The sequence below is a fragment of the Streptomyces sp. NPDC025793 genome (genome assembly GCF_055558375.1).
The window spans coordinates 169,641-215,352 of record NZ_JBVHMR010000007.1 but is presented as its reverse complement, the minus strand read 5'-3'; the positions used below and the strand labels follow the sequence as shown (position 1 = coordinate 215,352).

Here is a 45,712-nt window from a genome sequence, read left to right as displayed (position 1 = left end):
CCGGAGACGACCGACACCCCCGAGGCCGAGGCCAAGCCCCGCCGCACCCGCAAGACCGCCGCCACGGCCGAGGCCCCGGAGGCCGAGGCCAAGCCGCGCCGCACGCGGAAGACGGCAGTCGCCGCGCCGGACGCGACCGACGCCCCCGAGGCCGAGGCCAAGCCGCGCCGCACGCGGAAGACGGCAGTCGCCGCGCCGGACGCGACCGACGCCCCCGAGGCCGAGGCCAAGCCCCGCCGCACGCGGAAGACGGCCGCCACAACCGCTGTCGAAACCGCCGAGGCCACGGAGACCAAGCCGCGCCGCACCCGCAAGACGGCAGCCGCCGCCCCGGAGACGACCGACACCCCCGAGGCCGAGGCCAAGCCCCGCCGCACCCGCAAGACCGCCGCCACGGCCGAGGCCCCGGAGGCCGAGGCCAAGCCCCGCCGCACGCGGAAGACGGCAGCCGCCGCGCCGGACTCGACCGACGCCCCCGAGGCCGAGGCCAAGCCGCGCCGGACCCGCAAGACGGCGGCCGCCGCGCCCGAGGCCGCGGAAGCGGAGGCCAAGCCCCGCCGCACCCGCAAGGCCGCCGCCACGGTCGCCGACGCGGACGGTGCCGTCGAGGCAGCCGCTCCCAAGGCACGCCGGACCCGCAAGGCCGTCGCCGAGGTGGCCACCGCCGAGATCCCGGCGCAGGCCACCGAGGAGCCGGAGGCCAAGCCGCGGCGCCGGACCCGTAAGGCCACGGCGGTCGTCGAGGCAGCCGAAGGCTGATCCGGAACGCCCGTCACCGACGGCCCGGCCCACTCCCCGTGGGCCGGGCCGTCGCGTATCCGGCGTAGCCACTCCCGCTCCGTTCCGTGTGCCGCCCGACCGATAGCCTCTCCCCATGAGCAGGCCCGCCACCTTCGTCCCGCCCCCCGGTGCCCGTGCGTACGCGCTGCGTACCGCGCGTGGGGAGTTCGCCGTCGTCGACGCGCCCGTGGCCGACGGGGTGGAGCCCCGAGGGGTCGCGCTGTTGCTGCCGGGGTTCACCGGGAGCAAGGAGGACTTCAATCCGCTGCACGTGCCGCTCGCGCGGCGCGGGTACCGGACGGTGGCCGTCGACGGGCGCGGGCAGTTCGAGTCCGCCGGGCCCGAGACCGATGAACGCGTCTACGCCCAGGCCGAGTTGGCGCAGGACGTGCTCGCGCAGGCGGAGGCCGTCGGAGCCGGGAGCCCGGTGCATCTGCTGGGGCACTCGCTCGGCGGGCAGATCTCGCGCGCGGCCGTGCTGCTGGACCACGCGCCCTTCCGGTCGCTGACCCTGATGGCGTCGGGCCCGGCGCAGATCTCGCCGTCCCAGCAGCAGCGCGTGAAGCTGTTGCGGGACGCGCTCGCGGTGATGGACATGGCCGACGTCTGGGACACGATCCAGTCGATGGAGACGCCCGAGGAGACCGAGACGGCCGCGCTCGACGGCGGACTCGACGACCGGGACGATCTGCGGCGCCGCTGGCTGGGCACCAGGCCCGCCCAACTCCTCGCCACCGGACGCCAGTTGTGCACGGAGCCGGACCGGGTCGCCGAACTGGCCGCCCTACCGCTGCCGTTCCATGTGCTGTCGGGCGACAGGGACGACACCTGGCCGCTGCCGCTGCTCGACGCGATGGCGGTACGGCTGCGGGCCCGGCGCACAGTCGTCGCGGACGCGGAGCACTCGCCCAACACCGACCGGCCGCTCGCCACGGCCGAGGCCATCGCCGACTTCTGGGACGCGGCGGACGGGGCGGACGCGACGGGCGCGGCGGACGTGCCGCCCGTGGCCACCGTATGAGCCGCTGACGCAGGACGACTGCCCTGCCCCGACGGGGGATGCAGAGCAGGACAGCCGTCTTCAGTGTGCCACTTCTGACCGCCCTGTCCTAGTCGGTCCACGTGGCGTGCAGGGCGCAGACGCTGAAACCGGGGCCGTAGGCGACGATCAGGGCCTGCTCGCCGTCGGCCGGAGGGCGGCCGTGGGTGCGTTCGAGGACGCGGAGAACCGATACTCCTCCGAGGTTTCCCTCTTCCGAGAGGGTGTCGAGCGAGTGGCGGGCGTCGTCCTCGGTGAGGCCGAGGGCCGTGGCGGTGTCCATGATGATCGGCCGGGAGCCGGGATGGATGACCGGGACCGTTACCGGGCGGTCGCCCAGCCAGTCGACCAAGGCAGGGATGACGTGCCTGGCCCCGCCCAGCGCGGCCTTGGTGGAGTCGAAATGCAGGCCGCTGCCGTCGATACGACCCGCGTAGAAGTCGAGCGAACCCGGCAGGACGTACTCGAACAGTCCCTCCGGGCTGTCGAGGGTGAGGCCGGGGCCGAGGGGCTCGTCGCTGACGACGGTGGCGGCCGCGCTGTCACCGAACAGCGCCTTGTAGATCATGTGCTCGATCCTGGTGTCCGTGTGGTTGTAGGCCGCGGACAGCACCTCGGCGGCGACGACGAGGACGCGGGAGCCGGGGTGGAGCAGCGCCTGCTCCACCGCGCGGACGAGGGCGGTGGCGCCGCCCGCGCAGGCCCCGGTCGTCAGGGCGGTGCGACGGACGGTGGGGCGCAGGCCGAGCCGGTCGACGAGGTGGATGTCGAGGTTCGGTACGGCCCAGCTCGTGGCGTGGGTGGTGATCAGGCCGGTGATGTCGCCCGGTCCGAGGCCGTGGCTGCGCATGGCGGAACGGGCCGCGCGCTCCGCCATGTCGAGAGAGTCGGCGAAGGCCCGGGGCGCGCGCTCCCCTATGGAGGCGGTACCGCCGACGGTGGGCGAGTTCAGCGGTTGGGTGAAGTACCGGGTCTCGACACCGCAGTTGCCGAGGACGCGGAGGATCGCGCCGAGGCGCGGATGGTCGGGGTGGTGGGTGCGGATGTCGTCGGCTATCTCGCCCGTGGTGACCTTGTGCGCGGCGAGGGCCGTGCTCGGGCGGGCGATCTTGACGGGCATGGGTCCCCCCTAGGACGCGTAACCTGGTGGAGGTCAAAGTACGGCAAAGTTGGCTGGTTCGTTTCCCTGCCGTCCAGGTCATGCTCTCGCGCTACCCGTCAAACGCGGGCAAAGGAAGGGGATTTCAGCGCGCTCAGCGAGCTTGAAGCATCGGAGGACGCTGACTTGATCGCCGTGCACCTGGCCGAAAAATGAGAATCATGAACCTCGCCCCGGGGGCCGACATCGGCTGCGCCACGCACATCGTCACCCAGCCCGGACCGTCGGCCGCGTGACAGATCGGCCGTTCGTCGCCGTCGGGGTGGACCGAAGCGCCGCCCACTTCGTACAGCGGGCGGGCGAGGGGATCACCGAGGAGTTCCCGCTCGATCTCACGCAGCACCTTGTCGTCGGGGCGCTGCGCGAGCGCGGCCTGGAGCTGGGGCATGACGAGCGGCGCCCACGCGTTCGGCCAGTCGGTGAGCTGCTCGCGACCGTCGATCAGCATCCAGCGCATGGTGTTCTCGGGGGCCCGCCCGGACGCGAAGAGGCGGTGGAACTGCTCGTTGCAGGTGAGCAGGTTCCAGGAGGCGTCGGTGACGTAGGCCGGGTGCGTCACGGCGGCGACGGCATCCTCCCAGACGGAGGGGACGGCGTTGCCGCTGGTGTCGTAGAGCGGGCTGGGCGGGTCCTCGCCGCGCGCGTACCGGCACAGCGAGATCCACTCCTGCTCGTTGAGCGCGAACAGGCGGGCTATGTCGCGCAGCAGGTCGACCGGCGCGTGGGGATACGTGCCGGATTCCAGGCGGTGGTACGTGCCGAAGGCGCGGTTGACGAGCTGGTCGACCTGGTGCTGGGACAGGCCGGGGGCACGCCGGCCGGGTCCGGTGGGGCGCGTGAGGCCGTGGGCTTCGGGGGCGATGAGTGCGCGTCGGTCTTTGAGCAGGCGTTTCAGTGCTCGTTTGTTCACTGGTGCTGATCCCCCGGCGTTGTTGACAGTCAGTCAGTGTAATTAATGGTGTTGGCTTTACTCCGAAAGATCTCCCGTAGAAAGCGTGTAGGTGAGTCCTGCATGCTCGGTGGTGCGCGGCGCTGGCCTGCCAGTGTGCTCACCAGTGACCACGTGGATACACCCCCTCGCGGGCACTGGCTGGAAATATTCGAATTACCGGCCGGTTTTCGCGGATGGGCCACAGGAAGAAAGCCGGGTGAGCTACCGGTTCACGCCTCCGCTTCCCGCAAGGGAACCACAGGGCGGGCTCCGCATCACCGCCAGTGCACCACTGGCGCAGCCCCGGCGGCCAGACTGCGGCCGGTGCCCTCCCGCCCCACACCAGGGGACTCGGCACCGGCCGCCGACGTGCCACGACCCGCCGACGCGTCGCCGCCCGCCGACGCATCACCATCAGCCGACGCGTCCGCCCGCCGGCGCCGCATCAGTACTGCGCCTGCAGGTGCTCCCAGAATCCGTCGCGCAGGGCGCGGCGCAGATCGGCCTGGCCGCGCAGGGAGTACTGGAGCAGGCCCTCGGCCTCGACCAGCAGGTCCTGGTCGACGGAGCCGGGCAGGTAGGGGTGGCCGGGCAGCAGCTCGACCAGCGCGTCGCGGCCCCGGGAGGCCAGCCACTTCGCCGCGATCTGGGCGCCGACGAAGCGGACGTCCTCGCGGCTGGGCCGGGCCCCGGCGGAGGCGTCGTACGCGGCGGCGGTTCGGCGCGAGACGTACGGCTTGAAGAACTCCAGCTCGAAGGTGCGCTGGCTGTCGACCTCCCAGAGCAGGGGCTCGGCCTGGTTGCGGCCGTCGGGCGCCTCGATGCCCCACAGGTGGACCCGGGCGCCGTAGCCCTGGGCCGCCTCGACCGCCGAGACCAGGTCCTCGTCCCCGCCGAGGAGGGCGGCGTCGCTGATGGCGCGGTGGCGGGCCAGCGACTCCAGGTCCGAGCGGATCAGCGAGTCGACGCCCTTCTGCTGGTTGTTGGCGTTGAGGTTGCCGAGGCGGACCTTGACGTCGGGCAGTTCGGCGATGGTCTGCTGCTCGGCGGTGTGGATGCGGCGGCGGGCGCCGTCGTACCAGTAGACGCGCAGCAGCCGGCTGTCCGCGAAGATCGTGCGGGCCTTGTCGATCAGCGCGTCGATCAGCCCCTCGGCGTCGAGGTCGAAGGCCCGGCGGTCCTCGGTGCCGGCGACCAGCCGGCCCGCGGCCGCGTACAGATAGCCCGCGTCGACGAAGATCGCGTGTGTGGAGGGCGTCTTCGCCACTTCGGCGAGCATGCGCTCCAGCAGCTCGTTCGTGCGGTCGATGCGGGCGGCCAGGGCCGCCGGGTCGTCACTCATCGCCCCCATTGTCCCGGTGGTCACACTGCGAACACAACCGGTCCCGATCGGTTCCTTACCCGCTAGTAATTAGTCGTTCGAAAAATTTCTTTAGCGTAGGGAATGTTTGTAACATGAAGCGCGTTGACTAGGGCGTACGACAGCAACGTCACCAGTAGTTCTCCGCAGGAGGATGACCAGACGAAGGGAGAAGCCCGTGCGCTTCGAGATCAGGCGACTCGACGAGGTCGACGGCACCACCGTGGACTGCACCGTCGTGGACGCCGCCTCCGTCAACCGGATCGTTCAGCAGGCCGCCGCCATCGGACAGCGCCTGTGGATCCGCCCGGCCGAGACCCCGGCCTCGTAACGGGACGACCGCACTCACACTTTCCGGGGGAGCCGGGCCGAGGACGGCTCAGCTCCCCCGGATCACCTGAGTGATCCCGTTGATGATCTGCTGCACGGCGATCGCGGAGAGCATCATGCCCGCGAGTCGCGTCACGAGGACGACACCGCCGTCCTTGATGACCCGGATGATCAGCAGCGAGTAACGCATCACCAGCCACAGCACGACGTGGATCGCGAGGATCGCGGACCACACGGAGATCTGCGTGGCCACACTGCCGGCCTTCTGCACGGCCAGGATCACGGACACGATCGCCCCGGGCCCGGCGAGCAGCGGCATGCCGAGCGGCACGAGGGCGACGTTCACGTCCTTCGTCTGCTTCGGCTCGTCGGTCTTGCCGGTGAGCAGGTCCAGCGCGATCAGCAGGAGCAGCAGACCGCCCGCGATCATCAGCGCGGGCACGGACACGTGCAGGTAGTTCAGGATCTGGTGCCCGAGTACGCCGAAGACGGCGATGACTCCGAACGCCACGCAGACGGCCTGGAAGGCCATCCGCTTCTGCACCTTGCCCGGCCGTCCGGCGGTCAGAGCGAGGAAGATCGGGGTGATCCCCGGGGGATCCATGATGACAAAAAGGGTCAGGAACAGGGAGCCGAAGACGGCGATGTCGAACATGCGGAAGCAGGCCTTGCGGAAAGAAGTGATACGGGCGTGAGTCGGTGGGGCCGGTGCCGGTGCCGGCCTCAGGCTCCGCCGGTGCCCGGCACCGGGAACGCGCCGGTGGCGCGTCGCGTGATCTCCCCGTACACCTCGGGGTCGGTCGTGCAGGCGCCGAGGGCGACGGTCTTGCGGCTGCCGTGGTAGTCCGAGGAGCCCGTGACCAGCAGGTCCAGGTCCTTCGCGAGCCCACGCAGCCGGTCGCGCGCGTCGGCGTCGTGGTCCATGTGATCGACCTCGACGCCGTCCAGACCGGCCGCCGCCATCTCGGCGATGCGCGCCTCGGGAACGGTCCGGCCCCGCTTGGCGGCGGCCGGATGCGCGAAGACACAGACCCCGCCCGCGTTTTTGACCAGCCGGATCGCCTCGAAGGGGTCGGTCTCGTGCTTCTGGACGAAGGCCCGCCCGCCGTCGGCCAGCCACTCCTCGGTGAACGCGTCGCTCACGGTCGGGACGACGCCCAGCTCGACGAGCGCGGTGGCGACGTGCGGCCGCCCCACGGAACCGCCGGCGGCGATCCGCTCGACCTGCTCCCAGGTGACCGGCACCCCGAGGTCGTTGAGCCTCGCGACCATCCCCCGGGCGCGCGGCACCCGGTCGTCGCGCACCAGCTCCCGCTCGGCGAGGAGCGCGGGCTCCTCGGGGTCGAAGAGGTAGGCCAGCAGGTGCATGGACACGCCGTCGACACGGCAGGACAGCTCGGCCCCGGTGACCAGGGTCAGCCCCGCGGGCAGCGCGGCGATCGCCTCGCCGTACCCGCGCGTGGTGTCGTGATCGGTCAGCGCGACGACGTCCAGCCCGGCGGCGGCAGCGTTCCGCACCAGCTCGGCCGGGGTGTCCGTACCGTCGGAAGCCGTGGAGTGACAGTGCAGATCTATACGCACAAGGACTCCAGACACCGACGATTCAAAGGGGGGACAATCGATGGTACCGGTACTTCGAGCCCCCAAGAGGCCTACGGCCGAAGCAAGCGCGGCGACAACGCCCCACAGGGCACCAGATCCAGCTCCGCCCCCGCGTCCCGCAGATCCGTCAGCACCAGCTCGTCGTACATGAGCAGCCCGGACTGCTCGGGCCACATCACCGCCCACAGCCACATGCCGAGCGCCTCGCCCGCGAAGACCGCGCGGTCCTCGGGGGTGCGGAAGACGTGCCAGAGCGGGGTCGGGCGGCCGACGGCCAGCACCTTGGCGTCGGGTGGCTTCTCGATGTTCATGTACGGCCCCGGGTCCGGGCCGTCGATGCCCGCGTAGCGCGCGCCGAGGCCGACGCCGAGCTCCTCGGCGACCAGGACGAGTTCGGCCGGGCCGCCGAGCGGGCCGGGACCGGTGCAGGCCACGGCGCTGGCGCGGCCCCCGCTGCGGTCGTCGCCCGCGTAGGCCACCCCCGTGAAGAGCCAGCCGACCGGCAGCGGCCAGGGCATCCACACCGGGACGTGGGTGCGCGGCACAACGGCGGCGAGGGCTTCGACGCTGGGCGGGATCACGGGCTGCAGCGGATACACCGTGCCGTGCACGTCGCACTGCCACGAATCGGCGAAGAGACCGGGCGCCCTGACCCGGCCACCACACCTCGGGCAACTGGGTTCGCCCCTCATAGGGCCCCACGGTCCTACCCCTGCCCGCCCACGTCAAGGACGATCACCCGTCCGGACGGAACCCTTGACGCGAGCAACTGTATGCATATTACATTTATTAGGCGAACTAACTTAGTCGGAAGAGGCAAGGGGAGACACAGATGGACCTGTTGCGACAACCGAAGGCCGTATGGGCCACGGCCGGCGCCTCCGTCGTCGCCTTCATGGGCATCGGACTCGTCGACCCGATCCTGCCGTCCATCGCACGGGGCCTGCACGCCACGGCCGGCCAGGTGTCCCTGCTCTTCACCTCGTACTTCCTGATCACCGCGGTGGCGATGCTGCTGACCGGCTTCGCCTCCAGCCGGATCGGCGGCCGCAGGACCCTGCTGCTCGGCCTCGCCCTCGTCGTCGTCTTCGCGGGCCTGGCCGGCACGTCGGACACCGTCGGCCAGCTGGTCGGCTTCCGGGCGGGCTGGGGCCTCGGCAACGCCCTGTTCGTGTCGACCGCCCTCGCGGTCATCGTCGGCGCGGCGGCCGGCGGGAGCGCGGCGGCGATCCTGCTGTACGAGTCCGCGCTCGGCCTCGGCATGGCCTGCGGCCCGCTGCTCGGCGCGATCCTCGGCAACGTCAGCTGGCGCTACCCGTTCTTCGGGACGGCCACGCTGATGGCGATCGGCTTCCTGTGCATCACGATGTTCCTGAAGGAACAGCCGAAGCCGGCCCGGAGGACCTCGGTGCTCGACCCGATCAGGGCGCTCGGCCACGGCGGCCTCGCCTCGGCGGCGGTCTCCGCCTTCTTCTACAACTACACGTTCTTCACGGTGCTGGCCTTCACGCCGTTCGTGCTGAACATGACGCCGTACCGCTCGGGCGCGGTGTTCTTCGCCTGGGGCGTGCTGCTCGCCGTCTTCTCGGTGATCGTGGCCCCGCGCATGCAGGCCCGCCTCGGCTCGCTGAAGGTGCTCGGCGGCTCGCTGGTGCTGCTCGCCGCGGACGTCCTCGTCCTCGGCTACGGCGACCACACCACGGCCGTCGTCTGCACGGTCCTGTCCGGCGCCCTCATCGGCGTGAACAACACCGTGTACACCGAGCTGGCCCTCGGCGTCTCGGACGCTCCGCGCCCGGTGGCGAGCGCGGGCTACAACTTCGTCCGCTGGTTCGCGGCCGCAGCGGCCCCCTACTTCGCGCCGAAGATCGAGGAGTGGACGGACATCCACGTCCCGTTCGTGGTCGCGGGGACCACCGCGCTGCTGGGCGCGGCGGTGGTCGTCGTACGGCGCCGCGCCCTCACCCACGAGGTGGCGGAGCGGGACGTGGCGCACGCCACGGAGGACGGCGTCAGCGCGTTCGCCAACTGACCGGAATCAGCCTCGCGTTGGTGAGTTCGGTCACGCCGGGTTCAGTCCAGCGGGACGGACGTGCGGGCCGGGTCCCTCAGGTCCGTCCCCTGGGCGAGCCAGCGTTCCTGGAGGGCCTGGGCGCCGTGCACCCGCTTCCAGGCGGCCTCGTTCGGGGTCATCGGCAGCAGCGGCAGGAACCGTACGGGATCCATCGGGTCGTCCAGCTCCAGATCCTCGACCAGCCCGCCCGGCTCGCCCACCAGCACCGAGGTGAAGGGGGCGCCGGGCCACAGTGGCTCGCCGGTGTCCAGGGAGGCGCCGGGCGTCACGATCAGACCCTCCACCTGCGGGGACGCGGCCAGCACGGCGAGCGGGCGCAGCACCTTGTCGGTGTCCGCCCGGCCCGCGCGGACCGAGAGGACCAGCTCGGCGCGAGGCCCCTTGACCGGGTCCGCGACCGCCGCCGTCGGGTCGGTCATGGGGTGCCGGGACATGCCGAGGGTGGCGTACCGCAGGAGGTCCCCCTCCCGGAACCGGAGCACCTCGACGCGGTCCGTGCCGAGGAAGGTGACGGCGGCGCGCGCGTCCGGTTCGCCCAGCGCGGTGCTCAACCGTGCCTCGACCAGAGGAAGAACATCGACCATGCGGCGAGCATAGAACTCGTCAGTGACGGGCAAAGCGGCGCCTTGACAGTTCGGGCGGCTGCTAACCTGAGCCCACGAAGAGACTCCCTCACGAGGGACCGGCCGGAGGAGGTGGGGCTGTCATGGATCGAAGTCGACCTGGTAGTACCACTCGCTCTTCCGCCCGCTGATCTGGTCTCTGGCTGGCCGCTGCCGCCTTCCCGCGCGCGTTGCCCTTCGGAAGAGCACTTCGTTTCGCCTCGCCTGATCCGTCTGATCAACGTCAGTTCCGCATCAGCAGCGAAGTCGCCACCGCGACGGTGCGGTGCTCCCCGCTTTGTGGACGTGCCGAACATCCCGTAGCCAGGACCGTCCTCATTCCGGGTGGTTCCACCCGTCGTCACGCGCTCTCGCTGCCTGCCCGCGAAGGAGCCCGCCCATGTCGATGATCCGCGACCTGCGCGCCGTGGTCCGCTCGTCGTCCCGTTCCTCGCTGCGCGGGGACACCGCCCCGTACGACACCACCCGCGACCCCGGCACCTCCTCGGCCGTCGTGGACTGCGCCGTCTACCGCGACGGCCGCCGGGTCGAGAGCGGCAAGCCGCTGAGCCCGCACGAGGCGATGCGCCAGGTGCGCCGCGACGGCGGCTTCGTGTGGATCGGGCTGCACGAGCCGACCGAGGCCGAATTCGCCGGTATCGCGGGCGAGTTCGGGCTGCACCCGCTGGCCGTCGAGGACGCGGTGCAGGCCCATCAGCGCCCGAAGCTGGAGCGCTACGACGACTCGCTCTTCACCGTCTTCAAGACCATCCACTACGTCGAGCACGACCGGCTCACCGACAGCAGCGAGGTCGTGGAGACCGGTGAGGTGATGTGCTTCACCGGCCGGAGCTTCTTCATCACCGTCCGGCACGGCGGCAAGGGCTCGCTGCGGGCGCTGCGCCACCGCCTCCAGGACGACCCGGAGCTGCTGGCCAAGGGCCCCTCGGCGGTGCTGCACGCCATCGCCGACCACGTCGTCGACGGCTACATCGCGGTCGCCGACGCCGTGCAGGACGACATCGACGAGGTGGAGACCGAGGTCTTCTCGCCGGGCCCGGGCGGCAAGGTCTCGCGCGGTGTGGACTCGGCGCGGATCTACCAACTCAAGCGCGAGGTGCTGGAGTTCAAGCGGGCGGTCGCGCCGCTGCTGCGGCCCATGCAGCTGCTGAGCGAGCGGCCGATGCGGCTGGTCGACCCGGACATCCAGAAGTACTTCCGGGACGTCGCCGACCACCTCGCCCGGGTCCAGGAGCAGGTCATCGGCTTCGACGAGCTGCTCAACTCCATCCTCCAGGCCAACCTGGCGCAGGCCTCCGTCGCACAGAACGAGGACATGCGCAAGATCACCGCCTGGGCCGCGATCATCGCCGTACCGACGATGGTGACGGGCGTGTACGGCATGAACTTCGACAACATGCCGGAGCTGCACTGGAAGTACGGCTACCCGCTGGTCCTGAGCCTCACCATCGGCATGTGCGTGGGCATCCACCGGGTGCTGAAGCGCAACGGCTGGCTGTGAGCGCCGCTCGATAGGCTGGGCGCATGACGAGCGATCTGCCCGGCCCGGCCCCCCTCGACCAGGCCCTTCTCGACCAGGCCCTCATCGAGGAAGCCGCGAAGAAGTCCGGCCTGGTCTGGGTCAGGGGCACCGGCGCCCCGGCCGCGCGTGCGCTGTGGCACGTGTGGCACCAGGGCGCGGTGTACGTGGTCGGCGACGGGCCCGGGGAGCAGCCGCTGCCGGCGCTGGTCGACGGCGGCTTCGCCGAGGTGACCGTGCGGGGCAAGGACAAGGGCGGCCGGCTCGTCACGTGCCCGGTGACCGTGACCGAAGCGACGGCCGGCTCCGAGGAGTGGGAGGCTGCCGTCGCCGAGCTGAAGGGCAAGCGCCTGAACGCGCCGGACGGCGAGGCGATGCCGGGGCGCTGGGCCCGCGAGTGCCGGGTGCTGCGCCTGACTCCGGCCGGGTCCGTGGTGCCGTTGCCCGACGACAGCCTGGCGGAGCGTCCGGTGCCCACTCCGGCGACCACCAGGGAGCCGATTCCGGCAGGGCTGCCGAAGCTGCTCGGCAGGCGACGGCGGAAGTAGTGCCGGATCCGGCGCCGGGCAGCCGCTACGACGTCGGCAACTGCCTGCCGTAGTCCACCGTGTCCCCCTGGTCCGGTTCCGTGACCGTGAAGTCCTTGCCCCAGTCCGAGAAGCTGAGCGTGCCCGCACCGCCGGCGCGGACCAGGCGGAGAGGGTAGGGGGTGCCCTGGAGGGAGACGTCGAGGGTGCCGCCGGAGCCCTGGTCGGCGGTGATGCGGATGGTGGGGGTGCCCGACTGGTCGTGGTGGCCGTCGGTCGCCAGGCTGCCGTGCAGCGTCAGCAGCCCGTCGAGCAGGACGGACTTGTCCGTGAACCCGCTGAACTTCTTGTACGCGGGGTCCCCCTGCGGCACCTTCACGTACTTGCCGTTCAGCTTGCCGGCCGTGCCGTCACCGCCGCCGTCGCTGCCGCCGTTGCCGCTGCCGCCCGCGTGGCTCCAGAAGTCCGAGTCGGCCTTCAGATAGAGCTGCTGACCGACCCGCAGCAGCTGGAAGGTCGCCCCCTGCGCGGTCACCGACCCGGTGCCGCCGTCCTCTTTCAGGCGCATGTCCAGCTGGTACGTACGGCCGCTGGTGACCACCGTGCCGGCCAGCCGTACCGCAGCCGCCCCGTCCGCCGCCGCGCGGGTCCTCGTCTGGATCTGCTCGGCGGGCAGCTTGCCCACGCCGTTGGTGCCCGCGTCCGGATCGTCGCCGCCGCAGCCGCCCAGCACCGCCACCCCTGTCACCGCCAGTGCGCAGATCGCGGTCGCCCGCGCGGTCCGGCGGGTTCGGCCCTGGGGAATCGCAGTCACCGGTGGAGCTGCCTTTCTGTCGGGTCCTGAGCGGCGTACGGCAGCGTACCGGTGCCCCGGCCGCCCGGCGGAGTCAGTCCGTCCGGACCCCCCACCAGGGCGTGTCCGACCGCCACGGGCTAGCCTGAAGCGCACCCGAGCGGGCAAATACGAGCAATTCACCGACCACTTCGTAAAGAAAGCGGAACACCCTCTTAAGGGAGATTCCCAGGCCACGTCAGCAGAGGAAGCACAGCCATGGCAGCCGGCGCCCCCCGGATCTTCGTCTCGCACCTCGCCGGGGTCCCCGCCTTCGACCCCAACGGCGATGTCGTGGGCCGCGTCCGCGACCTCGTCGTCATGATGCGCGTCGGCAGACGGCCCCCGCGCGTGCTGGGGCTGGTGGTCGAGCTGTCCACCCGGCGCCGGATCTTCCTGCCCATGACCCGGGTGACCGGCATCGAGTCCGGCCAGGTCATCACCACCGGCGTGATGAACGTCCGGCGCTTCGAGCAGCGGCCCACCGAACGGCTGGTCTTCGGTGAGCTGCTGGACCGGCGCGTGACGCTCACCGAGACCGGCGAGGAGGCCACGGTCCTCGACGTGTCCGTGCAGCAGCTGCCCGCCCGCCGCGACTGGGAGATCGACCGGGTCTTCGTCCGCAAGGGCAGGAAGGGCGGCGCCTTCCGGCGGGCCAAGGGCGAGACGCTGACCGTCGAGTGGTCGGCCGTCACCGGCTTCTCGCTGGAGGAGCACGGGCAGGGCGCCGAGAGCCTGCTCGCCACCTTCGAGCAGTTGCGCCCCGCCGACCTCGCCAACGTCCTGCACCACCTGTCCGCCAAGCGCCGCGCCGAGGTCGCCGCCGCGCTCGACGACGACCGGCTGGCCGACGTCCTCGAAGAGCTCCCGGAGGACGACCAGATCGAGATCCTCGGCAAGCTGAAGGAGGAGCGGGCGGCGGACGTGCTGGAGGCCATGGACCCCGACGACGCGGCCGACCTGCTCTCCGAGCTGCCCGAGGCGGACAAGGAACGGCTGCTGAACCTGATGGAGCCCGCCGACGCGGCCGAGATGCGGCGCCTGATGTCGTACGAGGAGCACACGGCCGGCGGTCTGATGACCACCGAACCGATCGTGCTGCGCCCGGACGCCACCGTCGCCGACGCCCTCGCCCGGGTCCGCAACCCCGACCTCTCCCCCGCCCTCGCCGCCCAGGTCTACGTCTGCCGCCCGCCCGACGAGACCCCGACCGGCAAGTACCTGGGCACGGTCCACTTCCAGCGACTGCTGCGCGACCCGCCCTACACGCTGGTCAGCTCGATCGTCGACACCGATCTGCAACCGCTCGACCCGGACGCGGCGCTGCCCGCCGTCGCCGGGTTCTTCGCCACCTACGACATGGTCGCCGCGCCCGTGGTGGACGAGGCCGGGCGGCTGCTCGGCGCGGTGACCGTGGACGACGTACTGGACCACATGCTGCCCGAGGACTGGCGGGAGCACGAGTTCCACCTGGACGACGGATACGAGGGAGAGGGGGCGGCCACGCATGACTCCTGAGCGCGAGAGCGGCACCCGCGAGCGCACCCCGGTGGGCGCGACGGCGGCCACCCGGCACCGCACGCCCCGCCTGGACCAGCCGCGCCCGCCCCGGCGCCGGTACCTGCCCGAGTGGGACGCCGAGGCCTTCGGCGTGATGTCGGAGAAGATCGCCCGGTTCCTGGGCACGGGCCGTTTCATCGTCTGGATGACGGTCGTCATCATCCTGTGGGTGCTGTGGAACGTCACCGTGCCCATGGCCCTGCGCTTCGACCAGTACCCGTTCATCTTCCTGACCCTGGCCCTGTCCCTCCAGGCCTCCTACGCGGCCCCGCTGATCCTGCTCGCGCAGAACCGGCAGGACGACCGCGACCGGGTCAACCTGGAGCAGGACCGCAAGCAGAACGAGCGGTCGATCGCCGACACCGAGTACCTGACGCGGGAGATCGCCACCCTGCGCCTGGGCCTCGGCGAGGTGGCGACCCGCGACTGGATGCGCTCGGAACTCCAGGACCTGCTGAAGGAGCTGGAGGAGCGCCAGGGCCGCAGCGACCGTGTCGTATTCCCGGCGGAACGGTCAGAACGGTCGCCGGGACGTGACACAGACGACCGCTGAGGGGCATCCCGAAGGCCCCACGCCGCGCCGTACCATCGTCCTTATGGCTACGGAAGACGCTGTGCGCGAGGCACTGGCGACGGTGAACGACCCCGAGATCAACCGCCCCATCACCGAACTGGGGATGGTCAAATCGGTGGAGATCGGTGCGGACGGAGCGGTCGCGGTCACCGTCTATCTGACGGTCTCCGGCTGCCCCATGCGGGACACCATCACCCAGCGCGTCACCGAGGCGGTCTCCCGGGTCGAGGGGGTCACCCGCGTCGACGTCACGCTGGACGTGATGAGCGACGAGCAGCGCAAGGAGCTGGCGAGCGCCCTGCGCGGCGGCCAGGCCGAGCGCGAGGTCCCCTTCGCCAAGCCGGGCAACCTCACCCGCGTCTACGCGGTCGCCTCCGGCAAGGGGGGCGTCGGCAAGTCCTCCGTGACGGTCAACCTGGCGGCGGCCATGGCGGCCGACGGCCTCAAGGTGGGCGTGGTCGACGCCGACATCTACGGCCACAGCGTGCCGCGCATGCTGGGCGCGGACGGCCGTCCCACCCAGGTCGAGAACATGATCATGCCGCCGTCGGCGAACGGCGTGAAGGTCATCTCCATCGGCATGTTCACGCCGGGCAACGCCCCGGTCGTCTGGCGCGGCCCGATGCTGCACCGCGCCCTCCAGCAGTTCCTGGCGGACGTGTACTGGGGCGACCTCGACGTCCTGCTCCTGGACCTCCCGCCGGGCACCGGCGACATCGCGATCTCGGTCGCCCAGCTGGTCCCGAACGCCGAGATCCTGGTCGTCACGACCCCGCAGCAGGCGGCGGCCGAGGTCGCCGAGCGCGCCGGCTCCATCGCCGTACAGACCCACCAGAAGATCGTCGGCGTGGTCGAGAACATGTCCGGCCTGCCCTGCCCGCACTGCGGCGAGATGGTCGACGTCTTCGGCACGGGCGGCGGCCAGCGCGTCGCCGACGGCCTGACCCGCACCACGGGTGCGACGGTCCCGGTCCTCGGCTCGATCCCGATCGACGTCCGCCTGCGCGAGGGCGGCGACGAGGGCAAGCCGGTGGTCCTCACCGACCCGGACTCCCCGGCGGGCACCGCCCTGCGGGCGATCGCCGGAAAGCTGGGCGGCCGGCAGCGTGGCCTGTCCGGCCTGTCGCTGGGGCTCACCCCGAAGAACAAGTTCTAGCCGTACGGGCACGACGTACAGCCGTACGGGAAAAGGGCGCCGAAGACCATCGGCGCCCTTTTGACATGCGGTCCCCGCGCGTGGTCACGCGTAGGCGGCGACGTCCTTCACCACGGCGAACCCGAGTCCGTACGCGCTCATGCCCCGGCCGTACGCGCCCAGGTGCACCCCCGCCCCGGTCGTACCGGCGAGCACCCAGCCGAACTCGGACTCCCGGTAGTAGAAAGAGGCCGCAACCCCGTCCACCGGGAGGGACAGCGTGGACCACTCCGGTCCGTCGAGATCGTCGGCCAGCGCCCACGCGGTCTCGGTCTGCTGCTCCAGCCAGTCGTCCCGCAGGCTGTGGTCCATCTGTCCGGGCCAGGTGAACGACAGCAGCCCCACCCCGGCCAGCCACGCCGCCGAGGACACCGAGGTGGCCTCCAGCAGCCCCGTACCGTCCGCGCTGCGCCGCGACGGCTGCGCGGCGACCGTGACCACCACCGCGAACTTCTCCCGCGGCTCACCGGCGGAGCCCGTCTCGCCGCGCACGGAGGGCTCGTCGCCGTGCCCTGTCGATCCGTGCTCGACGGAGCCGTCCGCCGCCGTGGCGACCTGCATCAGCCAGCGCGGCCCGGTGAACGCCTCGTCAAGGCCGTACCACGGGAAAGACGCCTGAAGATAACCGTCGACCGTACGCCGGGCGGAGGAGGACTGCTGTCCGCCCTCCGCGGCCGGCGCCTGTACGCCCACCCGACTCGTCGTCTCCATCTGCCCGGACGCCTCCTCGCTCTCGTCGGACCGGGGCGGCCCGCCCCCCTTCGGGCGTACTCCTCCGGTCCGCACAACAACTCGGCAGCATATCCACACGAACGAGTGCGGCAAGGCAGGCAGTCGGTGCGTGGGTCGCACGAACGGCCTGTTCAGGACGCGTACGCCGGGGGTGTGTTATGAAACGCGTCACGTGCGCGGCGCACGCCCGCGCGCGTGTCGGCGACGGTCAGGTGGCGTCCGCGTCGAAGGGCGGCCGGTCGTCGTTGCCGGGCTCCTCGGGCTTCTTGGTCATGTCGACTCGCCCGCCGGACCCGGAGTCCGAGGACGGCGAGGACGATGTCGGGGACGAAGACGACGAGGCGGACGACGAGGTCTCGGTGTCCCGGCTGTTGACGGCGTCCGTGACCTCGGCCATCTCCTTCTTCAGGTCGAAGCCGTTGCGGATCTCCTTCAGCCCCAGTTCGTCGTTGTCCAGCTGCTTGCGGATGAACGTCTTGGGGTTGAGGTCCTCGAACTCGAAGTCCTTGAACTCGGGACCCAGTTCGTTACGGATGTCCTGCTTCGCGCTCTCCGAGAACTCGCGGATCTTCCGGATCGTGCGCATCACGTCCTGGATGACCTTCGGGAGCTTGTCCGGACCGAAGACGAGCACGGCGATCACGACGATCGTGAGCAGCTCGAGTGGTCCTATGTCATTGAACACCTGACGCTCCTATTGATGTCCTCGGTCGGTCAACGGTACCCGGCGTTCCCGTCCGACCGGTACCGTCCCGAGGTGAGACTTGTGTCAGTTCTGCTCCGCCGCGCCCAGGACCAGCGGGACCTCCCGGTCGGTGCCGCCGCGCCGGACCGTCAGCCGTAGCCGGTCACCGGGCCGGTGCGCGCGGATCCTGACGATGAGCTCCCGGGCCGAGTGCACGGGCTGACCGTCGACCTCGCCGACGACGTCGCCCGCCTTCAGACCGGCCCGGTCGCCAGGGCCTCCCGGGATGACGGCGGGACCGCCGCTCGCGCTCTTGCTGTCGATGCGGGCGCCGTCGCCGGTGTACGCCATGTCGAGCGTGACCCCCAGCACCGGGTGGGTCGCCCGGCCGTCGTTGATCAGTTCCTCGGCGACGCGCTTGGCCTGGTTCACCGGGATGGCGAAGCCGAGGCCTATGGAGCCGGCCTGGGCGCCGTCCGAGTCCGAGCCGCTGTCGGCGGACCGGATGGCGGAGTTGATGCCGATCACCCGGGCCTGCGAGTCGAGGAGCGGGCCGCCGGAGTTGCCCGGATTGATGGGCGCGTCGGTCTGCAGCGCGTCGACGTACGACACATCGCTCCCGTCGCCCTTCTCGCCGCCGGCCGTGATGGGCCGCTCCTTGGCGCTGATGATCCCGGAGGTGACGGTGTTGGCCAGGTCGAAGGGGGCGCCGATGGCGACGACGGGGTCGCCGACCCGGACACCGTCGGAGTCGCCGAGGGGCAGCGGGGTGAGTCCGTGCACGCCGTGCACCTGGACGACGGCGAGGTCGTAGCCGCTGTCCCGGCCGACCACCTTGGCCTGGACGCTTTCACCGCTGCTGAACGTCACGGATATCGCGCCGCTCGATCCGGCGGGGGCGACGACGTGGTTGTTGGTGAGGATGTGCCCCTGGGTGTCGAGCACGAAGCCGGTGCCGGTGTCGGTCTGGTCGGTCCCGCTGACATGCAGGGTGACGACGCTGGGCAGGGCGCGGGCGGCTATCCCGGCCACACTGTCCGGCGCACGTCCGGCGGGCACCCGCCCGGCCTGCGGCAGGCTCACCTCGCCGTCGAGCCCCTGCCGCTCCGCGTACGCGCCGACGATCCCTCCGACACCGGCGGCGACCAGGGCGACGACCACCGTCCACCCCACCATCAGCCGCCTCCCCCGCCCGGCCGCGGCGTACTGAAGCACCCCGCGCCGAACCGCCTGCTCCTGCGGAGACCCGGGCGCCCAGGGGTCGTACCGCCCCCAGGGATCGTCATCGACCCCGCCCCGCCCACCGGGTGCGGGCGCGGGAGCACCGAGTGCGGGGGCGACGGGGGTGACAGGGGCGGGTACCTGGGCCGGGGCTTCGGGGGGTGAGGCCGGAACGCCCGGCGCGGGGGCGCCCGGCAGGGGCGTTGCTGCGCTCGGCGTGTGTGCCCCCGGTGCCGTCGGTGCGGGCGTCTGCTGGGCCGCCGGGTGCTGGACGGGCGGTGCGGGGGCCCAGGGGCCCGGCTCGCCGTACGGCGGGGTGCCGTAGGGGTCCGGGTCGTGCAGGGGCCTGGGACGCTCGGTGGGGGCCGCCCAGGCGGTTCCTCCGGGGACGGTCTCGGCCGGTGCGCCGGCCGCCCGGGCGGTGCCGTCCCCGGCCCCGCCCTCCCCGGCCCCGCCCGGCTCGGCCAGTTCGAAGTCGCCGTCGGCCGACCCGGAATCCGTCGGAACGGAGGTCCGCCCCGAGTCGCCCGGTGTGGTCTCCCGGCGGTGCTCGGCCGGCCGGTCGGCCGACGTCGGCTCCTCCCCCGGCGGGACACGGTTCCCCTCGTTCATGCTCTCCCCACAGCTGGCCGCGGCCGCACGCTTCGGCGGCGGACACGGAACGTCGACTGCGCCCCCGGGTCATCGCCGCGGGAACGGCCCTCACAGGATTCAACCAGGTTCGCGGGGCCGGGGCGCAGTGGCCGGTCAGGGGGTCTGCGGCGGTGCGGAGGGGGAGGCGGATGCCGTGGGGGACGCGGGGGCGGGGACGGGGGCGGACAGCAGGCCGAAGCCGGTCGCTCCGGGGACCGCGGACCACGCGGCGAGCGGATAGGCCACGGTGTCGTCGAGCGGACGTATCAGCGGGGAGAGGGCGGCCACGCCGGCCATCACCGGCGCCGTCAGACCGCGAAGCGCGCTGGTCTGGGCCTGTCCGGTGCCGAGGGCCGGCACTCCGGGCACCAGCGGTGCGGACATCGAGGTCGGCGCCACCGAGGTCTGTCCGAGCAGCGTGCTGCCCTGGACGGCCGCCGGGCCGGTCGCGCGGCGGCGCTGGCCGTCGGGCGTGGCCGCGCCCGAGCCGGCCGAGCGGGCCGGGACGACGCTGCCGCTGCCGCCGCGCGCGTCCGCCGTCGTGTCGGAGGGCAGGGCCGTGGTGACGCTGCCGAGGGCGACCGCGGCCAGGGACACCGCCCCGGCGGCGGCGACCGCGAACCGCAGACCGCGCGAGGCGCCGCGTCCGTCGTCCGGGCGGCCGACCGGATGGATACGGAAGCCGCGCTCGTGGTCCGCGGGGACGGCGGGCCGCGAGGGGGCGGGCACGGAGGTGCCGGGCCGGAGGGGGACGTAGCCGAGGGCGAACCGCTCACCGCGCCGGGATCCGAAGATGCCGGAGCCGCCGAGGACACCGCCCGGTACGGCGGTCAGGCCGGACGGGCCGGATTCGTCGGCTCTTGCGGCGCTCTCCTCCCGGGGGTCGCCTCCGAAGAGACCGCCGCCGGGCGGGGACGCGCCGTCGCCGCCGGGCAGGCCCTGGAGGCGGGCCAGGAAGCTCGCCGAGGGCGGGGGCGGGGCCGCCTCCGCGAACACGTTCTTCAGCCGGCGCTGGGCGTCCGCCTCCGCCTTGCACCGGGCACACGTGGCCAGGTGCGCGAGGACCCGCTCACGCGACTCGTGACCGAGCTCTCCGTCCACCAGGGCGGAGAGTCGGTCTCCCAGATGCTGTTCGGCGAGATGCGCCTTCCGGTGCGCCTTCTCCACAGGTTTCGGCCGGGATCCACTCACGCGGTCGCGCCCCCTCCTCCCAGAGCGGGGACACGGGCCACGAAGGAGCGCCGCTCGGCCGCACGGGCCTCCGGGGAGCGGTGCGCGAGGGCCTTGCGGAGCTGGGAGCGGCCGCGGTGGATACGGGAGCGGACCGTGCCGAGCTTCACGCCGAGGGTCGCGGCGATCTCCTCGTACGACAGTCCTTCGATGTCGCACAGGACGACGGCGGCGCGGAACTCCGGCGCCAGGGTGTCGAGGGCCTGCTGGACGTCGGCGTCGAAGTGCGCGTCGTTGAAGAGCTGCTGCGGGGTGGGCTCGCGGCTGGCCAGGCGCTCGGCCGCGTCCTCGCCGAGGGCGTCGAAGCGGATGCGCTGCTTGCGCCGGACCATGTCCAGGAAGAGGTTGGTGGTGATGCGGTGCAGCCAGCCCTCGAAGGTGCCCGGCGAGTACGTCGACAGGGAGCGGAAGACACGGACGAAGACCTCCTGGGTGAGGTCCTCGGCGTCGTGCTGGTTGCCCGTCAGGCGGTAGGCCAGGCGGTAGACCCGGGCGCTGTGCGTGCTGACGATCTCCTCCCACGTGGGCGGAGTCCACGCCTGCCCGTCCGCGTCGGTGGAGAAGGTCGCGGTCTGGGTCTCGCCTGCGGCGAAACCGGCGTGGTGGTCAGCAGCGGTGTCGGTCACGGATTTCGGCCTGCCCGCCGATCCGAGGAAGCGCCGCAGCACTCCGCCCCGGTCCCCGGGCGCAGCCGCACCTCCCCTGTCGGCTCTGGTGGTGTCCAGTGGAGCCCCTACCATAGCCACCTCGCCCGTTAGCTCCGGATAAGCGGTTTTACGAGAATTTGATACTTGCCGGCACGGCTCGTGCGGCTGCGTCAGCAGTTGCTCGGTGTCCTGATCCACCTCATACCCCCCGTCGCGCATCCGGCCACCGTCTCTTCCCCTTAAACGTCCGGTCCCATCTGCGGGTTCCCGCCGCCAACGGATACAGTCACGCCCAGGCAACCACGGGGACAGGAGAGGGCCATTACCGGCAACCGGCAGACGAGCTGGGCGTTCGCCGACGCCTACGTCGCCGAGGACGAAGCGCTGCTCTGGGCCCGTGACCGGGCCCGCGAGGCAGGGCTGCGCTCGGTGTCGCCGGCCACGGGCGCCGCGCTGCGACTGCTCGCCGCCTCCGTGGACGCCAAGGCCGTCGCGGAGATCGGCACGGGCTGCGGAGTGTCCGGAATCCATCTGCTGCACGGCATGCGCCCGGACGGGGTGCTCACGACGGTCGATCCGGAGCCCGAGCACCAGCAGTTCGCCCGGCAGGCCTTCCGCGCCTGCGGTTTCGCCAGCAACCGGGCGCGGTTCATCCCGGGCAGCGCGCTGGACGTCCTGCCCCGGCTCGCGGACGCGGGCTACGACCTCGTCTTCTGCGACGGCGACCGCCAGGAGTACGCGGACTATCTCGCTGAATCGTTGCGCCTGTTGCGGCCGGGCGGTCTCGTGGTCTTCGAGGGGGTATTCGCGGGCGGCCGTACGGTCGACTCCGGGCCGCAGCCGACGGAGGTGCTGCGCCTGCGCGAGCTGCTGCGCTCGGTGCGCGAGAGCCAGGAGCTGATGTCGTCGCTGCTGCCGGTCGGCGACGGACTGCTGTGCGCCGTCAAGAGGTGAGCACGGCGAGCACCCGGCCGCCGGGGCCGGGCGACGGGGCCGCGCATGCGTCTGCCCCGGCACTGCGTACGATGCCGGGGCAGGCGCAAGGACAAGATCGCGGGCGCCTCAGACGGTGACCTTCTCCAGGGCCTCACCGAGCGCCTTGGCCTCGTCAGGGGTCAGCTCGACGACGAGCCGACCGCCGCCTTCGAGCGGAACGCGCATGACGATGCCCCGCCCCTCCTTGGTCACCTCGAGCGGGCCATCGCCCGTCCGCGGCTTCATGGCCGCCATGCTCGTTCCCCTTCCTGAAACCAGCTCATCGTCTGCCGAGAGCCCTCGGAGGGCACCCGCGGTTCCGAAGCGGACACGCGACACCGGCATCGAACACATTGCTTCCCGGCCATTATCCCGCATGGCAGGACCCGATGACCAACATCAGTCGGCATCGCTTGGGCAACGCGCGCGAGCAAAACCACTCAATTCGGGGATGTGGCTGCGATACTGCGCCACCGCACCGACGCCCACCGGCGGACTCCGCTCCGTTTTTCTTTGACGCAGGTCACACGTCCGGTCCGGCCCTTGGCCCGTGATCTCCGCCATGCTGTGCTTCGTACGCGACGTACTGAGCGGTACGTCACCCGCGACCCGGAGGAAGATGTCCCATGGCAGACACCGTGCTCTACGAGGTGAGCGACGGACTCGCGACGATCACGCTGAACCGCCCCGAGGCGATGAACGCGCTGAACATCGCGACCAAGGTCGCCCTGCGGGAGGCGGCGGAAGCCGCGGCCGGGGACACGGCCGTACGAGCGATCCTGCTGACCGCGGCCGGGGAGCGGGCGTTCTGCGTGGGCCAGGACCTCAAGGAGCACATCGGGCTGCTCGCGTCCGACCGCGAGACGGGGGCCGGGCAGACGATGAGCACGGTCAAGGAACACTACAACCCGATCGTGGCGGCGCTCGCCGGGGCGCCGAAGCCGGTGGTCGCCGGGGTGAACGGCGTCGCGGCCGGGGCCGGCCTCGGCTTCGCGCTCGCCGCGGACTACCGGGTGGTCGCCGACACGGCCGCCTTCAACACGTCCTTCGCGGGCGTCGCGCTGACCGCCGACTCCGGCGTCTCCTGGACCCTGCCCCGGGCGATCGGCCCGGGCCGCGCCACCGACCTGCTGCTCTTCCCGCGCAGCATCAGCGCGCAGGACGCGCTGGAGCTGGGCATCGCCAACCGGGTCGCACCGGCGGCCGAACTGCGCGCGGAGGCCGAGAAGGTGGCGCGGGCGCTGGCCGAGGGGCCGACGGTGGCGTACGCGGCGCTCAAGGAGGCGGTGGCCTACGGGCTGTCGCACTCGCTGGCGCAGACGCTGGAGAAGGAGGACGAGCTCCAGGCCAGGGCCGGGCAGTCCGAGGACCACGCGATCGCCGTGCAGGCCTTCGTGAAGAAGGAGAAGCCCACGTACCTGGGCCGGTGAGCGGTCAGCGGGCGTGCGGACCGGTGCGGCTCACGCAGGCCTCCAAGTGGTCGTCGACCAGCCCGCACGCCTGCATGAGCGCGTACGCCGTCGTCGGGCCGACGAACTTCAGTCCGCGCTTCTTCAGGGCCTTGGACAGGGCCGTGGACTGCGGGGTGACGGCCGGAACGTCGGCGAGGGTCTTCGGGGCGGGGCGGCCGGCCGGGTCCGGGGCGTGGGACCAGATCAGCTCGTCCAGCTCCCCCTGCGCCCAGTCGGCGAGCACGCGCGCGTTGGCGAGCGTGGCGTCGATCTTGGCGCGGTTGCGGATGATGCCCTCGTCCGCCAGCAGCCGCTCGCGGTCGTCGTCCGTGAAGGCGGCGACCTTCTCGATGCGGAAGCCCGCGAAGGCCGTCCGGAAGCCCGGGCGGCGGCGCAGGATCGTGATCCAGGACAGGCCCGACTGGAAGGCCTCCAGGCTGAGCCGCTCGAAGAGGGCGTCGTCGCCGTGGACCGGGCGGCCCCACTCCTCGTCGTGGTACGACACGTAGTCCTCGGTGGACAGGGCCCAGGGGCAGCGCAGGGCGCCGTCGGGTCCGGCGAGGGCGGTTCCGTCGCTCATCGCCCCTCCTGCGGGTGTTCGGGCTTCTCCAGGTGGACGTGTGCCGCGGCGGCTCTGGCGCCGGCGAGCGCCGACTCCAGGTCGGCGATGCGGGCGTCGCGCTCGGCCAGCTCGGCGCCGAGGCGGCCGAGGGCGTCGTCGACGTCCGCCATGCGGTAGCCGCGCGGGGCGAGCGGGAAGCGCAGGCTCTCCACGTCGGCACGGTCCACCGGGCGGTCCGGGGGCAGCGGGTCCTGGAGCCGCTCCGGCGCCACCTCGGGCAGCGGGGCGCTCTCGCCGCCGCCCACCACGGCGAGTGTCACCGCGGCGACCACGACGGCCAGCGCGACGACCAGGAACAAGAACATCACCATCGCCAGGGCCCCACGCTCTCTGCCGGACACAGAAACTGTCAGGGTCCGATCGTGCCATGCGAGTCCGACAGTTAGGGTCGCAGGCGGCCGTACTGCGGGACGTTCTGGGAGAGGTCACAGCGAATGCTCAGGCTGGGCAAGCGGGAATTCGGGGCGCACGAGCCGGTGATCATGGCGATCGTGAACCGGACCCCCGACTCCTTCTACGACCAGGGGGCCACGTTCCGTGACGAGCCCGCCCTCGCGCGCGTGGAGCAGGCGGTGGCCGAGGGTGCCGCGATCGTCGACGTCGGCGGGGTGAAGGCCGGGCCGGGCGAGGAGGTCACGGCCGAGGAGGAGGCGCGGCGCACGGTCGGCTTCGTGGCGGAGGTCCGGCGGCGCTTCCCCGACGTGATCATCAGCGTGGACACCTGGCGGGCCTCGGTCGGCGAGGCGGTGTGCGCGGCGGGCGCGGATCTGCTGAACGACGCGTGGGGCGGGGTCGACCCCGCCCTGGCGGAGGTCGCGGCGCGGTACGGGGCGGGCCTGGTGTGCACGCACGCGGGTGGCGTCGAGCCCCGTACGCGCCCGCACCGGGTGACGTACGACGACGTCATGGCCGACATCCTGGACGTGACGGTCGCTCTGGCGGAGCGGGCGGTGTCGCTGGGTGTGCCGCGGGAGTCGGTGCTGATCGACCCGGGGCACGACTTCGGCAAGAACACCCGGCACAGCCTGGAGGCGACGCGGCGGCTGCCCGAGATGGTCGCGACGGGCTGGCCGGTCCTGGTCTCGCTGTCCAACAAGGACTTCGTGGGCGAGTCCCTGGACCGCCCGGTGAAGGAACGGCTGATCGGCACGCTGGCGACGACGGCGGTGTCGGCGTGGCTCGGGGCGCAGGTGTACCGGGTCCACGAGGTCGCCGAGACCCGTCAGGTGCTGGACATGGTCGCCTCCATCGCGGGCCACCGCCCTCCCGCGGTGGCCCGCCGCGGCCTGGCCTGACCGGCCCGCCCGACGACAGGCCCTAGCGGGCCGCCTCCTTGGAGACCAGGGCCACCGCCTCCGACACCTCGTCCGTGACGTGGAAGAGGAGGAGGTCCTTCTCCGCGGCCTTGCCCTGGGCGACCAGGGTGTTCCGGAGCCAGGAGACGAGGCCGCCCCAGTACTCGCTGCCGAAGAGGACGATCGGGAAGCGGGTGACCTTCTGGGTCTGGACGAGGGTCAGGGCCTCGAAGAGTTCGTCCAGGGTGCCGAGACCGCCGGGCAGGACCACGAAGCCCTGCGCGTACTTCACGAACATCATCTTGCGGACGAAGAAGTAGCGGAAGTTCAGACCGATGTCGACGTAGGGGTTCAGGCCCTGCTCGAAGGGCAGCTCGATGCCGAGGCCGACGGAGGTGCCGCCGGCCTCGCAGGCGCCCTTGTTGGCCGCCTCCATGGCGCCCGGGCCGCCGCCCGTGATCACCGCCCAACCCGCCTCCACCAGGCCCCGGCCGAGCCGGACGCCCGCGTCGTACTCCGGCGAGTCCACCGGGGTGCGCGCCGAGCCGAACACGCTGATCGCGGGCGGGAGTTCGGCGAGTGTGCCGAAGCCCTCGATGAACTCCGACTGGATCCGCAGGACCCGCCAGGGGTCGGTGTGGACCCAGTCCGTGGGGGCGCGCTCGTCCAGCAGCCGCTGGTCGGTGGTGCTCGGGATCACCTGCCCGCGACGTCGGAGGACCGGGCCCAGGCGCTGCTCGTCCGGCGGGATCTTCTTTCCCTCAGGGTTGCCGGTAGGCATGTGCGCTCCCTCCACTTGCGGGTAGTTCGATCTCAGACTAGATCGCTTCGGGTTACGGAGGGGGGACGTGCGCATGTCCGGTCCGGCACCGGCGGTTCCTACGCCGTCAGCCAGTTCCGCAGGCGCTCCTCGCCCGCGAGGATCTTGGCCGTCTCCACCCGCTCGTCACGCCTGTGCGCCAAGTGCGGGTTGCCCGGGCCGTAGTTCACGGCGGGGACGCCGAGCGCGGAGAAGCGGGACACGTCGGTCCAGCCGTACTTCGGCTGCGGGGTGCCGCCCACCGCCTCGATGAAGGCCGCCGCGGCCGGGTGGGACAGGCCGGGCAGCGCGCCGCCGCTGTGGTCGTCGATCACGAACTCCGTGACCCCGCAGTCGGCGAAGACCTCGCGGACGTGCGCGATTGCCTCCTCCTCGGTGCGGTCGGGGGCGTAGCGGAAGTTGACCGTCACCACGCACGCGTCGGGGATGACGTTGCCCGCGACCCCGCCGCTGATGCCGACCGCGTTGAGGCCCTCGCGGTACTCCAGGCCGTCGATGACCGGCCACCGGGGCTCGTAGGAGGCGAGGCGGGCGAGGATGGGGGCGGCCGCGTGGATGGCGTTGGAGCCCATCCAGGAGCGCGCCGAATGGGCCCGCTCGCCCTCGGTCTTCAGCAGCACCCGCAGCGTGCCCTGGCAGCCGCCCTCGACCTGGCCGTCGGAGGGCTCCAGCAGAACGGCGAAGTCGCCCTCCAGCCACTCCGGGTGGGCCTCGGCGACGTGCCTGAGGCCGTTGAGGTCGGCGGCGACCTCCTCGTTGTCGTAGAAGACGAAGGTCAGGTCGCGGTTGGGGGCGGGGACCGTGGCCGCGATGCGCAGCTGCACCGCGACGCCGGACTTCATGTCGCAGGTGCCGCAGCCCCACAGCACGCCGTCCTCGTCCAGGCGCGAGGGGACGTTGTCCGCGATCGGGACGGTGTCGATGTGGCCGGCCAGGATGACGCGCTCGGCGCGGCCCAGGTTCGTCCGGGCGATCACGTTGTTGCCGTGGCGGTCGACCGTGAGGTGCGGCAGGGCGCGCAGGGCGGTCTCGATCGCGTCCGCGAGCGGCTTCTCGGTGCCGCTCTCGGAGCGGAGGTCCACGAGTTGCGCGGTGAGCGCGGCGGCGTCGAGCGTGAGGTCAAGCGAGGTGTCGGCCATGTCCGCGACCCTAACGCGTCACCCGCGACCGCCGGGTTCCCCGCGCTGCTCCGGCCTGGTCGACGGCACTGCCCGGACCCCCCGTGGGGACCGGACGGGGCTCCAGTACCTTGTACGCGTGTCAGAGCCGTCCCCCACTCGTATCAAGCGTCGCGGCCGTCTTTTCCGTTTCTCCGCGGCCCTGTTGGTCCTCTGCGGCGTCGCCGCCTACCTCGTGGTGCAGTACGTCACCGGAGGCGGCGGGGCGCACGGCTGCAAGGTGGTGTCGGCCGACGCCGACGGGACGTCGTACGAGTTCTCGCCGGAGCAGGCGCAGAACGCGGCGACGATCGCGGCCGTCGGCACCGGCCGCCACATGCCCGAGCGGGCCGTGGCGATCGCGCTGGCCACGGCCATCCAGGAGTCGGGGCTGCGCAACATCCAGCACGGCGACCGGGATTCGCTCGGCCTGTTCCAGCAGCGGCCCTCGCAGGGCTGGGGCACCGAGGAGCAGATCATGGACCCGGCGTACGCGGCGGGCATCTTCTACGCACACCTGGCGAAGGTGCCGGACTACACCGGCCTGCCCCTGACGGTGGCGGCACAGCGGGTGCAGCGCAGCGGCTACCCGGAGGCGTACGCCAAGCACGAGCCGGACGCCACGCTGCTGGCGGCGTCCCTGACCGGGACCGCGTCGGCCACGCTGACCTGTGACGGCCGCCCGCGGTCCGGGGTCTCGGCGACCGGTCCGGACGCCGTACGCAGCGCGCTGGTACGGGACTTCGGGCGCGACGCGCTCCAGGAGACCGGTGCGGAGGTGGGCGGCGTCCCGGTGCCCTCGCCGTCTCCCTCGCCGAGCGTGACCGCGACCGCGCAGGGGCGGACGGTGACCGTTCCGGTGTCCGAGGGTCAGCGGACCGACGCGGGCGGGTACGGGGAGCGGCAGCGGGGCTGGCAGCTCGCCCAGTGGGCGGTGGCGAACTCCTCGGCGCTGCACATCCAGCGGGTGTCGTACGCCGGGCGCGAGTGGGCCGCCGGGAGCAGCGACAGCCAGTGGAAACCGGTCGCGTCGGACGGGGCCGGCGGGGCGGAGCAGTCCACGGGGGTCGTCCGGATCGTGACCGGACAGTAGTACGGGGGGTCACTCCTGAGGGTTGCTCGTGCCGCGGTTCACCGCGCCGGGCGGCCCGATTCCCCACCGGACGCGAGAACCCTTGGAAATCAAAGGGTGTAAGGATTCTGCGCCGTTTTCAGGGCGACGCCCTTTGCCCGTTTTTATCCACACCTGATTATGCGATGCGTTATCCATTCGTTACCCGAGGCGTCCGCAACCTTCGCGGGCTTCGAGCGGTAGTCACGGCGTCCGAGCCCGGACCCGAGCCCGGACCAACACCGTTCTCTCCCGTCGAATGGAGCATCATGTCCCTCCCTCTGACCCGCCGGATCGCCCGTACCGCGCTGCTCGTCGCAGCGGGAGCGGCAGCCGGGGTCGGTGCGGCCGGCTCCGCCAGCGCGGCCCCCAGCCAGCCCACGGTGGCCCCGAACCTGAGTGGCATGTCCGCCGTGGACGCGTCGCAGCTCGCCAACACCGCCGACGGTGCCGCACAGAACGCCACCACGCTCGCCGGCAACGCGGGCGGCCGGGTGGTCGGCACGGCGGTTCCGGCCGCGGGCCAGGCCGCCGGCGGCGGTCTGAAGAAGGCGGCCCCGGTGGCCCAGCAGGCCGCGGGCAGCGCGGCCGGGACGGCCGGGAACGTCCTCGGGGACGCCGCGTCCGGCGCGACGAAGGGCGGCACCCTGCCGGCGTCCAACCTGCCGGTTCAGGGTCTGCCGCTGAGCTGACCCCCACACGACGAAGGGGTGCGGGGGGCGGGCGCCCCCGCCCCCATAGTAGTGCGTGGTCGGCACGCCGCGACAAGCGCGCCACCCCCCCCCGGCGACCCGCGGCGGGGCCCCGGGGGGGGCGGGGGGGGGGGGGATACGGTTTAACCCCCGGGGGTGTAATGTGGGGGGGGGGGGGGGGCGCGGGCGCATCCCACCCCGGGGGGGGGGGGCGGGCCCCCCCCCCACCCCTTCGTCGTGCGTGTACGGCACGCGGCTACAGGCGCTCCACCGCCGCGCGGATCCGCTCGTCGGTCGCCGTCAGGGCCACGCGGACGAAGTGCTCGCCCGCCTCGCCGTAGAAGTCGCCCGGGGCCACCAGGATGCCCAGGCCCGCCAGGTGGGCGACCGTGTCCCAGCAGGACTCGCCCCGCGTGGCCCACAGGTAGAGGCTGGCCTCGCTGTGCTCGATGCGGAAGCCGTGGCCGAGCAGGGCCGTGCGCAGGGCCGCGCGGCGGGCGGCGTAGCGCTCGCGCTGCTCGTGCACGTGCGCGTCGTCGCCGAGGGCGGCCACGACGGCCGCCTGGGTCGGCGCCGAGGTCATCATGCCGCCGTGCTTGCGGATCTCCAGCAGCGGGCCGAGGACGGCCGGGTCACCGGCGACGAAGGCCGCGCGGTAGCCCGCCAGGTTGGAGCGCTTGGAGAGCGAGTGCACGGCCAGGATGCCGTCGTACGAGCCGCCGTTGACGTCCGGGTGCAGGACCGAGACCGGGTCGGCCTCCCAGCCCAGCTCCAGGTAGCACTCGTCGGAGACGACCAGGACGCCGTGCGCGCGGGCCCAGGCGACGATGCTCGTCAGGTCCTCCTTGGCGAGCACCTTGCCGGTCGGGTTCGACGGGGAGTTCAGCCAGAGGAGTTTCAGGTCCGCCGGGTCCAGGTCGCGCGGGTCGTCGTAGACCTCGTACGCGGCGCGGGCCAGGCGGGCGCCCACCTCGTAGGTCGGGTAGGCGAGGCGCGGGTAGGCCACCGTGTCGCCCGGGCCGAGGCCGAGCTGGGTCGGCAGCCAGGCCACCAGCTCCTTGGAGCCGACCACCGGCAGGACGTGGCGGTGGGTGACGTCGCGGGCGCCGAGGCGGCGCTCCAGCCAGCCGGTGATCGCGTCGCGCAGCGCCGGGGTACCCCACACGGTCGGGTAGCCCGGGGAGTCGGCCGCGTCGATCAGGGCCTTCTGGATCAGCTCGGGCACCGGGTCGACCGGGGTGCCCACGGAGAGGTCGACGATCCCGCCGGGGTGCGCGGCTGCCGTCTTCTTGTACGGCTCCAGCTTGTCCCAGGGAAAGGTGGGGAGCCGGTCGGAGACTGCGGACACGGGAATCAGGCTCACTTTCGTACGGTGCGGCAAACGCCTCGGTCCCGTGCGGCGTGATCGGGGCCGTACGGGACCGAGGCGATGCGAAGCGCGGGACGCTCGCGGGATTACTCTTCGCCGGCCCGCGGCGGCAGCGCGGCGACGAACGGGTGGTCACGCTCGATCAGACCCAGCTTGCTGGCACCGCCGGGCGAGCCCAGCTCGTCGAAGAACTCGACGTTCGCCTTGTAGTAGTCCTTCCACTCCTCCGGCACGTCGTCCTCGTAGAAGATCGCCTCGACCGGGCAGACCGGTTCACAGGCGCCACAGTCGACGCATTCGTCCGGGTGGATGTACAAGGACCGCTGGCCCTCGTAAATGCAGTCGACCGGGCACTCCTCGATGCACGCCTTGTCCTTGAGATCGACACAAGGCTCTGCGATGACGTAGGTCACGCTGTCGTTCCTCCTCGATAGGGCGCTGGCGGGCCTCCTCAGGCTCCGCCGCCTGGCGCGCGGGAGCGCGGCGTCGTCGATGCCCGCCCCTAGTATCTCCGTTCCGGAGCATGATCCGAACAGGAGGGGTGAACTGACCAGTGGAAATCTCGGCGGCAGGACGTCTGGTGGTCCGCATTACCCCTGCTGACGTGGGAAAACGCGTCTCTGTGCGGCGCTTGGAAGCGCCTGGAGCCGGATCGGAGAAGTTCACCGACACGGTGGGGGTTCTCACATCATGGACTGATGGCGTGCTCATGATCACACGACGGAACGGGGAGAGCGTCCGCATCGCGGAAGCCTCCGTGGTAGCGGCCAAGGTCGTGCCCGCGGCGCCCGCGCGCCGCCGGGGCCCCGCCGCCTCGTACGAGGAGCTGGCCCGCGTCGGCGCGCGCGGCTGGCAGCCCGTGGAGAGCGAACGGCTCGGCCAGTGGGAGCTGCGGGCGGCTTCCGGATTCACCCGGCGGGCCAACAGCGTGCTGCCGCTCGGCGATCCGGGGCTTCCCCTCGACGCGGCCCTGGATGCCGTACGACGCTGGTACGGCGAGCGTGGTCTGCCCGCCTACGTCCAGACCGCCACCGGCGCCGAGGGCACACAGGAGCTGCTCTGCGCGGAGCTGGAGCGGCGCGGCTGGGTGCGGGAGGTGAGCGCCGAGGTGTGGACCGGCGCCCTGGCGCCGGTCGCGGACCGGGCCGAGGGCGCGGGTGTGGCCCTGGCCCGGGAGGCGGACGAGGCGTGGCTCGCCCGGTACCAGCGCAAGGGAGTGAGCGAGGTGGCCCTGCGGGTGCTCGGCACAGGACCCTCGGTGTGGTTCGCGACCGTGCCGGGGGACACAGGAGACGCTGTCGCGCCGCCGGCCGCGATCGGGCGGTGCGTCGTGGACGGGCGGTGGGCCGGGTTCGCCGCCGTCGAGGTGGACCCCGCCCGGCGCCGCCAGGGGCTCGCCACGGAGGTGATGGCCGCGCTGGCCCGGCGGGCGCTGGACGAGGGCGCGTCGGCGGCCTGGCTGCAGGTCGAGACGGACAACGAGGGCGCGCGGGCGCTGTACGCCGCGCTGGGCTTCACGCCGCACCACACCTACCACCACTACCGGGCGCCGGACGCACCGGGCGAGCGCCGTGGAAGGGTCTGAGCCCGTCATGCCGCACCCGCACCTGCCGCCGCCGTATCCGCCGCCGCCGGAGCGCGCCGCCGAGCTGCGCCGCAGGTTCGCCGAGGAGGCGCGCGCCGAGCGGCCGGACCTGTCCGCGCTGTGCCTGCTGATCGGCGCCGCGGCGGACGGCTCGCTGGACGAGACCGGGATCGACACCGCGCAGCTGGAGCTGGACCGGCTGGCGGGCGAGCTGCCGTACCGGCCGGGCGGGCCGCGCGCCTGGGCGGAGGCCGTACAGCGGCTGCTCGGCGGGTGCTACGCGTTCCACGGCACGCCCGGCGACTACCAGCGGCTGGAGTCCTCGCTGCTGCACGAGGTGCTGCGGCGCCGGCGCGGGCTGCCGATCCTGCTGTCGGTGGTGTGGCTGGAGGTCGCCCGGCGGGCGGGTGCCCCGGTGTACGGGGTCGCGCTGCCGGGGCACTTCGTGGTGGGGTTCGGCGCGGCGCGGGAGCAGGTGCTGGCCGATCCCTTCGAGGGCGGGCGGGTGCTGACCGGGACCGACGCGGAGCTGCTCGTGGTCGGGGCGACGGGAGCGCCGCTGGATCCCGCCGTGCTGGAGCCCGCGCCGCCGCTGGAGGTCGTGCAGCGCGTCCTGAACAACATACGGGCCTGGGCCGCCGCCCGGCCCGAGCGGTCGGACGTGGCGCTGTGGGCCGTGGAACTGGCGCTGCTGGTGCCGTCGCACCCGGCCCGGCTGCGCTACGAACGGGGCCAACTGCTGGTGCAGCGCGGCGAGTTCGTCTCGGGCGCGGCGGAACTGGACGCCTACGCCGAACTGATCGAGGTAGTCGACGAACCGGCCGCCCGCAAGGTGCGGGAACAGGCGCACACCGCGCGGGCCATGCTCAACTGACGTGCCGGCCGGGCGCGCTCACAGCCACCCCTTCTCCCGGGCCGTCCGTACCGCCTCGGCGCGGTTGCGCACCGCCAGCTTCTGGATGGCGGTGGAGAGGTAGTTGCGGACCGTGCCCTGGGAGAGGTGCAGGGTCCTGGCCAGTTCGGCGTTGGTCGCGCCGTCGGCCGCCGCGCGCAGCACCTCGCGTTCGCGCTCGGTGAGGGGGTTGGCGCCCTCGGCGAGCGCGGCGGCGGCGAGGGTCGGGTCGATGACCCGCTCACCGGCGAGCACCTTGCGGATCGCCTCGGCGAGCTGGGCGGCCGGGGCGTCCTTGACGAGGAAGGCGTCGGCGCCCGCCTCCATGGCGCTGCGCAGATAGCCGGGCCGGCCGAAGGTGGTCAGGACGACCAGCTTGACCTGCGGAAACTCCCGGTGCACCCGGGCGGCCGCCTCGATGCCGGTGCAGCCGGGCATCTCGATGTCGAGCAGGGCCACGTCCACCCCGTGCGCGCCGACGGCGGCGAGCACCTGGTCCCCGCGCGCGACCTGGGCGACGACCTCGATGTCCGCCTCCAGGCCGAGCAGCGCGGCCAGTGCCTCACGGACCATCGACTGGTCCTCGGCCAGCAGGACCTTGATCGTGCGCGTCATGCCCCGGATCCTACGTCCCCCGAAAGGGCCGTGGGGACGCGGGCGACGAGCCGGAAGCCGTGCCCCGCACGGCCCGCCTCCAGGCTGCCGCCGGCCTTCTCCAGCCGCTCGGTGAGCCCGGTCAGACCGTTGCCCGGGACGCTCCCGACGCCGCCGGATCCGTTGTCCTCGACGGAGAGTTCGAGGACCGGCCCGTCGAGGGTCTGCCGGTGGGTGAGCTGGACGAGGCAGCGGTCGGCGCCGCTGTGCCGGACCACGTTGGTGACCGCCTCGCGCAGCGCCCAGGCGAGCGCGGACTCGGACTTCTCCGGGACGCCGGTGAGGTCGGGTTCGGCGGGCACGTCGGCGATGACGCCGGCGGCGGTCAGGGCGACCTGGATGCCGGCGAGTTCGGCGGCGAGCCGGGGCCGCCGGTAGCCGGTGACGGCCTCCCGCACGTCGACCAGCGCCTGCCGACTGACCTGCTCGATGTCCGCGACCTGCTGGGCCGCCTTGTCGGGGTGCTCGGGCAGCATCCGGCCGGCCAGCTCGCTCTTCAGCGTGATCAGCGAGAGGGAGTGGCCGAGCAGGTCGTGCAGGTCACGGGCGAGGCGCAGGCGCTCCTCGTTGGCGGCGAGGTGGGCGACGGTGGCCCGGGCCTTGCGCAACTCGATGGTGGTACGGACGAGTTGGCCCACCCCGACCATCGCGAAGCCGATGAGGAAGACGAGGAGCAGGGAGTCGTCCCAGGCGAGGTGGCCGTTGTGCCACTGGACGAGGTACATCGCCACGGCGGTCGCCGGGATCGCCCAGGCCGCGATGCGTGGGGGCAAGGTCGCCCCGCAGGCCACCGAGACGTAGACGAACAGTCCGACCCAGGCGTCGCCGAGGGTGTAGCCGAGCAGCGGGGCGAGGACGCCCATCACCGCGAGCAGCGTGACGACGAACGGCGGGTCGAAGGGCCGGCCCATGTTCCGGAAGACCAGCGTCAGATAGGCGCCGACGAACGCGGTGAGCCCGAGGGCGCCGGCCACGGTGGCGCCCCGGGTGTGGTGGCCCGAGGCCAGGTCGTGGATCGGTGAGCTGAGGAAGACCAGCCAGACGCCGATCCACAGCGCCTTGACCTGCACCTCGCGCCGCCCCCGGGGCGTCTGGCCGATCCGTACCTGGGTCTCCGGCCCGTCGCCGGCCCGCCGTTCTTCCGCCATGGTGCTCACGCCTTCAGCGTGTCCTTCCGGTACAGCCACGCCGCGCCGCCCGCGAACAGGACGAAGTAGCCGGCGAGGAGGGCGACGTCGGTCGCGTGCGGGGCCTGGCTCTGCTCGATCGCCCGCCCGAGAGCAGCGTACGCGTGCGTGGGCAGCCACTTCGCGATGTCCTGCATGATCTTCGGGAAGGTCGTCGTCGGCATCCAGAGGCCGCCGAGGATCGACAGACCGAAGTAGATGATCATCGTGATGGGCCGCACCGCGTCCCCGGAGGCGACGTAGCCGATGGCGACGCCGAGCGCGGCGAAGACCAGGCTGCCGGCCCAGATGATGCCGGTGAGCGCGAGCCACTGCCAGGCGTCCAGCCGTACGTGCTTGATCGCGGCGGCGACCGCGAAGACCACGACGATCGACGGCAGGCTCACCACGGCGGCGCCGGCGGTCTTGGCGAGGACGTAGCCGCGCCCGGGCAGCGGGGTCAGGCGCAGCTGCCGCACCCAGCCGTTCTCGCGCTCCTTGGCGATGCGCTCGCTGCTGCCCATGAGGACGGCGGTCAAGGCGCCGAAGGAGGCCATGGAGACCATCAGGTAGGTGGCGACGGTCAGGCCGGTGCCGTCGACCTTCTGGTCCGAGCCGGAGCTGCTGGAGAAGATCAGGTAGATGATCGAGGGATAGAGCACCGAGAAGAACAGGAACTTCTTGTTGCGGAAGGAGCGGATCAGTTCCAGCTTGATCAGGGCGTTCATGACTGCTTGGCCTCCTCGGCCTCCGTGATGGCGACGAAGGCCTGCTCCAGGCCGAGGCCGGCGACTTCGAGGTTGCGGGGGTAGACGCCGAGGCCGTACAGGGCGTGGACGGTGGCGTCGGCGTCGGACGACTGGATGCGGACGGTCTGCCCGGACCCCGCGGCGGAGCCGCCGTTGGACACAGTGATCGAGGTGAGGAACGGCAGGGCGCGCAGGGCGGCCTCGTCGACGGCGCCCTCCAGGTCGAAGGCGATGCGGCGGGCGCCGGCCTTGGCCTTGATCTCGGCGGCGGTGCCGTCGGCGAGGAGCCGGCCGCGGTGCAGCACGAGCACCCGGTCGGCGATCGCGTCGGCCTCTTCGAGGTAGTGGGTGGCGAAGAGGACCGTACGGCCCTGGTCGGCCTGCTCGCGCATGGTGGCCCAGAAGGCCTGGCGGGCGGAGACGTCCATGCCGGTGGTCGGCTCGTCCAGGATGATCAGGTCGCTGTCGCCGGCGGTCGCGAGGGCGAAGCGGACGCGCTGGGCCTGTCCGCCGGAGAGCTTGTTGACCTTGCGGTCCGCGATCTGCGTGATGCCCGCGCGGGCCATCACTTCGGCGGCCTTGTACGGCTTCGGGTGCAGCGAGCAGGCCAGCTTCACCATCTCGCCGACGGTGACCTCGTCCATCAGGCCGCCGCTCTGGAGCATGGCGCCGACGCGCCCGGCGACGATGGCCTCGCGCGGGCTGGTGCCGAACACGTTCACCGTGCCGCTGTCGGCGTTCTTCAGACCGAGGAGCAGATCGAGGGTGGTGGACTTGCCGGCCCCGTTCGGGCCGAGGAGGGCGACGGTCTCGCCGGGGTGCAGGGCCAGGGAGAGCCCGTCCACGGCCCGCACACTGCCGTACGTCTTGGTCACCTGGTCGAAGCCGACCACCGGTGTGGCGGTGGCCGGTGCCGCAGTCGTTGTCATGCCCCCATGCTCGCCGAACGGGCGCCGGGCCCGGCAGTGTCGGCGGTCCTGAGAGGCGGATGACAGATGTCATGCGGATCGGGTGACAGGCACGGCGGTGCCGGGAGACGGGCACGGCGAAGGGGCGCCCGGTGTCCGCACCGGCGCCCCTCCATGTGCCGCGTGACTAACTGGGGTTGGTCGAGATGACCGCGACCCGGTTGGTCCTGCTCATCAGCGCCTGGCGCAGGGCGCCGTACACGTCCTGCGGCGTGACCGGCGTCTTCTTGCCGTTGCCGCGGGTGATGAGCACGCCGTTGAAGGCGTTGCCGTAGAGCTGCTGCAGAGCGGCCGTGTCGGGACTGTCGACCAGCTTGCCGTTGACGGCCTTCACCCTGAGGAACTTCCACAGCGACTTCTGCGGGCTCATCAGAATCGAGTGCGCGGCGTCCGTCATCACCGTCACCTTGCCCGACATCGCCGGCTCCGCGAACTCCTTCATCTCGCGGTCGACCTCGGCGTTCGGCACCGTCGGCTGCCGCGTGGCCGTCGGGACGGCGACCGGGGCCGCGGTGTCCGTCTCCACGGCCGTGCGGTAGGCCTGTTCGACCGCCTTGGTCGCGGAGGCCGCGTCGATGCCCTTGCCCGCCTTGCCGTAGACGGCGACGGCCCGGCCCGCCTCGAACCTGATGGTGCCGTCGGACGAGAGGCCGGAGCCGCCGCCGGCCTGCTGAAGGGCGGCCTGGAGCTTCTCCTCGTCCACCGGCATCTCGGGCGCGATCACACGTTTCTGCCCGAAGAGCGAGCCGATGACGTGGACGGGGTTGTAGTCGCTGGTCGCGGCCTTGCCGACGGTGGCCTGGAAGTCGAACTGGAGCCCCGCGTTCTCCGGCGCGAGGGTCACCGTCCTGCCGTCCACGGTGAGCTTCAGCGGCTTGTTCACCCGGCTGCCGAACGCGTCGTCGAGCTTCTTGACGGCGTCGTCGCGGGTGCCGCCGCCGATGTCGACGCCGAGCACGGTGGTGCCCTTGGGCACGTCGGTGTGGTTCATCAGCAGTCCGGCGCCGTAGGCACCGCCCGCGACGACGACCACACCGACGCCGAGCAGCACCAGCTTGCTGCGGCCCTTCTTCTTCGGCGCGGCCTTCGCCTTGGGCTTCGGCGCGGGGGCCGGCTCCGGCACGGCGGCCGGGTCGGTCCGGTTCCCGGCGCCGCCGAACGGGGGGTTGCCGCCGCTCGGGACGACCGGGATGCCGCTGGTGACGGTGTGTCCGGAGACGTTGTCGGCACGGCGGTAGCCGGGGGTGCCCGGTTCGGGGGCCGGCTTCTGCGGGGTGAGGATCGCGGTGTCGTCGCTGAGCCCACCGCCGGGGCCGAGCCCGCCGGGACCACCCTGAGGAGCCGCCGGAGCGCCGGGCACCGCCGAACCGTCCAGGTCAGCGAGGGCGCTGCGCGGCGGCGGAGTGCTCCGGCCGCCACTGCCCGGGGCCGCGAACGGGTCGCCGCCCGGGCGGGGGCCGCCGGCCGACGGGGCGAGGGCGCCGTCGCCGGTGACGGGGCCGCTGGTGGGGCCGGCCGGGCCGCCGCCCAGGCCGCCGGGGCCGTTCGGACCGCCCAGGCCGCTGGCGCCGCCGTGCCCGTTGGCACCGCTCGCGCCCGTGCCGAAGCCGTCGTGTCCGGGGGCGCCCGCACCGCCGTAGGTGTCCTGGCCGCCGTTCTCCGAGAAGTACGGCAGTTCGTCGCGGCGGGATTCGGCGTTCGCGGCCGGGCCGGGGCGGGAACCGCCCGCCAGCGGGCCCGCGTTCAGCGCCTCGGTCACGTCGAAGGAGCCGGTGCCGCCGCCATGTCCGGGCGCGACGGGGCCGCCGGTGGCGCCGGGCAGGCCCGCGCCGTTCGTGGTGCCGGAGCGGGTGGCGCCGGGGACGCTCATGGAGCCGACGACGCCGCCGGGACGGCCGCCGCCGGAGCGTGCGCCGGTGGTACCCGTCGTACCGGACGCTCCCGCACCACCCGGACGGGCGGCCGGTGCACCCGTGGCGCCACCCGTACCGGTGGAACCGCCCTGGGTTCCGCCGCCCGGACCGCCCTTGGGGGCCGAGGACTTGCGGGGTGCGAACCAGTCGCTGGCCTTCTCGTCGGCCTGGGCCGGCGGCGCGGCAGGGGCCTCGGCGGCCGGGCGCTCGGCCGCGGGCCGCGTGTCGGCGGCGGGCGCGTCCTCACCGGCGTCGGTGTCGCCGACGGGTTTGCGCACGACGACCGGCGGAATCGGCCGGGATCCGGGGATGTTGATCCGGATCCGGGTCGTCAGCGTGGTCTCGGTCTTCTTCTCCTCCGGCTGCGTGCCCGAACGGCCCGCACCCGAACCGTCATCGGTAGCCATGGGGGTCCCGTACGGCGGCGTGCCGGAGGGGTATGCGGCTCCCCCACGCCCGTTGGGCCCGGAGGACGGAGTGTCAGTTTCACGACTCAAGGCAGGTTCTCCCAGTTGGCTCCACCGCCCGTTACGACCTCGCGGGCGGCTCGGCGGCGCGCACCACCATACTGGCCACTTCTGGCGCTTATCCCATGACCGCTGAGGAAACCCACACCGGACTCGCACGTGCGTGGTACGGCGAAGTGGTACGTCACTTGCCAAGTCGGGCGGGGCCGCCGCCAGGTTGCCGCCCCGCGCCGATGGTGGCGCAGATCACAGCGACCACCATGCCACCCAGCAGGAAGAGATAGGAGGACCCCCCGGCACTGAACAGGAAGTCGCCCTCGGGGCGCGAGGTGGTGAGCAGAATGACGGCGATGATCCAGCCGGCCACCGGCGCCACGGCCCCGCCGCGCCCGCCGGTGGCGTACGCACCGCCGAGGAACAGCCCGGCCGAGCCGACGAGCGCGAGCAGCAGCCCGCCGGGGAACCAGCCGGCCTGCACCAGGGTCCCGGCGAGACCGACGACCGCACCGAGCAGGAAGAGGCCGGCGTAGGCGGCGACGCGTCCGGCGGAGGGCCGTTGCAGCGGCTGGGCGAGCATCGGTCCCTGTCCCGAGTTGCTCATGCCCCCGCCCCCTCGACGCCCGCGAACAGGTCGCTCTCCCCGGGCTCGGCCGTGCCGCGCACCAGCTCGTAGTACTCGGTGGTGAACAGCGGCTGGGCGAGCTCGTTGGAGAGCGCGAAGTACGGCTCGGCCACCTCGATCTGGGTGACGTGGGCGCGCATCGCGGCGGCCTTGGCGGCGGCGTACGGCGCGCCGTCGACGGCGGTGGTGATCCGCTCGTCGTCCACGACACCCGGCACGTCGGCCAGGGACGCGCTCTTGTCGAACGGCAGTGCGGACAGCTCCTCCTGGAGCCGCTCGAAGGCGGCCTCGGCGACGGAGCGCGGGACGCGGTTCCAGTAGACCTTCGCGATCCGGTGCCCGCGCTCGTCCGCCAGCTCGACGGCGCGCATGGCGACCCGGTGGGCCTGGATGTGGTCCGGGTGGCCGTATCCGCCGTTGTCGTCGTACGTCACGAGCACCTGGGGCCGGACGTCGAGGATCACCTCGGCGAGCCGCCCGGCGGCCTCATCGACATCGGCCTGCCAGAAGCACCCGGGGTCCTCGTTGTCCGCGATGCCCATCATCCCGGAGTCCCCGTACCGCCCCGCGCCGCCGAGCAGCCGGGCGTCGCCCACCCCGAGCGCACGCACGGCGCCGGCCAGCTCGCCACGCCGGTGCAGGCCCAGCGCGGCACCGGTCAGATGCCGCAGCTCGGGCGGAATGACCTCGCCGCGCTCCCCGAGGGTGCAGGTGACCAGGGTCACATGGACCCCCTCGGCCGCGTACCGGGCCATGGTCGCGCCGTTGTTGATCGACTCGTCGTCCGGATGCGCGTGCACCAGGAGAAGACGCCGGTCGGGCAGTTCCGTCATGGGGTCCACCCTACGAGGCCGCGGCGCTCTTGCAGCGCGGCAGGCCGTCGGCGGTGACCTCCCGGCCCCTCAGAACTTGATACTGCCGATCATGCTCGCGACGTTCGTCGTCAGCTGGCTGATCGTGGGTGCGATGGTCGAGGAGGCGAGATAGAAGCCGAGCAGCATGCAGACGAGCGCGTGCCCGCCCTTCAACCCCGACTTCTTGATCAGCAGGAAGACGATGATCGCCAGCAGCACCACCGCCGAAATCGAGAGTGCCACGGCGGCTCACCTCCAAAGATCGCCAGATCCGGATCAGTTGACCAAGTCCACACGGACGCCAGCGGGTTCATACCCACACAGCGGTAGTGATCATAACTATGCGTGCTCGCGCATCGCTCGGCGCACGGCCGCACAAGGGGGCGCATGGCCAATATGGTCGAGGCATGACGACCGAGGCTGACTCCTTCCCCCGACGGCACGCCCGGACACAGCGGTTCACGCTCGGCGCGCCGCGTTCGTTCACCGTGGCGCCCGACGGTTCGCGTGTCGCGTTCCTCCGCTCCGGCTCCGGCGACGACCGGGCCAACTCCCTTTGGGTTCTCGATCTCCCGGACGGCGCCGAGCGGCCGGCCGCCGATCCGCGCACCCTCCTCGCCGGCGCCTCCGAGGAGCTGTCCGCGCAGGAGCGGGCGCGCCGCGAACGCAGCCGGGAAGGCGGTGCCGGGATCGTCGGCTACGCCACCGACACGGCCGTGGAATTGGCGTCTTTCGCCTTGTCAGGGCGGCTTTTCACAGCCGAGCTGCGGGCCGGCACCACGCGTGAACTCCGGGTCCCGGGACCGGTGATCGACCCGCGTCCCGCCCCCGACGGCCGGCACGTCGCGTACGTCGCGCGGGGTGCGCTGCGGGTCGTGGGCGCGGACGGGGAGCAGGACCGGGCCCTCGCGGAACCGGAGTCGGAGCACATCGCCTACGGCCTCGCCGAGTTCATCGCGGCGGAGGAGATGGGGCGTTCGCGGGGCTTCTGGTGGGCGCCGGACGGGCGTCGGCTGCTCGTGGCGCGCGTGGACGACACGCCGGTGAAGCGGTGGTGGATCGCGGATCCGGCCCACCCGGAGCGTGAGCCGGTTAACGTCGCCTACCCGGCCGCCGGCACCCCGAACGCGGACGTGCGGCTGTTCGTGATCGGCCTCGACGGGGAGCGCACGGAGGTCGGCTGGGACCGGGAGCGCTATCCGTATCTCGCGCGTGTGCACTGGTCAGCGGCCGGTGCGCCGCTGTTGCTGGTGCAGGCGCGGGACCAGCGGAGCCAGCTGTTCCTGGCCGTGGATCCGGACACCGGGGCCACGCGGATGGTGCACGCCGACGAAGATCCGATTTGGCTGGAACTTTTCCCTGGGGTGCCCTGCTGGAGCCCCTCAGGGCAGCTCGTCCGCATCGTGGACGAGGGTGGCACCCGGGCGCTCGCGGTCGGCGAACGCCCCCTGACCAGCGGTCAGTTGCACATCCGGGCGGTGCTGGACGTGGGCGAGAGCGACGTGCTGGTTTCCGCCTCGACCGGCCACGAGGCACATGCCGGGGAAATTGGCGAAGTTCATGTGTACCGCGTGAACGAACTGGGTGTGGAGCGTGTGTCCCAGGAGCCCGGTGTGCACACGGCGACGCGTGCGGGCGATGTGACGGTGCTCGTGTCCACGAGCCTGGATCGGCCCGGCGCCCGGGTGCAGGTGCTGCGTGACGGAAAGGCGGTGGCCACTGTCCGGTCATATGCCGAAGATCCCGGTATGTCCCCTCGGGTGACCCTGGTCGAGGGGGGCGCACGCCGAATTCCGTGCGCCGTGCTTATGCCGCGGGACTACCCCGGGGACACGCCCCTGCCGGTCCTGCTGGACCCCTACGGCGGACCGCACGGCCAGCGGGTGGTCGCCGCACACAACGCCCACCTCACCTCGCAGTGGTTCGCCGACCAGGGCTTCGCGGTGATCGTCGCCGACGGGCGCGGCACCCCGGGGCGTTCGCCGGGCTGGGAGAAGTCGGTCCGGGACGACCTCGCGGCCGTCGTGCTGGAGGACCAGGTCGCCGCGCTGCACGCGCTCGCCGAACGGTTCCCGCTGGACCTCGGCCGGGTGGCGATCCGGGGCTGGTCCTTCGGCGGCTATCTCGCGGCGCTCGCGGCACTGCGCCGCCCGGACGTCTTCCACGCGGCGGTCGTCGGAGCGCCGGTCACCGACCTGCGGCTGTACGACACCCACTACCAGGAGCGCTACCTCGGCGACCCGGGCGAGCGGCCCGAGGTCTACCGGCGCAACTCGCTGGTGGACGACGCGGGCCTGGTCGAGCCGGCCGAGCCGCACCGCCCGATGATGATCATCCACGGCCTGGCGGACGACAACGTGGTGGTCGCCCACTCCCTGCGGCTGTCCTCCGCCCTGCTGGCCGCCGGCCGTCCGCACGAGGTCCTGCCGCTGTCCGGGGTGACGCACATGACCCCGCAGGAGACGGTCGCCGAGAACCTGCTCCGGCTCCAGCTGGACTTCCTCAAGCGGTCGCTGGGCCTGGCATAGCGCCGCAAACACCCCTCAACCGCGTTAACACGCAGGCAACTTCGCAGAAGCCGTACCGATATACGGACGCTGGATCCTGAACAGCGTACGGCCGTGCGGGTGCCGTAAGCGGGCCGGGATGCGCCATGTCATCCCGGCCCGCTGCCGTTCTCCTCGGCGGCACCCTCCGCCGGGACCACCTGGAGCTCCTCCGCGAAGTGGCAGGCGGAGTCGTGGGCCGCCGGACCCGTGCCGCCCCGGAAGACCTCCGGGACCGCCAGCGCCGGGACCTCCACCACGCACCGCTCCCGGGCCTTCCAGCAGCGGGTGCGGAAGCGGCAGCCGGAGGGGACGTTCGCCGGCGAGGGCACGTCACCGGTGAGGATGATCCGCTCGCGGCGGTCGCGGGCCTCGGGGTCGGGGACGGGGACCGCCGACAGGAGCGCCTGGGTGTAGGGGTGCGTGGGGTGGTCGTAGATCTCGGTGTCCCGGCCGGTCTCCACGATCCGGCCCAGGTACATGACCCCGACCCGGTCCGAGATGTGCCGCACGATCGACAGGTCGTGGGCGATGAAGACGTAGGAGAGGTCGAACTCGGACTGGAGCCGGTCGAGCAGGTTCATCACCTGGGCCTGGACCGAGACGTCGAGGGCGGAGACGGGTTCGTCGGCGACGATGACCTCCGGGCGCAGCGCCAGCCCCCGGGCGATGCCGATGCGTTGGCGCTGGCCGCCGGAGAACTGGTGCGGATAGCGGTTCACGTACTCCGGATTGAGGCCGACGACGTCCAGCAGCTCCTGGACCCGGCGGCGGCGCTCGCCCTTCGGAGCCGCCTCGGGGTGGATGTCGTACGGCTCCCCGACGATGTCGCCGACGGTCATGCGGGGGTTGAGGGAGGTGTACGGGTCCTGGAAGACCATCTGGATGTTGCGGCGTACGGCCTTCAGGGCGCGGCCGGACAGCCGGGTGATGTCCTCGCCCTTGAACCGGATCGACCCGGCAGTCGGGCGTTCCAGGTTGCACAGCAGCTTGGCGACCGTGGACTTGCCGCAGCCGGACTCGCCGACGATGCCGAGGGTTTCGCCCCTGCCGAGGGTGAAGTCGACGCCGTCGACGGCCCTGATCGCGCCGATCTGCTTCCTGAAGAGGACGCCCCGGGTGAGCGGGTAGTGCTTGACGAGCCCGCTGACCTGGAGGATCGGCTCACTGCTCGGGGCCATGCAGGCACTCCCTCCAGAAGTGGCAGGCGCTGCCCCGGGCCGGGGACACCGCGTACAGGGCCGGTTCGTCCGTACGGCAGACGTCCTGGGCCATCGGGCAGCGGGGGTGGAAGGCGCAGCCGGGCGGGATGTTCATCAGGTTCGGCGGCAGGCCCTTGATGGCGTACAGCTCCTGGCCCTTCTGGTCCAGGCGCGGGATGGAGTCCAGCAGGCCCCGGGTGTAGGGGTGGGCGGGGGCCTTGTAGAGGTCGAGCACGGGCGCGGACTCGACGATGCGGCCCGCGTACATCACGGCGATGCGGTCGGCGACGTCGGCGACGACGCCGAGATCATGGGTGATGAGGATGAGGCCCATGCGGTACTCGCGCTGCAACTCCGCGAGCAGGTCCATGACCTGGGCCTGCACGGTGACGTCGAGGGCGGTGGTGGGCTCGTCGGCGATGACCAGCGCGGGCTCCAGGGCCAGCGCCATGGCGATCATGATGCGCTGGCGCATGCCGCCGGAGAACTGATGGGGATAGTCCCGCACCCGCTGCGCGGCCCCCGGGATCCGCACCCGCTCCATCAGCTCGACGGCCCTGGCCCGAGCGTCCTTCTTCGACATGCCCCGGTGCACGACGAACATCTCGCCGAGCTGATCGCCCACGCAGACCACGGGGTTGAGGGCCGACAGGGCGTCCTGGAAGATCATGGCCATGTCGGCGCCCCTGATCTTCCGCCGCTCCTCTTCCTTCAGCCTCAGCAGATCCCGTCCCTGGAAGAGGATCTGTCCGCCGGTGATCCTGCCGGGCGGCATGTCGAGGATCCCCATCACGGCCTGCGCCGTCACCGACTTGCCCGACCCGGACTCCCCGAGCACGGCCAGCGTCTCCCCCGCGTCCACGGCGTACGACACCCCGTTGACCGCCTTGGCGACCCCGTCCCGTGTCCGGAACTCCACGTGCAGGTCCCGCACTTCGAGCAGCACGGCACGATCACCTCAGCCTCGGGTCGAGAGCGTCGCGGACCGCGTCGCCGAGCATGATGAACGCCAGCACCGTGACGGCCAGTGCACCCGACGGCCACAGGAGGGCGCGCCCCGCCCACCCCAGCCCACCCCACGCCACCGCCCCGGACCGACACCGCCCTGGACCCGAACCCCCACGCCACTCCCGCACTTCAAGAAGCACACCCCTCACCTCAGCCTCGGGTCGAGAGCGTCGCGGACCGCGTCGCCGAGCATGATGAACGCCAGCACCGTGACGGCCAGTGCACCCGACGGCCACAGGAGGGCGTGGGGGGCGTTGCGGATGTAGGGGGAGGAGGCGGAGATGTCGATGCCCCAGGAGACGCTGGGGGGTTTCAGCCCCACGCCGAGGTAGGACAGGGTC

At 72.2% G+C, this 45,712-nt stretch carries 47 protein-coding genes and 2 pseudogenes (1 of these 49 running past the window's edge); 17 read left to right on the top strand and 32 right to left on the bottom strand.

Annotated features, from left to right (window positions below):
- Both ACZ4MF_RS16840 and ACZ4MF_RS16835 read left to right on the top strand, forming a co-directional pair.
- Nucleotides 1-759: pseudogene (locus tag ACZ4MF_RS16840) on the top strand (DEAD/DEAH box helicase); the annotation flags it as partial.
- Nucleotides 760-874: 115 nt separating this feature from the next.
- Nucleotides 875-1,801, top strand: a complete 927-nt coding sequence (locus ACZ4MF_RS16835) for an alpha/beta fold hydrolase (protein WP_467492748.1) — start codon at nt 875-877, stop codon at nt 1,799-1,801.
- A gap of 88 nt (nt 1,802-1,889) precedes the next feature.
- Here ACZ4MF_RS16835 and ACZ4MF_RS16830 read toward each other — a convergent pair whose 3' ends face one another.
- The 3 genes from ACZ4MF_RS16830 to ACZ4MF_RS16820 all read right to left on the bottom strand — a co-directional run bounded on the left by ACZ4MF_RS16830 (nt 1,890) and on the right by ACZ4MF_RS16820 (nt 5,260).
- The gene (locus ACZ4MF_RS16830) at nt 1,890-2,939 is read right to left on the bottom strand and encodes a PhlD (RefSeq protein WP_467492747.1); all 1,050 of its coding nucleotides are present in this window, start codon (nt 2,937-2,939) and stop codon (nt 1,890-1,892) included.
- 133 nt (nt 2,940-3,072) lie between these two features.
- Nucleotides 3,073-3,888, bottom strand: a complete 816-nt coding sequence (locus ACZ4MF_RS16825; protein WP_467492746.1) for an MmyB family transcriptional regulator — start codon at nt 3,886-3,888, stop codon at nt 3,073-3,075.
- Nucleotides 3,889-4,354: 466 nt separating this feature from the next.
- Nucleotides 4,355-5,260, bottom strand: a complete 906-nt coding sequence (locus ACZ4MF_RS16820; RefSeq protein ID WP_467492745.1) for an NYN domain-containing protein — start codon at nt 5,258-5,260, stop codon at nt 4,355-4,357.
- A 163-nt stretch (nt 5,261-5,423) separates the two neighbouring features.
- Here ACZ4MF_RS16820 and ACZ4MF_RS16815 point away from each other — a divergent pair, with 163 nt between their 5' ends.
- Nucleotides 5,424-5,600, top strand: a complete 177-nt coding sequence (locus tag ACZ4MF_RS16815; RefSeq protein WP_177235293.1) for a hypothetical protein — start codon at nt 5,424-5,426, stop codon at nt 5,598-5,600.
- Nucleotides 5,601-5,648: 48 nt separating this feature from the next.
- On the opposite strand, the gene ACZ4MF_RS16810 is transcribed toward ACZ4MF_RS16815, so the two are convergent.
- From ACZ4MF_RS16810 to ACZ4MF_RS16800, 3 genes are all read right to left on the bottom strand, one after another.
- Complete coding sequence (locus tag ACZ4MF_RS16810; RefSeq protein WP_356029073.1) at nt 5,649-6,254, bottom strand: MarC family protein; 606 nt, start codon at nt 6,252-6,254, stop codon at nt 5,649-5,651.
- 68 nt (nt 6,255-6,322) lie between these two features.
- The gene (locus ACZ4MF_RS16805; RefSeq protein ID WP_467492744.1) at nt 6,323-7,180 is read right to left on the bottom strand and encodes a PHP domain-containing protein; all 858 of its coding nucleotides are present in this window, start codon (nt 7,178-7,180) and stop codon (nt 6,323-6,325) included.
- A gap of 71 nt (nt 7,181-7,251) precedes the next feature.
- Nucleotides 7,252-7,893, bottom strand: coding sequence for a DUF6758 family protein (locus ACZ4MF_RS16800; RefSeq protein WP_467492743.1), 642 nt, complete (start codon nt 7,891-7,893; stop codon nt 7,252-7,254).
- Between the two features lie 140 nt (nt 7,894-8,033).
- Here ACZ4MF_RS16800 and ACZ4MF_RS16795 point away from each other — a divergent pair, with 140 nt between their 5' ends.
- On the top strand, nt 8,034-9,233 hold the full coding sequence (locus ACZ4MF_RS16795) for an MFS transporter (protein ID WP_467492742.1): 1,200 nt from the start codon (nt 8,034-8,036) through the stop codon (nt 9,231-9,233).
- A 41-nt stretch (nt 9,234-9,274) separates the two neighbouring features.
- On the opposite strand, the gene ACZ4MF_RS16790 is transcribed toward ACZ4MF_RS16795, so the two are convergent.
- Nucleotides 9,275-9,859 carry a suppressor of fused domain protein gene (locus tag ACZ4MF_RS16790; RefSeq protein WP_467492741.1) on the bottom strand — a complete coding sequence of 195 codons (585 nt, stop codon included), beginning with the start codon at nt 9,857-9,859 and terminating at the stop codon, nt 9,275-9,277.
- A 418-nt stretch (nt 9,860-10,277) separates the two neighbouring features.
- Here ACZ4MF_RS16790 and ACZ4MF_RS16785 point away from each other — a divergent pair, with 418 nt between their 5' ends.
- Nucleotides 10,278-11,399, top strand: a complete 1,122-nt coding sequence (locus tag ACZ4MF_RS16785; protein ID WP_356029081.1) for a magnesium and cobalt transport protein CorA — start codon at nt 10,278-10,280, stop codon at nt 11,397-11,399.
- 23 nt (nt 11,400-11,422) lie between these two features.
- Nucleotides 11,423-11,965: a hypothetical protein gene (locus ACZ4MF_RS16780; RefSeq protein WP_467492740.1), complete on the top strand. Its 543-nt coding sequence runs from the start codon at nt 11,423-11,425 to the stop codon at nt 11,963-11,965.
- A 25-nt stretch (nt 11,966-11,990) separates the two neighbouring features.
- Here ACZ4MF_RS16780 and ACZ4MF_RS16775 read toward each other — a convergent pair whose 3' ends face one another.
- Nucleotides 11,991-12,758 (bottom strand): hypothetical protein, encoded by a 768-nt coding sequence (locus ACZ4MF_RS16775; protein ID WP_467492739.1) that lies wholly within the window; start codon nt 12,756-12,758, stop codon nt 11,991-11,993.
- A 237-nt stretch (nt 12,759-12,995) separates the two neighbouring features.
- Between ACZ4MF_RS16775 and ACZ4MF_RS16770 the strand changes: the two genes are divergently transcribed.
- From ACZ4MF_RS16770 to ACZ4MF_RS16760, 3 genes are read left to right on the top strand one after another with little or no spacing between them, the layout of a single operon-like run.
- Nucleotides 12,996-14,294 carry a magnesium transporter MgtE N-terminal domain-containing protein gene (locus tag ACZ4MF_RS16770; protein WP_467492738.1) on the top strand — a complete coding sequence of 433 codons (1,299 nt, stop codon included), beginning with the start codon at nt 12,996-12,998 and terminating at the stop codon, nt 14,292-14,294.
- Nucleotides 14,284-14,889 (top strand): DUF1003 domain-containing protein, encoded by a 606-nt coding sequence (locus ACZ4MF_RS16765; protein WP_467492737.1) that lies wholly within the window; start codon nt 14,284-14,286, stop codon nt 14,887-14,889. The genes ACZ4MF_RS16770 and ACZ4MF_RS16765 overlap by 11 nt, the downstream gene beginning before the upstream one ends.
- A 43-nt stretch (nt 14,890-14,932) precedes the next feature.
- Nucleotides 14,933-16,066 (top strand): Mrp/NBP35 family ATP-binding protein, encoded by a 1,134-nt coding sequence (locus ACZ4MF_RS16760; protein WP_467492736.1) that lies wholly within the window; start codon nt 14,933-14,935, stop codon nt 16,064-16,066.
- Nucleotides 16,067-16,150: 84 nt separating this feature from the next.
- On the opposite strand, the gene ACZ4MF_RS16755 is transcribed toward ACZ4MF_RS16760, so the two are convergent.
- The 5 genes from ACZ4MF_RS16755 to sigE form a co-directional block, all read right to left on the bottom strand.
- Complete coding sequence (locus ACZ4MF_RS16755) at nt 16,151-16,816, bottom strand: hypothetical protein (protein ID WP_467492735.1); 666 nt, start codon at nt 16,814-16,816, stop codon at nt 16,151-16,153.
- 229 nt (nt 16,817-17,045) lie between these two features.
- The gene (locus tag ACZ4MF_RS16750) at nt 17,046-17,522 is read right to left on the bottom strand and encodes a sec-independent translocase (protein WP_467492734.1); all 477 of its coding nucleotides are present in this window, start codon (nt 17,520-17,522) and stop codon (nt 17,046-17,048) included.
- A gap of 84 nt (nt 17,523-17,606) precedes the next feature.
- Nucleotides 17,607-19,355, bottom strand: coding sequence for a S1C family serine protease (locus tag ACZ4MF_RS16745; protein ID WP_467492733.1), 1,749 nt, complete (start codon nt 19,353-19,355; stop codon nt 17,607-17,609).
- 135 nt (nt 19,356-19,490) lie between these two features.
- Entirely contained in the window at nt 19,491-20,567 is a 1,077-nt protein-coding gene (locus tag ACZ4MF_RS16740; protein WP_467492732.1) for a zf-HC2 domain-containing protein, read from the bottom strand.
- Entirely contained in the window at nt 20,564-21,274 is a 711-nt protein-coding gene (gene sigE / locus ACZ4MF_RS16735) for an RNA polymerase sigma factor SigE (RefSeq protein WP_356029101.1), read from the bottom strand. The genes ACZ4MF_RS16740 and sigE overlap by 4 nt, the downstream gene beginning before the upstream one ends.
- A 234-nt stretch (nt 21,275-21,508) precedes the next feature.
- On the opposite strand from sigE, the gene ACZ4MF_RS16730 reads away from it, so the two are divergent.
- Nucleotides 21,509-22,207 carry an O-methyltransferase gene (locus ACZ4MF_RS16730; protein ID WP_467492831.1) on the top strand — a complete coding sequence of 233 codons (699 nt, stop codon included), beginning with the start codon at nt 21,509-21,511 and terminating at the stop codon, nt 22,205-22,207.
- Between the two features lie 108 nt (nt 22,208-22,315).
- On the opposite strand, the gene ACZ4MF_RS16725 is transcribed toward ACZ4MF_RS16730, so the two are convergent.
- Nucleotides 22,316-22,483 carry a DUF3117 domain-containing protein gene (locus ACZ4MF_RS16725; RefSeq protein WP_003985072.1) on the bottom strand — a complete coding sequence of 56 codons (168 nt, stop codon included), beginning with the start codon at nt 22,481-22,483 and terminating at the stop codon, nt 22,316-22,318.
- Nucleotides 22,484-22,854: 371 nt separating this feature from the next.
- Here ACZ4MF_RS16725 and chcB point away from each other — a divergent pair, with 371 nt between their 5' ends.
- Complete coding sequence (gene chcB / locus ACZ4MF_RS16720; RefSeq protein WP_467492731.1) at nt 22,855-23,658, top strand: 2-cyclohexenylcarbonyl CoA isomerase; 804 nt, start codon at nt 22,855-22,857, stop codon at nt 23,656-23,658.
- 4 nt (nt 23,659-23,662) lie between these two features.
- Here the strand turns inward: chcB and ACZ4MF_RS16715 are convergent, their stop codons facing one another.
- Complete coding sequence (locus ACZ4MF_RS16715) at nt 23,663-24,259, bottom strand: DNA-3-methyladenine glycosylase I (protein WP_467492730.1); 597 nt, start codon at nt 24,257-24,259, stop codon at nt 23,663-23,665.
- Nucleotides 24,256-24,612 carry a DivIVA domain-containing protein gene (locus tag ACZ4MF_RS16710; RefSeq protein ID WP_467492729.1) on the bottom strand — a complete coding sequence of 119 codons (357 nt, stop codon included), beginning with the start codon at nt 24,610-24,612 and terminating at the stop codon, nt 24,256-24,258. Before ACZ4MF_RS16710 ends, ACZ4MF_RS16715 begins: the two co-directional genes overlap by 4 nt.
- Before the next feature lie 123 nt (nt 24,613-24,735).
- On the opposite strand from ACZ4MF_RS16710, the gene folP reads away from it, so the two are divergent.
- Entirely contained in the window at nt 24,736-25,596 is an 861-nt protein-coding gene (gene folP / locus ACZ4MF_RS16705; protein ID WP_467492728.1) for a dihydropteroate synthase, read from the top strand.
- Nucleotides 25,597-25,618: 22 nt separating this feature from the next.
- Here folP and ACZ4MF_RS16700 read toward each other — a convergent pair whose 3' ends face one another.
- The gene (locus tag ACZ4MF_RS16700; protein WP_356029111.1) at nt 25,619-26,377 is read right to left on the bottom strand and encodes an LOG family protein; all 759 of its coding nucleotides are present in this window, start codon (nt 26,375-26,377) and stop codon (nt 25,619-25,621) included.
- Nucleotides 26,378-26,475: 98 nt separating this feature from the next.
- On the bottom strand, nt 26,476-27,555 hold the full coding sequence (gene dapE / locus ACZ4MF_RS16695) for a succinyl-diaminopimelate desuccinylase (RefSeq protein ID WP_467492727.1): 1,080 nt from the start codon (nt 27,553-27,555) through the stop codon (nt 26,476-26,478).
- A 118-nt stretch (nt 27,556-27,673) separates the two neighbouring features.
- Here dapE and ACZ4MF_RS16690 point away from each other — a divergent pair, with 118 nt between their 5' ends.
- On the top strand, nt 27,674-28,666 hold the full coding sequence (locus tag ACZ4MF_RS16690) for a VldE C-terminal domain-containing protein (protein ID WP_467492726.1): 993 nt from the start codon (nt 27,674-27,676) through the stop codon (nt 28,664-28,666).
- Between the two features lie 287 nt (nt 28,667-28,953).
- Nucleotides 28,954-29,376 (top strand): ATP-binding protein, encoded by a 423-nt coding sequence (locus tag ACZ4MF_RS16685; protein WP_467492725.1) that lies wholly within the window; start codon nt 28,954-28,956, stop codon nt 29,374-29,376.
- Nucleotides 29,377-29,632: 256 nt separating this feature from the next.
- Here the strand turns inward: ACZ4MF_RS16685 and ACZ4MF_RS16680 are convergent, their stop codons facing one another.
- Both ACZ4MF_RS16680 and fdxA read right to left on the bottom strand, forming a co-directional pair.
- The gene (locus tag ACZ4MF_RS16680) at nt 29,633-30,724 is read right to left on the bottom strand and encodes a bifunctional succinyldiaminopimelate transaminase/glutamate-prephenate aminotransferase (protein ID WP_467492724.1); all 1,092 of its coding nucleotides are present in this window, start codon (nt 30,722-30,724) and stop codon (nt 29,633-29,635) included.
- A 107-nt stretch (nt 30,725-30,831) separates the two neighbouring features.
- The gene (gene fdxA / locus ACZ4MF_RS16675) at nt 30,832-31,158 is read right to left on the bottom strand and encodes a ferredoxin (protein WP_356026564.1); all 327 of its coding nucleotides are present in this window, start codon (nt 31,156-31,158) and stop codon (nt 30,832-30,834) included.
- Nucleotides 31,159-31,298: 140 nt separating this feature from the next.
- Here fdxA and ACZ4MF_RS16670 point away from each other — a divergent pair, with 140 nt between their 5' ends.
- Both ACZ4MF_RS16670 and ACZ4MF_RS16665 read left to right on the top strand, forming a co-directional pair.
- Entirely contained in the window at nt 31,299-32,330 is a 1,032-nt protein-coding gene (locus ACZ4MF_RS16670) for a GNAT family N-acetyltransferase (RefSeq protein WP_467492723.1), read from the top strand.
- A 7-nt stretch (nt 32,331-32,337) separates the two neighbouring features.
- Nucleotides 32,338-33,204 carry a transglutaminase-like domain-containing protein gene (locus ACZ4MF_RS16665; protein ID WP_362823627.1) on the top strand — a complete coding sequence of 289 codons (867 nt, stop codon included), beginning with the start codon at nt 32,338-32,340 and terminating at the stop codon, nt 33,202-33,204.
- Nucleotides 33,205-33,222: 18 nt separating this feature from the next.
- On the opposite strand, the gene ACZ4MF_RS16660 is transcribed toward ACZ4MF_RS16665, so the two are convergent.
- The 8 genes from ACZ4MF_RS16660 to ACZ4MF_RS16625 all read right to left on the bottom strand — a co-directional run bounded on the left by ACZ4MF_RS16660 (nt 33,223) and on the right by ACZ4MF_RS16625 (nt 40,858).
- Complete coding sequence (locus ACZ4MF_RS16660; RefSeq protein ID WP_467492722.1) at nt 33,223-33,837, bottom strand: response regulator; 615 nt, start codon at nt 33,835-33,837, stop codon at nt 33,223-33,225.
- Entirely contained in the window at nt 33,834-35,024 is a 1,191-nt protein-coding gene (locus ACZ4MF_RS16655; RefSeq protein ID WP_467492830.1) for a sensor histidine kinase, read from the bottom strand. Before ACZ4MF_RS16655 ends, ACZ4MF_RS16660 begins: the two co-directional genes overlap by 4 nt.
- A gap of 5 nt (nt 35,025-35,029) precedes the next feature.
- Nucleotides 35,030-35,770 (bottom strand): ABC transporter permease, encoded by a 741-nt coding sequence (locus ACZ4MF_RS16650; protein ID WP_467492721.1) that lies wholly within the window; start codon nt 35,768-35,770, stop codon nt 35,030-35,032.
- Nucleotides 35,767-36,720, bottom strand: coding sequence for an ABC transporter ATP-binding protein (locus tag ACZ4MF_RS16645; RefSeq protein WP_467492720.1), 954 nt, complete (start codon nt 36,718-36,720; stop codon nt 35,767-35,769). The genes ACZ4MF_RS16650 and ACZ4MF_RS16645 overlap by 4 nt, the downstream gene beginning before the upstream one ends.
- Nucleotides 36,721-36,886: 166 nt before the next feature.
- Nucleotides 36,887-39,169, bottom strand: coding sequence for a hypothetical protein (locus tag ACZ4MF_RS16640; RefSeq protein WP_467492719.1), 2,283 nt, complete (start codon nt 39,167-39,169; stop codon nt 36,887-36,889).
- A 154-nt stretch (nt 39,170-39,323) separates the two neighbouring features.
- Nucleotides 39,324-39,740: a DUF6113 family protein gene (locus ACZ4MF_RS16635; RefSeq protein WP_356026551.1), complete on the bottom strand. Its 417-nt coding sequence runs from the start codon at nt 39,738-39,740 to the stop codon at nt 39,324-39,326.
- Nucleotides 39,737-40,594: an N-acetyl-1-D-myo-inositol-2-amino-2-deoxy-alpha-D-glucopyranoside deacetylase gene (gene mshB / locus ACZ4MF_RS16630; protein ID WP_467492718.1), complete on the bottom strand. Its 858-nt coding sequence runs from the start codon at nt 40,592-40,594 to the stop codon at nt 39,737-39,739. The genes ACZ4MF_RS16635 and mshB overlap by 4 nt, the downstream gene beginning before the upstream one ends.
- Before the next feature lie 69 nt (nt 40,595-40,663).
- Nucleotides 40,664-40,858 carry a hypothetical protein gene (locus ACZ4MF_RS16625; RefSeq protein ID WP_356026547.1) on the bottom strand — a complete coding sequence of 65 codons (195 nt, stop codon included), beginning with the start codon at nt 40,856-40,858 and terminating at the stop codon, nt 40,664-40,666.
- A gap of 164 nt (nt 40,859-41,022) precedes the next feature.
- Between ACZ4MF_RS16625 and ACZ4MF_RS16620 the strand changes: the two genes are divergently transcribed.
- Nucleotides 41,023-43,143: a S9 family peptidase gene (locus ACZ4MF_RS16620; protein WP_467492717.1), complete on the top strand. Its 2,121-nt coding sequence runs from the start codon at nt 41,023-41,025 to the stop codon at nt 43,141-43,143.
- A 128-nt stretch (nt 43,144-43,271) separates the two neighbouring features.
- On the opposite strand, the gene ACZ4MF_RS16615 is transcribed toward ACZ4MF_RS16620, so the two are convergent.
- The 4 genes and pseudogenes from ACZ4MF_RS16615 to ACZ4MF_RS16600 form a co-directional block, all read right to left on the bottom strand.
- Entirely contained in the window at nt 43,272-44,342 is a 1,071-nt protein-coding gene (locus ACZ4MF_RS16615; protein WP_467492716.1) for an ABC transporter ATP-binding protein, read from the bottom strand.
- Entirely contained in the window at nt 44,326-45,309 is a 984-nt protein-coding gene (locus tag ACZ4MF_RS16610) for an ABC transporter ATP-binding protein (RefSeq protein WP_467492714.1), read from the bottom strand. Before ACZ4MF_RS16610 ends, ACZ4MF_RS16615 begins: the two co-directional genes overlap by 17 nt.
- Before the next feature lie 7 nt (nt 45,310-45,316).
- Nucleotides 45,317-45,424, bottom strand: a pseudogene (locus ACZ4MF_RS16605) (ABC transporter permease); the annotation flags it as partial.
- Nucleotides 45,425-45,516: 92 nt separating this feature from the next.
- On the bottom strand, nt 45,517-45,712 hold the 3' end of the coding sequence (locus ACZ4MF_RS16600; RefSeq protein ID WP_467492713.1) for an ABC transporter permease. 785 nt of this gene lie beyond the right edge of the window; 196 of the gene's 981 nt are visible here — the last part of the coding sequence; its start codon lies off the right edge, out of view — the gene reads right to left on this strand; its stop codon occupies nt 45,517-45,519.

What these genes read in the sequence shown, in the direction of transcription:
- ACZ4MF_RS16770 (WP_467492738.1), top strand. Translation starts at nt 12,996, where the DNA reads ATGGCAGCCGGCGCCCCCCGGATCTTCGTCTCGCACCTCGCCGGGGTC.
- mshB (WP_467492718.1), bottom strand. Translation starts at nt 40,594, where the DNA reads ATGACGGAACTGCCCGACCGGCGTCTTCTCCTGGTGCACGCGCATCCG.
- ACZ4MF_RS16645 (WP_467492720.1), bottom strand. Translation starts at nt 36,720, where the DNA reads ATGACAACGACTGCGGCACCGGCCACCGCCACACCGGTGGTCGGCTTC.
- ACZ4MF_RS16820 (WP_467492745.1), bottom strand. Translation starts at nt 5,260, where the DNA reads ATGGGGGCGATGAGTGACGACCCGGCGGCCCTGGCCGCCCGCATCGAC.
- ACZ4MF_RS16665 (WP_362823627.1), top strand. Translation starts at nt 32,338, where the DNA reads ATGCCGCACCCGCACCTGCCGCCGCCGTATCCGCCGCCGCCGGAGCGC.
- ACZ4MF_RS16780 (WP_467492740.1), top strand. Translation starts at nt 11,423, where the DNA reads ATGACGAGCGATCTGCCCGGCCCGGCCCCCCTCGACCAGGCCCTTCTC.
- ACZ4MF_RS16660 (WP_467492722.1), bottom strand. Translation starts at nt 33,837, where the DNA reads ATGACGCGCACGATCAAGGTCCTGCTGGCCGAGGACCAGTCGATGGTC.
- folP (WP_467492728.1), top strand. Translation starts at nt 24,736, where the DNA reads ATGCTCAGGCTGGGCAAGCGGGAATTCGGGGCGCACGAGCCGGTGATC.
- ACZ4MF_RS16810 (WP_356029073.1), bottom strand. Translation starts at nt 6,254, where the DNA reads ATGTTCGACATCGCCGTCTTCGGCTCCCTGTTCCTGACCCTTTTTGTC.
- ACZ4MF_RS16620 (WP_467492717.1), top strand. Translation starts at nt 41,023, where the DNA reads ATGACGACCGAGGCTGACTCCTTCCCCCGACGGCACGCCCGGACACAG.
- dapE (WP_467492727.1), bottom strand. Translation starts at nt 27,555, where the DNA reads ATGGCCGACACCTCGCTTGACCTCACGCTCGACGCCGCCGCGCTCACC.
- ACZ4MF_RS16800 (WP_467492743.1), bottom strand. Translation starts at nt 7,893, where the DNA reads ATGAGGGGCGAACCCAGTTGCCCGAGGTGTGGTGGCCGGGTCAGGGCG.
- ACZ4MF_RS16815 (WP_177235293.1), top strand. Translation starts at nt 5,424, where the DNA reads ATGACCAGACGAAGGGAGAAGCCCGTGCGCTTCGAGATCAGGCGACTC.
- ACZ4MF_RS16685 (WP_467492725.1), top strand. Translation starts at nt 28,954, where the DNA reads ATGTCCCTCCCTCTGACCCGCCGGATCGCCCGTACCGCGCTGCTCGTC.
- ACZ4MF_RS16790 (WP_467492741.1), bottom strand. Translation starts at nt 9,859, where the DNA reads ATGGTCGATGTTCTTCCTCTGGTCGAGGCACGGTTGAGCACCGCGCTG.
- ACZ4MF_RS16755 (WP_467492735.1), bottom strand. Translation starts at nt 16,816, where the DNA reads ATGGAGACGACGAGTCGGGTGGGCGTACAGGCGCCGGCCGCGGAGGGC.
- ACZ4MF_RS16655 (WP_467492830.1), bottom strand. Translation starts at nt 35,024, where the DNA reads ATGGCGGAAGAACGGCGGGCCGGCGACGGGCCGGAGACCCAGGTACGG.
- ACZ4MF_RS16830 (WP_467492747.1), bottom strand. Translation starts at nt 2,939, where the DNA reads ATGCCCGTCAAGATCGCCCGCCCGAGCACGGCCCTCGCCGCGCACAAG.
- ACZ4MF_RS16795 (WP_467492742.1), top strand. Translation starts at nt 8,034, where the DNA reads ATGGACCTGTTGCGACAACCGAAGGCCGTATGGGCCACGGCCGGCGCC.
- ACZ4MF_RS16715 (WP_467492730.1), bottom strand. Translation starts at nt 24,259, where the DNA reads ATGAGCGACGGAACCGCCCTCGCCGGACCCGACGGCGCCCTGCGCTGC.
- ACZ4MF_RS16710 (WP_467492729.1), bottom strand. Translation starts at nt 24,612, where the DNA reads ATGGTGATGTTCTTGTTCCTGGTCGTCGCGCTGGCCGTCGTGGTCGCC.
- chcB (WP_467492731.1), top strand. Translation starts at nt 22,855, where the DNA reads ATGGCAGACACCGTGCTCTACGAGGTGAGCGACGGACTCGCGACGATC.
- ACZ4MF_RS16615 (WP_467492716.1), bottom strand. Translation starts at nt 44,342, where the DNA reads ATGGCCCCGAGCAGTGAGCCGATCCTCCAGGTCAGCGGGCTCGTCAAG.
- ACZ4MF_RS16635 (WP_356026551.1), bottom strand. Translation starts at nt 39,740, where the DNA reads ATGAGCAACTCGGGACAGGGACCGATGCTCGCCCAGCCGCTGCAACGG.
- ACZ4MF_RS16725 (WP_003985072.1), bottom strand. Translation starts at nt 22,483, where the DNA reads ATGGCGGCCATGAAGCCGCGGACGGGCGATGGCCCGCTCGAGGTGACC.
- ACZ4MF_RS16835 (WP_467492748.1), top strand. Translation starts at nt 875, where the DNA reads ATGAGCAGGCCCGCCACCTTCGTCCCGCCCCCCGGTGCCCGTGCGTAC.
- ACZ4MF_RS16765 (WP_467492737.1), top strand. Translation starts at nt 14,284, where the DNA reads ATGACTCCTGAGCGCGAGAGCGGCACCCGCGAGCGCACCCCGGTGGGC.
- ACZ4MF_RS16745 (WP_467492733.1), bottom strand. Translation starts at nt 19,355, where the DNA reads ATGAACGAGGGGAACCGTGTCCCGCCGGGGGAGGAGCCGACGTCGGCC.
- ACZ4MF_RS16785 (WP_356029081.1), top strand. Translation starts at nt 10,278, where the DNA reads ATGTCGATGATCCGCGACCTGCGCGCCGTGGTCCGCTCGTCGTCCCGT.
- ACZ4MF_RS16650 (WP_467492721.1), bottom strand. Translation starts at nt 35,770, where the DNA reads ATGAACGCCCTGATCAAGCTGGAACTGATCCGCTCCTTCCGCAACAAG.
- ACZ4MF_RS16700 (WP_356029111.1), bottom strand. Translation starts at nt 26,377, where the DNA reads ATGCCTACCGGCAACCCTGAGGGAAAGAAGATCCCGCCGGACGAGCAG.
- ACZ4MF_RS16760 (WP_467492736.1), top strand. Translation starts at nt 14,933, where the DNA reads ATGGCTACGGAAGACGCTGTGCGCGAGGCACTGGCGACGGTGAACGAC.